The following is a 54646-nucleotide window of genomic DNA, read 5'->3' on the forward strand; positions in this document are numbered from 1 at the left end:
TCAAAGAACAACCACACACCGAAAACCTGCCGCCTAGCTAGGCGACCCGCTCTCGGGGCACTCGTTCAACTTTACTAGGTCTTCCTGGCCGTGTCAACCGGTTTCTCCCGGTTGGTGCCGTTCGTACCTAGCGCACCCTTCGTCCCGGACTCGTCACGGACTGCGCAGGGCAGCATCGCTACGATCCCGAAGTTCAAAGGATTTGGAAGGACGGCCGGTAGCTGATCTCCCTGGCCCGGTTTCCGGTTACCCGTTTCCCGTTCCCAGTTCGCTTCGCTTGCCTCGCCCGTTTCCCTTCCGGCTCGCAAAACATTACCCGTTGGTTTCCTGGGCTCCAAATCGGCCCCCCGGGTTCCCAGCTGCAGGGTTTTGACCTGCGAAAACGTGAATCGGGTCGACGTGGGCGGCGACGCGGCGTCTCAAATACGGGTACGCAGCGTGAGCGCCGAACCAGGCCGGTGCGTGAGCGTTGTGGCCAGGGGGTAGGAAGTACGTACCTGTGACGAGGGAGGACTCATGGTTGCCACCACACCGGTGGATCGGCTCGCACCGGGCGATCATGCGTGCCTGACCTACTCCGATACCGAGGAGCGGCTGGACATCCTCGCCGCTTTCATCACCGCTGCCAGAGCACGTGGCGACCGTACGATCTGCTTCTCGGAGAAGGCCGACGACCTCCGGGCCGCTCTGCTGGACCGCGGGGTGGACGAGGGGTTCGCCGTCACTCCGGTGGATCAGCTCTGGGGAGCGCGTAAGGCCCCGGACGCCGAGACGATGGTCGAGCTGCTCGCGCGGGAGCTCCGGGCGGCGATCCGTGACGGGCACCGGGGGCTGAGCATCTCCGCGGACATGTGCTGGGCGTCGCGACCACAGGCGAACGCCGAACAGCTGCTCGTCTTCGAGTCCGCGGTCGGGGGGCTTTTCGAGGACGGCCGGTTCACGGCGATCTGCGAGTACGACCGGGAGAGCTTCGACCCGGTCACCCTGGGATACGCGGCACGTGTGCATCCGCGGACGGTGGCGGCGACGGTTTATCACGAGGACGCGGTGTTGCGGATCTGCAGACAGCACGTGCCGCCGGGCGTACGTGTGGCTGGAGAGCTGGACTACACGCGGGCGCAGGCGCTGACCGATGCTCTGGCCGAAGCGGTCCGCCTTGACCGTGACATCCATCTGAACCTCAACCAGCTGGGGTTCATCGACGCCGGCGCTGCCGCGGTCATCCTGCGCACCGCAGCCGGGCTCCCCGACCAGCGCCGGATGGTGGTGGTCTGCGGTGAGCCGATCGAGCGGACGCTGACGATCGCCGGAGCCGCCGAAGTCCCTGCGCTACGGATGTTGGTCCGACATGGTGAACACTGAGCGCACCGGCTCCGTACCGGGCCGGAACATACCGAATCCACCGCCGAGGGCGGCCCAGCCCCGCGCCCGGTCCCGCTCCGAGGTGCCGCGCCGGCTGATCGACCAGACCTTCAACCGCAATGATCTGTACGCCCTGCGCAGCGGGGTCAGCGCCCACGTGACCCAGGTCGCGGACGAGCGTACGGCCGAGGATGTCGTTCTGATCGTCCATGAGCTGTGCAGTAACGCTGTCCGGCACGGTGGTGGCACCGGGCGGCTGCAGGTCTGGGTTGCCGGTGGCGCGCTGCACTGCGAGATCAGCGACAGTGGTCCGGGGTTCGCGCAGCCGGGGTTGGTGGGGCAGGCCCTGCCGGCGCCGTCGCTGCCCGGGGGCCGCGGGTTGTGGATCGCGCGCAAGATGTCGGATCTGCGCATCGTCTCGGATGATTCCGGCACCACCGTCACGGCGACGGTCGCGCTGTAGTGACGGTCGCGCTGCGGTGACGGGGTTCGGCGCGGTGGGCGAGGCGTTCGCGGCGCATCCGAGTGACGGTTCGGCGTTGTGCGTTCTCCGGGACGGCGAGGTCGTCGTGGATCTGCACGAGGGCCGGCGCGATGTCGCGCGCACCCGGCCGTGGGATGCGCGGACGCTGGTCAACGTCTACTCCGTGGGCAAGCCGGTGATCGCCCTGGCGGTTCTGTTGCTGGTGGAACGCGGCCTGATCGGTCTGGACGATCCGATGGCGCGGCACTGGCCGGATTTCAAGACCGAGGTTTCGGTACGCCAGGTGCTGACCCACACGTCCGGCCTGGTGACGTTCCCCGTGAGGCGGGATTCGTCCGCGTGGAGTGACTGGGAGCTGCTCTGCGCCGATCTTGCCGACGCCGAGCCGGAGTGGCCACCGGGGACGGTCGCCGCGGAGCACGCGCTGACGTACGGGCATCTGCTCGGCGAGCTCGTGCGCCGGGTCACCGGACGCGGCCCCGGCGAGTTCGTCAGCGCGGAGATCGCCCGGCCGTGGCGGCTCGATTTCGGCTTCGGGCTCGGTGCGGCCGATTCGGATCGGTGCGCTGAACTGGTGTGGGGTGAACACCGGGCCGAGGACGAGCCGGGTTCGGTGCGCGCGCGGGCGGTGTCCAATCCGGCCGGTGCCCGCGACCTGGGCGTGGTCAACAGCGCGAGGTGGCGCGCGGCTGTCGTACCCGCGGTGAATCTGCATGCGACCGCGGAGTCCGTGGCCCGCATGTACGCGGGTCTGCTCGCCGGCGGCATCCTCGACGGTCATCGTCTGCTCAGCAGCTCCCTCGTCGACGAGATGGTCTCGCCCCAGTTCCGGGGGGTGGACCGCTACATCGGCCGCGAGACGACCTGGGGTCTCGGGGTGCAGATCGAGAGCGACGGCACCTGGGGCATGGGCGGTCTCGGTGGCAGTGCGGCGTGGGCGGACCCGGGCCGTGGCCTGGCGGTCGGCTTCGTGACCCGGTGTCTGGACGACTTCGCCCGGGTTGACGCGATCGAGGCCGCGATCCAGTCGTTGTGACTTCTCATCTGGCCCGCCACCTGACCGATTCTGAACCCCCGCGGAAGAGGAATCACCAAGGTAAAGGGGGCGGTCATGAGGGGGCGATGGCAGACAGGGCTGGTGGCTGCCATCCTCATGGCCGCTGCTCTGGCGCTGCCCGGGGCTTCGTCCGCGGGCAGCGCCGGTCTTACCGCAGCGCCGGCCGGTACCCGTGCCATGTGGGTCTGGGGGAATCAGCCGTCGGCCGAGATCGTGCAGTGGGCGGCGGCCCAGCGGGTGTCGGAGATCTTCGTCTATGTGGCGCCCGATGTGCTCACCAACGGCGATCTCGAGCGCATGCAGGAGATGAAGGAGCGGGCCGACCCGTTGCGGATCAAGCTTCGGGCGCTCGGTGGCGACCCCGCCTGGGTCAGCAATCACGCGGCCGCGCTGTCCTGGCAGCGAACCGTCGTGTCGACCGGGCTCTTCGCCGGCGTTCACCTGGATGTGGAGCCGTACCTCGCGGATGGTTGGACCAGCGATCTGAACGGGACGCTCACGGCGTACCTCAAATTGCTGGCAAGAATGCGGGCGGCGAGCACTCTTCCGCTCGAGGCGGATGTGCCTTTCTGGTTCGGTGAGTACAAGGTCGGGAACAGGAACCTCGCCGATGAGGTGCTGAAACGGGTGAACGCGGTGACCGTGATGAGTTATCGCGACACCGGCACCGGCCCGAACTCGATCGTGGAGATCAGTCAGGACTGGCTGACCCGCGGTAAGGCGGCGGGTAAGCGCGTGCGGCTGGGCGCGGAGACCGAATCGCTTCCGGACTGCCCGCACTGCACGTTCGCCGAGGAGGGTGCCGGCCGGTTGCAGGAAGAGCTGGCCAAGGTGGATGCGGCGACGCGCAGGACGGCGGCGTTCGCGGGAATCGCCGTACACCGATATGGAACCTGGCGGGCGCTCCCGGCCTGATATACACGTCCGTGGAAGCGCTCCCGAATTTCGCCGGGAGAGGTTTTCGACCGCCCTCGGGCGGGCAGGTTGTCGCGGGTCCTACCGGCCATCAACGGACGAACGCAACAAGTCGGCAGGACCCGCTTCCCGCTCCGGCGAACCGGAGTGGAAACCTCACGGCCGCAACCAGACCGCCTCATCGCGATGCGATTCCAGCGGTCCCGGGTAGTCGAGGCCTGAACGCACCGTATCGGGCAGACGCCAGGGTTGGTGCACAGCCTTGCCCCGAACCGACTTCAACTCCGGCACGTAGCGACGAACGTACTCGCCGTCAGGGTCGAAGCGCTCCCCCTGACGGATGGGATTGAACCGCCGGTAGGGCTTGGTGTCGTTGCCGGTGCCGGCGACCCACTGCCAGTTGCCCGAATTGTTGGCCACGTCGCCGTCGTTGAGCCAGCGGAAGAACCATTTCACGCCCTCGCGCCAGTCGAGGTCGAGGTGCTTGGTCAGGAACGCGGCCGTGATCAGCCGGGCGCGGTTGTGCATCCAGCCCTCGGCCATCAGCTGGCGCATCCCGGCATCGACCACGGGCACCCCGGTCAGCCCGTCCTTCCAGTGCTGCAAGGCGTCCGGGTCGTTGCGCCACTCGCGATCGCCCGACTCGCGGTAGGCGGTCGTGGAGATCCGGGGGAACGAGTAGGTCACCTGGTAGTAGAAATCACGCCAGCAGAGCTGCCGGACAAAGGCAGCGGATCCGGGACCGTTCTTCTCCCGCGCGGCGTTCGCCACGGCCAGTGGAGAGAGACAACCGAAGCGGAGGTACGCGCTGAGCCGCGAAGTTCCGTCCGCGGGCATGTCGTCGTGCAGCTCGTCATACGGCCCGAGATGCCCCAGCCAGGTCTTGAGCCGTCGACGGCCCTCGGTCTCACCGCCGTCGACCGCGTCCGGCGACTCCCCCGCCGGCGGTGCGGGCAGGTTCCCGACGTTCACGTCGGGTGGCAACGTGATCTTGCGCGGGGTCGCCACCTCGTCGCGCCACTTCGCCGACTCCCAGGAGCGGTAGTACGGCGAGAAGACTTTGTAGTAGGCGCCACCGCCGCCGGGGCGGACGTCGCCGGGCGACAGGATGTTGGTGCCCGGGAAGAGCTTGAGCGAGATGCGGTGACGCTCGCACTCCTCCTGTAACTGCTGCTCGCGACGTCGCGCGTAGGCGCTGACGTCCTGGGTGAGCGCGACACCGTCCGCCTCGACCTCGCCGGCCAGGCGGATCGTCTCGGCGACCGGGTCACCCTCGCGGACGACCAGGTCACCGCCGCGCGCCCGGAGGCTCTCGCGCAGATCGGCCAGGCTCTGGTGCAGGAAACGGGCCCGGTTGGGTGAGAGCTGCTGCAGCTTCGGGTCCAGCACGAACAGCGGCACGACGGTTTCGGCGTTGGCGCAGGCGGAGGCGAGTGCCGGGTTGTCGTGGGTACGCAGGTCACGGGTGAAGAGCACGATTGCCGTACGCATATCTGCCTCTCAGCCTCGCACCAGAGCCGGCAGCGGGGTCCCGGACCTGGTCAGCAGTGAGCGGGCCGCCACCCGGACCCGGGTCTGGTTGGGCACCGTGGCGCGGCGCACGAAGACGTCGTAGTCGGCGGCGACAACCTCGTCGAGGATGCCCGCATAGAGCTGGTACGCCGTCCGCATGCAGGCCTGCGACCCGGGCAGGAGCAGCGGGATGCCCGGTGCCGCGGCCGCGTAGTGCCCGTCGGCGCGGGCCACTTCGGCCTTGATCAGGGCCTTGATCGCTGGGGTCGAGCGGCCGGCGGCGCGGGCGGCGAGCAGGTCGTCGCGCGTCACCCCGAACTCGGCGAGGTGCTCGTCGGGCAGGTAGGTGCGACCACGGTCGAGGTCCTCGCCGACGTCGCGGATGAAGTTGGTCAGCTGGAACGCGATGCCGAGCTGCCGGGCGGGCTCACGGGCCGCGCCCGGGTCGCTCGAGCCGAGGATCGGCAGCATCATCGTGCCGATGACAGCGGCTGAGCCCTCCATGTATTCGAGCAGGTCGTCGTAGGTGGCATAGGACGTCACTGTGAGATCCATCGCCATGCTGTGCAGGAACGAGTCGAAGTCGTCGACGCTCAGGTCGAAGACCGCGATCGTGTGCAGCACCGCGGGCAGCAGCGGGTCGTCGCCGCGCTCACCACGCAGGCCGGCCACGAACCGGTCGGACCACTCGGTCAGCAGGGCGGCCCGCTCGGCGGGCGGCAGCTCCTCGGTGCGGTCGACGATCTCGTCGGCGTAGCGGGTGAATCCGTAGAGCGCGTGGACATGACGGCGCTTCCACGCGGGTAGTAGGCGGGTGGCCAGGTAGTAGGTGCGGCCGTGGCTGCGGTGCAGCTCGCGGCACCGCTCGTAGGCGGCTTCAAGATCCGTCTCCACGTTCCCACCCTCAATTAAATCGACTCAGCAATCGACGCAACAGGCAGCCTACGGTAATCTCGGCGCGTGGCCAACGACATCCTCTCCGGAAAGTCCCGGGGTGGAATACCTCGTCAACCGCTCCCGGCACTCGCCGCGGAGGGGTTGCTGAAGGCTGTCGAAGCCACGCTGGAGGACTTCCTCGCCCACCAGGTCACGGCGCTCGACGAGGTCGACCTCGACCTGGGCGGGTTCGCGCGCACCACCCGGGATCTCGTGCTCGCCGGCGGCAAACGACTCAGGCCGACGTTCGCCTACTGGGGCTGGCGCGGTGTGATCGGCACCCACGAGCCCATCGGCCCGGTTCTGCCTGCCCTCGGCGCCCTTGAGCTGATGCACACCTTCGCCCTGGTCCACGACGACGTGATGGACGAGTCGGCGACCCGCCGCGGCCGGCCCACCGCGCATCGGCTCTTCGCCGCGCAGCACCGCGACGCCGGACGGATCGGCGACGCGAAGCGCTTCGGGGCCTCCTCGGCGATCCTCGTCGGTGACCTCTGCCTCGTCTGGGCCGACCAACTGCTCGCCCAGACCGCCCTGACCACGGCGACGCTGTTCGCGGTCCGTGCCTGCTACGACCGGATGCGCATCGAAGCCGTCGCGGGGCAGTATCTCGATGTGCTCGGCGAGAACCAGCCCGCGCAGTGGTCCCTCGACCAGGCGCTGCTCGTGGCCCGCTACAAGACCGCGAGCTACACGGTGCAGCGTCCCCTGCAGTTCGGCCTCGCGCTCGCCGGGCGGTCCCGCGACGAGACCGGCGCGATCGACGAGGCCTACCACCGCTACGGGATCGCGGTCGGGGAGGCGTTCCAGCTCCGCGACGACCTGCTCGGGGTCTACGGCGACCCGGCAGTGACCGGCAAACCGGCCAGCGACGATCTGCGTACCGGGAAGCCCACCGCTCTTCTGATGATCGCTCAGCAACTGGGCGCCTCCTTCGACCTGGAAACACCGGCGACGGCTGATCAACTCGAGCATCAGGCCGAGATCATCGTCGAGACCGGGGCCGTCGCCCAGGTCGAATCACTGATCCTGCAACGTGTCGAGCAGGGGGTCGCCGCGCTGGCCGGCGCTCCCATCCACGACGACGCGCGGGCCGCGCTCACCGAACTCGCCGTCACGGCAACCCACCGACCGGCATGACCCCCTGGAGCTGTTGACGTGCGAAAAGTAACCGGAGCTACCGATCACGTGGTCGTGGTCGGGGCCGGACTCGGCGGACTGGCGTGCGCGCTGCACCTGGCCGCGGCCGGACGACAGGTGACCGTCGTCGAACGCGAGTCCGTCCCGGGCGGCCGCAACGGGCGGCTCGCCGTCGACGGCTATCAGTTCGACACCGGACCCACGGTGCTGACCATGCCGGAGTTGATCGAGGAGCCGCTGGCCGCCGTCGGCGAGAAGCTGTCGGACTGGCTGGAGCTGACGCCGGTCGACCCCGCGTACCGCGCGTACTACCCCGACGGATCCACGCTGGATGTGCTCACCGACACCGTCCGGATGGCCGCCGAGATCTCCCGCGTCTGCGGACCCCGCGAGGCCGACGGATACCTGCGGTTCGTGGAGTTCGCCCGGCAGCTTTGGAAGCTCGAACGGGACAACTTCATCGACCGGAACCTCGACAGCCCCGTCGACCTGATGAACCTCAACGTCGTCAAGCTCCTCGGCATGGGGGCGTTCCGGCGGCTCCAGCCGAAGATCAACCAGTACTTCCGCGATCCGCGTACCCAACGGATCTTCTCCTTCCAGGCCATGTACGCAGGCCTGGCGCCGCACGACGCCCTCGCGATCTACGCGGTCATCGCGTATCTCGACTCCGTCGCCGGGGTGTACTTCCCGAAGGGCGGCATGCACGCGGTGCCCCGGGCACTGGCGGGCGCGGCCGAGAAGCACGGCGTGCAGTTCCGTTACGACACCACCGTGGCTCGCGTCGACATCGCCAACGGGCGCGCCACGGGTGTGATCACCAACACGGGCGAGCGCATCCCGGCCGACGTCGTCGTGCTCAACCCGGACCTCCCGATCGCCTACCGCGATCTGCTCCCGGAGACGAAGCGGACGCGCAAGCTCGTCTACTCGCCGTCGTGCGTGGTGCTGCACATCGGGTCGGACCGCACCTACTCGAAGATCGCCCACCACAACATCCACTTCGGATCCGCGTGGAAGGGCACGTTCGACGAGGTCATCCACAAGGGGCTGCTCATGAGCGACCCGTCCCTGCTGGTCACCAACCCGAGCCGCACCGACCCCGGCGTCGCCCCGGAAGGCCGGCAGACCTACTACGTGCTGGCACCCACCCCCAACCTCGACAGGGCACCCTTCGACTGGAAGGGCGGGCTCGGCCGGCGGTACGCGGATGAGCTGCTGGGCGTCCTCGAACAGCGCGGCTACATCGGCTTCCGGGACGGTGTCGAGGTCGAACGGATCGTCACCCCGGACGACTGGGCCGAGCAGGGCATGGCGGCGGGCACACCGTTCGCCTCGTCACACACGTTCGCGCAGACCGGACCGTTCCGCCCCGGCAACCTGCACCCGACACTGCCCAATGTGGTGTTCACGGGTTCGGGAACGCAGCCGGGTGTGGGCGTACCCATGGTATTGATCTCTGGAAAGCTGGCAGCGAGCCGCGTGGCCGGTCCACTGCAAGGGGAAGGGGTACGGCTGTGAGTGTCCCGCTCGCTCGGGAGGGGCACCTCGTCGAACTCGTCGACCCGGACGGTCTCGCCGTCGGACAGACCACCGTCGACGAGGCGCACCGCGCCCCGGGGCGGCTGCACCGGGCGTTCTCCGTCTTCCTGCTCGACCCCGAGGGCCGCGTCCTGATCCAGCAGCGGGCGGCGACCAAGACCCGCTTCCCGCTGCGCTGGGCCAACACGTGCTGCGGCCATCCGCTGCCCGGCGAGGCCCTCCCGGTCGCCGCGGAACGTCGCCTGCACGAGGAGATCGGACTTGCGGGTGTCTCACTCTCCGAGGTCGGCGTCTACTCCTATTACGCGGAGGATCCGACAACAGGCCGGGTGGAGTACGAGTACGACCACGTCCTGCTCGGCCATGTCCCCGCCGCCTTCGACGACGGCGTCGTCCCCGACCCCGACGAGGTGGCAAGCCTGCGCTGGGTCTCCCTCGACGAGCTCACCACAGCGATCATGAACGACCCCCGGGCCCACGCCCCCTGGCTGCCCGGCGTCACCGAGCGGCTCCAACGCTTCCTCGAAGCCGACGACACCGCGGAGTGGTCAGGTGGCCGATGAGGCCCTGACGGCCGGAGCAGTCGCCCGCCGCCTGGGCGTCGCCGTCACCACTCTGCGTACCTGGCACCAGCGCTACGGCCTGGGCCCGAGCCATCACGTCCCGGGCCAGCACCGGCGCTACACCCCCGAGGACCTTGAACGCCTCCAGGTGATGCGGCGGCTCACCGGACAGGGCGTGGCTCCGGCTGAGGCTGCTGCCTGGGCCAGGCGCGTTCCCATACCCCTGGACCCCGGCCCCGTGGTGCCCCCTCCGGTCCTTACTCCGGCTTCTTCTGAGGTCGCTTGGCCTGAGGTTGCTGATGGACTCAGGGTCACTGCCCGTGATGGCGGCGGGCATACCATTCGTACGGGCAGAGCGGGGCCGGTCGCCCGTGGAGCTGCCCGCGCCGTCATGCGCCTCGACGCCCCGGCCCTGCGCGACATCCTCGAGATGAACGTGGCCAACCACGGCGTCATCGCCACCTGGGACGAGGTCATCACACCGATCCTGGTCGGCGTCGGCGAACGCTACGAGGCAACCGACCGCTACATCGAAGTCGAGCACCTGATCTCACGTACCGTCACCGAGGTTCTGACCATGGTGAGCCGGCCCGCGAGCAACGTCGTACCCCGCGTGATGCTCGCGGCAGCCGACGAGGAACAGCACACGTTGCCGTTGGAGGCGCTCGCTGCCGCTCTTGCTGAGACGGGGGTGCCGACCCGGTTCCTGGGGCCGCGGGTGCCTCCACGGGCGCTGGCCGAGGCGGTGGCCCGGACAGGACCCGTTGCCGTTGTTCTCTGGTCGCAGCTGCCGCGGACGGGTGACGTGTCCCAGTGGGATCACCTTCTCACCGGCAGGCACAGTCCGCTGCTGGTGGCGGCTGCTGGGCCCGGGTGGCCTGCCGAGCTTCCTGCTGGGGTGGTGCGGCTGGGCTCGCTGGCTGAGGGCGTGCGGATGGTCTCTGCGGCCGCTATCTCGCGCTGAGCCGCTTCTTGCTGCCTGCCACCGCCTCCTGCGGCTGCTTTCTGGTGCTTTCTGGTGCGCTTTCTACGGCTTTCTGTGGCGCCGACCACAGTTGATCTCGGTGGGGACGTCGGGGTGCTGGCGTTCACGCAGGTCAGCGCGCTTTTATTGGGGTCCGCGATACCGGTTTGGATGACGGGGCGGCCATCACGTATGCTTTTGGAGCCTCAAGCGGGGCCGCCCGGTTGGGGCTTACGCCGCAGCAGTTGCGAATGTGCAATGATGGCGAAGTTGCCCTCATCGTCTAGTGGCCTAGGACGCCGCCCTTTCAAGGCGGTAGCACGGGTTCGAATCCCGTTGGGGGTACGGACCGGCAACGGTCAGCATGTGCAAGAATGAGTACCAGCAACACCGAGCAGTAAAAAGTAGTAGCAAGGTCCTGTGGAGCAGTTGGAGTGCTCGCCGCCCTGTCAAGGCGGAGGTCGCGGGTTCAAGTCCCGTCAGGACCGCCACAAAGCCAGCCGCAATCACCACCGAGCGGCAACGGCCAGGTAGCTCAGTTGGTACGAGCGTCCGACTGAAAATCGGAAGGTCGGCGGTTCGACCCCGCCCCTGGCCACCAAGCCTCTCGCCGGGCTTTGAGCATCGCCCACCTGCGGAAACGCCGGGTGGGCGTTTTGCTTTCCCGAATGCTTCGCCCCGGCAGAACGACTATCCCACCGGGGCGTTGCTCACGGATTGCTCACACGGCGTCTCGGCGAGGCCTGTGACGCGTCACGAGGTCCGCCGCTTTCCCCACCTGTTCGGCTGCATCCCTTCGCATCAAGTGCGCGTAGACCCGTCGCGTGACCTCGGGCGACGAATGACCGAGGATCATCTGCACGATCTCGATCGGCACCCCGCCTGCCAGCATGAGCGAGCAGGCGCCGTGCCGGGTGTCGTGGAGCCGCACCATGGGGAGCCCACAGGCTGACACATGCTGCTCGAAGGCGACCGTCACCCGGTCGGGCCTGAGAGGTAGACCGTCCGGCCGGCAGAACACGAGATCATGATCGTCATAGTCGATACCGAGAAACTCGCGCTCGAGACGCTGCGCGGCACGGTGCCGCACCAGGGCTTCCTGCGCGGGCGGGGCGAGCGGCACCCACCTCCGGCCCTTGCGGGACTTCGGAGACTTGAACAACCGGCCGACGTGCTCGACGCCGCACACCGGGCATCGCACCTGGGTCGGGGTCACCTGCGAGCGGGTGACGGACACGATGGTCTGCCGGACTCGTAGACCGGCGCCGTCGGGGTCGATGTCTGCCCATCGCAGGCCGCACAGCTCGGCCCGGCGCATGCCCGCGTACGCCGCCAGCTCATAGAGCGCCGAGAGCCTGTCGTCGTAGACGTGTTCCAGGAACCGCGCGGTTTCCTCGGGCTGCCACACGGTGGGTTCTTCGTCCTCTTCGCCCGTCGACAGGGCTATGGCGTCCATGCGACCGACCGCAGGGTTGATGGCGATCAGTTCTCGTCGCTGAGCCGCGGAGAGGGCAGCACGGATCGTCCGGCGATACCCCTCAACGGTGCTGGGTGACCGCTGAGTCACCCACCGGCCCACATTCCCTATTGGCCGTTCGCTGTCCAGCGGGGCGGACAGCAAAGCCAGCACCCGCTCGATGTGGCTGCGTCGGATGTCGCGAAGCAGAACGTGCCCGAGTAGCGGTTTCCAGGCGTCGCGGACGTGGCCGCGGTAGTTCTTGACCGTGTTGACGGATCGCTGCGCAGCGATCAGCTCACCAAGCCATTGATCGAGCCACGTGCCAAGCGTCATGTTCCGGTCGTCGACCCAGGTTCCCGCGTCGAGCTTCGCCAACTCAGCCGTCAGGGCTTCCTCAGCCTCGGCCTTCGTCTTGAACCCTGACCGCGGAATCTGCCGGCGCTTCCCGGTCGCCGGATCGGTGCCAGCGTCCACGGTGAAGCCCCACGACCCGTGCGGCTTCCGACAGTTCTTGACGCGCTTACCCCCAGCGTCACGGCACTGGCAGCGCTTGTAGACGGAGCCTCGCAATCGGTTTCCTCTCTGATCAGGCAGCAGGCCACCCCGAGCGTCGCGGCGTTTCGGGGCGGCCTGCTGGTGAATGACGGGGTCAGGCTGACTTCGCGGCGGGGGCCGGATCAGCCTGCGCATCGAGCCAGGCATGGAACCGATGGATCGGGATGACCCAGCGGGCGCCGAGCTTCTTCGCGGGGATGTCGCCGGCTCGGATCAACGCGTAAGTGCCGCCGAGGTTGAGCTGGAGCAGTGCAGCGACCTGTTTGACGGTGTAGACCGCAGGCCCGGTCGAGCGGGGTGACACATCTGCGGGTACCTCGACGGCAGCTTGAGTGAGTTCGATGACGTTGGTCACCTGTGTTGCCTCCCGTGCGAATCGTGCGGTGGGCCGCAGAACGGCCCTACGCGCCCGTTCTGCGCATGGCGGTGGTTCGTCGGGTGTCTCAGCGCGCCCGTGTCGATGCGGGTTCGATGCAGGTTGATCGCGTACGGCTTGGCGGGTGGCTGGTTTGGGCGCCAAGCCGTACAAGCCGTACGCGATCTACGTTTTTGCAGCTCAGGGTGCGTACGGCTTTTGGGGTCGCGTACGGCTTAGCCGTACACACGGTCTACCCCGTACGGCTTGCACCGCCGGACCTACCGGTCGAAGAGTGCCAATGACCTGCGGAAACGTAGCTCTGCGAAGGTCGCGTACGGCTTGCTGCGCGTACGGCTTGCAGGGGTGCTGGTGGAGGGGTCAAGCCGTACAAGCCGTACGGGATCTCCGTTTTCGCAGTTCAGGGTGCGTACGGCTTGTAGAGATCGCGTACGGCTTAGCCGTACGCACAGGAGCGGCGGTGGTTGGTGTACGGCTTAAGCCGTACGCGTCTGGAAAAGCCGTACGTTGTCTGAGCTGGGGTTTTGTGGGTCTGCGTACGGCTTGTACGGCTTGTACGGCTCGGTGGCGGGAACATCTTCCGGCGGGCAGTAGCGCTGCCACGCGTCGGTGAACCAGTCCCGCTGGAAGCCCTTTACGCGGCCGGTCGGCTGCAAAAACGTAATGTTCTCGGAGCCGATCTCGTATTCCTTGAGCAGCACGCCGAGTTTCATGGGGGTCAGGCCGGCGCCGTTGTTGTACTCGGCCCACGGCGACTCGGTCAGGCCTTTGAGTCGTTCCAGCAGCACCGTGCTGGGGATGGCTTCGAGGTCGGCGAAGGCGGTCCGGCAGTCAATCAGCAGCCGCAGCCGGTCCGAGTACTCAGCGTCGCCTTCGCGGGCGGCGTTGAGAGCCTGTGCGGCGCGGCGAGCGCGTTCGGGCCAGTTCCCGCCGGCGAGGTCGGCGACGGCGATCAGGGGTTCCCAGGTGTCGGCGGCTCGGTCTTCGAGCGGCATGGCGGGTTCGGCATTCTCCAGTTCGGTCAGGTTCGGTCGTAGCCACGAAGACAGGTCTTCTGCGAGCTGCCGCAGAGCGGGACCGTCCCGGCGCGACCGGAACGGCTCGACCTCCTCCGATTTGGTGCGGCGACGCATTTTGACGATCACGGCGCGGTCCTCGATGGTGTCGGGCATCGACCCGATACCGGCCAGTGCTGCCATGGCGAAGGTGGGGATCCGTTCGAGTTCCTTCTTCTGGTGGTCCCAGCGGGTCATCGGCCGGTTGCGCTGGTGACCCGCGTTGAGTAGGCCGCGGAGTTCCTCGTTGGCTTCGGCTGCCTTACCGCCGAACACGGTGTCGGCTTCGTCGAGCAAGATCGTGGGCGGGTCGACATCGCCGATCGAGCGGCAAATCGCGGCGGTAGAGGAGTTGACCGTCATGAACGGCCGATAGCAGGTGCCGTCCACGACGTCGAGCAGTCGGGACTTGCCGCACCGCTTTTCCGGGGCCTTGATGACCAGCCGGGGGGCATGGGTCCATGCCTGCTGTGCATGGGTAGCGGCGATCCACAACACGATCGCGTCGGTCGTCTCGGTGCTGGGCAGGATCAAGTACTTTTTCAGCACGGCGTGGAGGCGGTCGAGGACGGCCACACCGTTGGATACCTCAGGGTCGGTCACGCCGCGATCCCTTCTGTGGCAACGTGTTCCGCCCGGAACCCGCCAAGGATCGCGGCTTGGATGTCCCGGTGGATCTGCTGTGCGCTCACACCGGCGTCGTAAAGCGCTTCATACGCGGCGGCGGGGGCGAGGGCGCCCACGGCGACCATCCGGGCTACCCCGCGGGCAGCGCCGTAGAGGGTGGTGCGGCGGCGGCCTTCGGGGGCGTTCGCGACCGCGGTCAGGTGCGCGCTAAGCAGGGCATCAGGTGATGAGATGCCCCCGCCCGCGGACATCGGCGTCGGCGGGGTGGGGCCGGTGCGGGTCATAGCCGGGGGCGCCTCGATCGGCTGGCACGCGGCGAGCAGCGGCGGGGGCATCTCAACCACACCTCGATCCCCGACCTGCCGGTACGGGCGCCGGGTGATCGGGTGGATCGAGGGTGGCGCGACCACGTACCCGCCATCGGCCTTCACGTCGATCCCGAGGTGGCCGCGGAGTTTGGCGCCGAGCGGGACGCCGGGATGGCGGTAGTAGAGGTGCCAGCCGTTGGCCCCGGTGAGTACGCATCGGGTGGCGGGCATCAGTTCGGGCAGGATCCGGCCGCCGTTGCGCGGGTCGATGTCCACCACGGCGATCCGCGCTGCGGTGCCGGTGCGGATCGCGAGCAACCCGGTCGGGACCGCGGCGAGCATGGCCCGGATCCGGTCGGGGTCGAGGGTGGCGGCGTAGAAGCCGTGACAGGTCAGATGACCGCAGCCCTGCGGGTCGTGGCTGGCGTCGCCTTTCGGGCAGGCCGGGCAGTTCGCGACCGGGCGTTTCGTACGCCCGAGCAGGAACACGGGAAGGCCTTCGTCGGCGAGCGCGACGGCGGCGGACAACAGTGGGCCGGTATCAGGCATGCGCAGGTCCTCTCGGTTTTCAAGGAAGGGTTTTCAGGCGGCGGAACGCCGTCCTCTTCGCACTTGTGGACACGCCGGCGGCATCGCGTGCAGCTCGACGCCGCCGGCGTGCAGCGATCAGGCGGCGATGTCAGCGCCGTACGGAAACTCGACGCTTGCGGCGTCACCGGTGGCGTCGAGCTTGATGACCAGCCCGTATGCCTCGACGGTCTCGATCCCGACGTGGGACATGGCGACGTCCACGGCGTAGATCGACCAGGGCTCGGGCTCGATCACGGCAACGATCGTGTCGATCTTCTTGTGCTGTGACTTGGGCAGGATTTCGGCCAGCTCGCTGCGTAGTTCGTCGGCGGTCACGGGCTCAGTGGTCGGCCAGGGTGCGGCCGCCGTGCTGGTAGGGCCGGGTGCGGTTGTAGGTGATCTTCCGTTCGTATTCGGCGGTCAGGTCGAGGCCGAAGTGCTCGCAGGTCGCGATCAGGGCGCGCAGCAGATACGCGGCGTCGTCGGCGAGCTTGGTCGACCCGAGGTGCGCGGTCAGCAGGTGCAGCCACGCAATCCAGTCGCCGAAAGAGATCAAGTAAGGCCCGTCGACCGGGAAGACATCGGCCAGGGTCAGATCACGCTCGAACGGCCGGACACCGCACACGTCGCAGGTGTCGAGCAGCCGGATCAGGACGTCGGCGAACTCGCTACCAACCCCCTCGGGCTTGGCCGGCCGGTAGCCCTGGAAGATCGGCGCCTCGCACATCGCCGCGTGCGTCCAGATCTCCTCGCGCTTGCCGGTGGCGTCATCGAGCCGGTGGTCTCGGTACGCCTCCAGCGCCTCGGACAGCTCGCTGTGCAGCAGCGCGACGTAATCGCCGAAGCTGGTGGCGCCGAGGCCGCCATCGGCGGTCCGCCAACCCTTCTCGATGTTGACCGCGCGGATCTCGGCGGTCATCTGCTCGATCGTCTTCTCGTCGTTTGCGTGGCTCATGAACCAGACCTTTCAAAGATCGTTTACAGGGTTGATCAGGCGGCAGCCGCAAGCCGGTCGCCGCTGGTGGGAAGAGGAACGACGTCGGCGACCTGTCCGCCCCAGCGCGGGCCGATAATCTCGGGATCAGCCTCGATCGGCACGCCGCGAAAGGAGGTCGTCATGGCCGCGAGTAGCGCGCGGCGGGCGTCCTCGGCCAGCTCGGCGGGGACCTGTAGGACGATTTCGTCGTGGATGATCGCCCATAGGTACGGGTGCCAGCCGTCGAGCGCGCACAGCCGGTACAGGGACTCGACGAGCAGGTCCCGGGCGGTGGACTGGATGGCGTAGTTGCTGTTCGCGTACGTCCGTGTCGGGTCGGCGGGGATCCGCCGGCGGGCGGCGTTGCGGACCGGGTCGCGCTCGGCCATCGCCGTACCGAATGCGGTGATCCGTGGGTAGGCCCGTTTGAACCGCTGCACGACGTCGCGGGCCGTGTCGACCGAGACCCCGGTCTGTTTGGCCAGGCCCGGGGCGCCGCCACCGTAGATCGTGCCAAACGTGGCCCGCTTGCCGAGCGTGCGTTGGGCCTTGGTCCATCCGGGGCCGAACATCAGCCGGGCGGTGTTGTCGTGGATGTCGGTCCCGGCCCGGATGACCTCAATCAGCCGGGGTTCGTTGGCCAGGGCTGCGGCGACGCGGACCTCGACGGCCTTGAAGTCGCAGCCCACCAGCACCATGCCCGGCTCGGCCACGAAACAGCCCCGTAGCCGCGGGTCGTCCTTCTTGAACGTCTGCATGGCCGGCCACTTCACCGACATGCGGCCGGTATGCGCGGCCAGGGTGCGGCAGTCCGGATGCACCCGGCCGTCGGCGTCGGCGAAGCCGGGGAACCGGGCCAGGTTCGTGGCGAAGTTCCCCGTCTCGGCCATCCGCGTCGTGAGCGTGAGCATCCGGCCGACGTCCCCGCCCGGGTAGCGGACGAGCAGGTCCGGCAGGGCATCCTTGCTGGACAGCGACGGCCGTCCGGCGTCGGTGAAGTGCCGGAACTCCACGCCCCGTTCGGCGAGCCAGTCCAGGCGTTTTGGGCTGGTGGCCTTGCACCCCATCAGCGCCTCAAGCTCGGCGCGGGCCGCCGAGTTGGCCTGCTCGAACTCCTCACGCAGCGCATGGGTGTAGTCGAGGTCGAGCCGGATCCCGCGGATCTGCAATGCCGTGGTCTGTGCGGCCAGCCACAGCTCGGCCGCGGGTAGATACCCGAGGTCGCCGAGCTGCCCGAGCAGCACGTCGAGCAGTCGCCGCACGTAGATGGCGTCGAGGCCGGCGTACACGACGTACGGTTCGGCGTCGATCGGCACGTGCGACCAGCCGTAGAGCGTCGGCCGGCCGCCCGCGCGCTGCCCGACCGGGGCGAGCGCACGGAACAGGGCGTACAGGTCGTCCTCGGCGCGTTTGAGGCCGTCGTCGAGGTGCCGCTCGGTCAGCGACTTGAGCCCGTGATCAGCGGTCACGCCCGGTTCGAGCAGGCAGGCCAGCACGTGGGTGTCGATCGCCCGGAGGCCGAGCGGGATACCGAAGGCGGCCCACACGGCGAGGACGTCGAAGTTCGTGTGCGAGACGAACCGGCACCGCGGGTCGCCGAGCAGACCCTCGATCATCCGGCGCTGTTCGGGGTCGGCGGCGCGCAGCACCATCGCCTGATCGGCGGTGGCGACCTGCACAAGCCTCACCCCGAAGGCCGGGCCAAAGAACCGCGGGCCGCCCTCGTCGATCGGCGTGGTCTCCACATCGAGACCGAACAGCGTCGCCGAGGCGGCGAACCGGGCGAACTCGGCCGGGTCCGGATCGGCTACGACCCGCACCGGCCGGCCGCACACCTGCCGGACGTAGATGTTGCTCACGCCGTCACCTCGCCCGGGAAGCAGGCGGGGCAGGCCATCACGAACCCGGCCGGCGCCCGGTACACGTGCTCGGTGCCGCACCGCACGCACACCGGCGGCACCGTTGGGGCGAGCAGGCCAGTCAGCCAGCCCATTGCGCCGGCTACCGCCTCATTAACCGGTCCGGTGTCGCGCAGGGCGGCGACGACTGCGTCCTCTGGTGGCCGTTGCGGTTCGGGCTCGGGCAGTTCGAACAGCGCCAGGACTTCGACCGCGCTGCTCATGCGGTGTCCCCGGGCACCGCCTCGATGCGGCTCGCTGTGCCGCCACGCGCCTGATCGAGCAGGTCGAGAACCAGGTTGAACGCCCAGCCATCGAGCGCCGGATTTGGCTGCGGACCGGGCATGTCTGGCCCGAGGCGCAGATGCGCCGGGATAGGCAGGCCACACACGCGGCAGACGCCCGTGGTGCCCCGGCCGATACAGCCAGCGCAGGCCGTGGTCAGCGTGGTCATCAGGCGACCTGCCGTCCGGGGCGCGCGGTGGCCTCGATCTCGGCGAGCGTGCTCATGGCGTTACGCAGGTGGCGCCGCACCGCCGAGAGGTCGGGGGTGATTCGATCGAGGTCAGCGAGCAGACGCCGGCGGGCGACGCCGCCGTAGTCGAAGGTGTTGAGGTGCAGCAGGCAGCGCCGGTCGAGGCGCTTAGCGAACGCGTCGTGCCAGCCGGCGAGCACGGGTATGACGCGGCCGGTGATGTGGTTCAGCCCACGCACGATCGTGACGGCTTGCTCGGCGTCGAGGATGTCGGGCAGCTTGCGGGGTTCGGTATCGAGCAGCCGCCCGACACGATAGGCGGCATCGGACGCTCCCCAGCCCACCCCGTTGCCCTGCTCGGGGTACAGGCTGGAGCCGTTGACACATTGCAGTGCGGTCCCGCGCGGCCCGCGATAAATCTCGAAGCCGACGCAATCCGGGTCACACGAGCAGTCGCTGAGCAGCACGTAGCGGCCGTGGTATTCGGTCAAGCCGCCCGCGTACTGGACGGGTTCGCCCTCGGTGATCAGGTCACCGGCCTGACCGGCCGCGTCGAACAGGTGGAAGCCGAGGGTGCCGGCGGTCCGGGCGGCGTCGTCGAGGTCGACCGACGCGACAGCCCAACGACGCTCAGCCCGGTTGCGGCGACCGGCGATCGACGCGGGCGGGTTGACCTTGTCGTCGACCGTAGCGATAGCCGATCCCAGACCGACGACAACCTGCGCGCAGGCGCGCAGGATCGACTGCCGATCCAACGCGGTGTGGATCCGGTCCGGGTCTGCAGTGAAGGTGCTCAACGGGCCGGTGATGAGACGAGTGTTCATGATCGTCATGGGTTCGGGACTCCAATCCACTCAGGATTGCTGGGAGGCGAGGTGCGATCGACGTTGAACACGGCGAATTGGCCATCACGCGGCCCGCAGGGCTGCCGGCGCCGGGCGGTTGGTTACTCGGTCGCAGAGCTGCCGGCCGATGTACTCGGCGAAGACGGGCGGGATGCACTCGCGCAGCCCGTCCCGGTTCATCCACGGCACGCCAAGGTCGTCGCGGATGTAGCTGACGCCGGAGAAGTTGCCGACCGCGTGGTACCACTGGCCCGGCTGCACAGGGCGCCCCATCTTGATGGTGGGCTTCTCATGGACCGGGTGGGCCGGAACGGCGATCGGCAGGTTGCTCTCGAAATGCCGGTGCCGGTAGGTATGCAGGCCGGGGAACATGGCGCCGCACAGCTCGACCGGGTTGATCAGCGGGTCGTCGTCCTCGCCCTCGGGCGGCACGTTCTCGATCACGTACGGCAGACCGGTGGCCTGCAACAGCACCCGGGTGGGAGCGATCAAAGCGGGGTGTACCCGGCCGCGGATCTTCTGGCACCTGGTCCGGCGCTGGCACGGCGGCGACGCCGTGACCAGCACGTACTCGTGAATCTCGCCGGAGACGATGAGGTGCCGCAGGTAGGCCAGGGCATCGGCCTGCACGAACCGGAACGGGTAGCGGGGTTGCGGGTCTTTGTCGACGCCGGTGACGTCGTACCCGGCCGCGGTCAGGCCGGCCGAGGCGCCGCCCTGGCAGCAGTACAGATCCAGCGCCCGGGGCCTGCCCGGCCCGGTCATCGACGGCGGTCCTGACTTGCCCAGAGCCATTCCTTGGCCTCCTCACGGAGCCCGGTCAGCAGCCCCTCGGCAACCTTGAATCCGTTGGTGTCGGTGGCCGCGACCGCGTCGAACTCGCGGGTGTCGTCGCCGACCTGCACGGTGATGTGGACGCTGACCGGGGTCCCGGGCTGCGGCTGTCCGGGGATGGTCATCGCAGCCACCAGACGGCCGTGCCCAGCAGCCCGGCCAGAGCGACCACCGCGGCGGCGACCGCGGTGCGGGGCAGCCCGGCGCGGATCTCCCACCGATAGCGGCGGGCGAGCCAGATCGCGACGGTCAGAACGGCGGCGATGACGGCGAGGGCGGTCAGCCGGGGCAGCCACCAGACGGCGGTCCGGATCGTGACCCAGACGGCGACGGCGACGGCGACGAGGATGAGCAGGGTCGGCAGGACCCGGCGGACAAACCAGTTGATGATCTCGAAGGCGGCGAACCAGCGCCAGAGGCGGCGGCCGAATTCGTAGGCCGCGCCGCGGCGGGCCAGGCGGAACCATGACATGGCGTGAGGTCACTTTCTGTGAAGCGTCCGGGGATTTCACGGATTTCACTTCACGGACTTCACGGAGGCTTGTGCGCGCGCACGCGCACGCATAGACGCACCTGACGGGCGTCCGCGTGAAGCGCGTGAAGTCCGTGAAGTGCGTGAAGTACGCGCCCGCACCCGTAACGCATCGTGACGGGTACGGGCGCGTGTGGAGGGTGCGGTCAGTCGCCGACGCAGCGGCGGCAGCCGCGGGCGCCCGGCCGGAAGTGGCGCGGTTTGCGGTGTACCCGGCAGTACGGGCAGCGAATCGCCAAGACCCGCGGGGTGCGGGACGCGGGCCGCCAGGCGGCGGCCTGCCGGACCCGGGCGCCGAGCCCGGCGAGGGCGGTCATGCGGCGGCCCCGGCGAGCGCGGGCTCGGCGTCCGGACCGGGAACGAGGATGTCGTAGACGCCCTTGTCCCCGGTGCGCGAGAGCAGCGCCTCGGGTCCCTGGCAGAGCTCCTTGAGGATTTTGCTCAGGGTGGGCGGCTTGAGCCCGGTCTCGCCGACCACCCCGACCAGCGGGGCGAACTGCGAGTGCCGACAGGTGCGGTGCCCCTGCTCGGCGGCGGACAGGATCATCCGCCGGACCATCGCCCGGACCTCGGACGGGCTGTACTGCCGCCCGCCTTGCGGTTCCAGGTCCAGGGGGATCCGGGTCCGGCTCGGGATGGTGATCGGCTCGTACGGGTCGCCGCCCTCGTCCGGCAGGCACTCCGGGTCACGTGCCGGGGGCGCGCACTCGGTGTCCTTGTCGGCTTCCGGGTCGTCGCCCTCGTCCTTGCCCGGCGTGACCACACTGGTGGAGGCCGCCGCGGGCTCCCGTACGGCGGCAGGCGGCGGGGTGGCGACGGTGGCGCCGTGCGGTGCCTCGCCGATCGAGGCGAGGTAGGCGATCAGTTCGGCGACCAGCTCGTCCCGGTCGATCTTGAAGGTGCGGCCGGGAAGCGACCAGTCCTCGGGGTCGGTGCCGGGCAGCTCGGCGTACAGGGCGCCGGGCTTGCGGTTCTTCCACGACGGGTCGGCGCCGGCCTCGATGGTCTCCTCGGACAGCAGCCGGGCGGCCTCGGCGATGTCACGCACGCCCATGACGATCACGCCGCCGATGGTGGAGCGCACCGAGGTGGGCAGCCGGTCACCGGTGGCGCGCTGCTGGCCGAGCAGCACGAAGATCCCGACGGAGCGGACCGACTCGGCCAGCTCGACCATGGTGTCCTCACTCTCGATGAACTTCGACGCCTCGTCCACGATCACGACCCGGAACTTCGGGCACTTGGTGCACCCGGCGATCCACTGGTCGTGGCCGTGGCCGCCGATCTGCGCGGCCCGGCGGGCGACCTCGGCGACCATGCCGTCGAGGTACCGCTCGCCTTCGGCCTGGTCGTGGATCATGACGTGCATGGCGTCGCGGAACGCCTTCGGCAACTGGAGTCCCTTGCGGCCGTCGATGTAGACGACCTCGGCATCGACGCGCGAGCGGGCCTCGCAGGCCAGTTCGAGCTGCAATGCGGTCTTGCCAGATCCGGAGGCGCCGAGCAGGACCAGCACGCCGATCGCGTTGCGTTCGGCCTTCGGGTCGCCTGGCAGGATCAGCGGCACGATCGAGCCGGTCTGATAGACGGCGAGCCGGATCGGCTCGGCGATCGAGCGGCCCGGGGCGGACAGGCCAGGCCACACGGGCGGGTTCTCCAGCATGTCCACCGGGGAGATCTCCATCCGCCCTACCCGCGGGGTGTCGCGGTTCGGGACCATCCGCACGCCACCGACCGGTACGTCCATGGCGGAGGCGATGGCGGTGCGGACTTCCTTCTTCTGCAGATCGCCGAAGTTGGCGCCGTGGACCATCTCGGTGTGGGTGACGATCCGGCCGTCGATCATCTTCGGCTTGCCGGTCTTGCCGATGTCCTGCAATTCGCGCACCCGGTCGCCGAGTTCGCCGAACACGCCGGCCCGTTGGTCGGTGCCGTCGCCGCGCAGCAGCTTGGTCACCGCGAGCAGCAGTGACGTGGTGACCATGACGATCAGGTAGACCATCACGGCGTCGAACGACCAGGGGCGGAAGGTGAGCACGAACAGCCCGCCGCACGAACAGGCCGACATCAGCAGCGACGCGACCCTTAGCTCGATCTTGCGGGCGCGGCCGACACCCCAGGTGCACCATACGATCAGCGCGGAGCACAGCACGATCAGCCCGGCGCGCCAGGCGGCCTCCCACACGGTGGGGTTGGCGTAGGCGCCCCACATCCGCGACAGGACGCCGGCGAGGATGAGGTTGCCGATCGCGGCGGCAGGCGGGATGACATACGGCAGCGGGTTGCCGCGGACTTCGTAGGAGGCGCCCCGGGCGGCGTCCATCCCGCCTCGGGAGCGGGTCTGGCGGGCCATCAGGCGGCCTTGCCGGGCTTACGGCCGCGGATGTTGAAGTCCGTGGCGCCGGGCTGCTCGTCGTCGAGGGCGATCAGGAACGCCTCGAACCGGTTGCGGCAGACCCGGGCGTACGCGGCGACGGCCAGCATCTCGTCAGCGGAGCGGATCAGCGGCCGGGCGACCTGCCGACCCCAGAACTTCGCGCGCATCCGGGACAGGCCCTGCCGGCGCCCGTAACGCTCGATCTTCATACGGATCAGGCCGGCCAGTTCGTCGATCTCGTCGTGTCCGGCGATCCCGACGTTGCGGATGCCTTCGAGCAGGTCGAGCAGGTCGGCGTCGTCCTTGATGTCAAGGTCGGGAAACAAACGCGCCATCAGGCAGTCCTTTCGGTCAGAGCAGGGCGGCGAGGGCCGCGGTCAGGGTTACGCCGGCAAGCGCGGCGAGCAGCAGATCGACGGCGAGCTGCACCCGCCGGTACTTGCCGAACGCCGCCCGCGACAGCCCCGCGAGCGCGTCGAGCAGTAGTGCCGTGTGTTGGTGCTCGGTGAGGGCGGCGAACTCCGCGCCGAGATCGGCGGGGGCGAGTTGGGCGTAGTGCACGAACCCGTGGTCACCGTCGAGGTTCGGGCGGATCGCCAGCGCCAGGACCGCCACTGCCGCGGCGATCAGCCCCGTACTGATCCACCCGGTGGCGACCGCCGGGCCGGGCAGATGGGCACGGGTGAAGACGGCCAGGGCGACGGTGAAGGCGGTACCGGCCAAGGCCAGCAGCGTCCCGGCCTTGGCGTCCACGCGGGCCAGCTCGGCCCGCACGGTCTGGGTCGCGTCGCCGACCGGCGACGGCTCCATGGTCATGGACCAACTCCCTTGCAGGACAACGAAAAAAGGGGCGGTCGGCACACGGATACTGCTGTGTGCCGACCGCCCCTCAGATGAGGTCAGCGGGTCGGATGGAACACGAGAACACACCGCCGCCGGGCGGGCCTTCCTGCGAACGATCAGTTGCGCTCGCAGTAGAGCTGCCCGGCCCGGGTGGCGCGGACGGTGACGGCGTTGATCCACAGTTCGGCGCCGCCGGGCAGCACGAGTTTCGCGCTGTTGGCCCAGCGTTGATGAGCGTCGCCGAGGTCGATCGGGTCGTCCTCGGTCAGTGCGTGGATCATGCCCTCGCGGGCGAGCTTGGCAACGTCGTCGAACAGGACCATGCCGAGCAGGTGGGGCAAAGTCACGCCGTGACGGAAACGGCCGACCACCCGCAGCACGCGGTGCGGGTCGTTCCAGTAGTAGGCCTCACCGGCCGGGGACAGGTACAGGAACATTTTCCTGCGGTAGGTCTTGATCAGACCGGGGGTGAGGTCGATCTGCTCACCGTCGAGCTTGGCGACGATCAGGCCACGTTCGGCGAGGTCGCACACCGATTCGGGACTGACGTCCTGCGCCTTCAGCATGCTGTGCAGCTGGGCTCGTTCGCCGCACAGGTACTTGAGGCGGCCCAGGACGCGCCACTGTTCGGGTTCGAGGGTTGTCATCAGGGGTGCACTCTCCGATTCCGTGTGGCCGGACAGGTGAGGGGTAGGGCCGGCCGCAGATCCGTTGCCACGGTCGGCGAAGTGGGGGTCAGAACGGCGGTTCGTCATCGGACGCGGCGCCGACCGTTGCCGGTACGGGCGCCGCGGACGTGGCGGGGGTTGACCACGGGTCGTCCTCGCGGGCCTGCGGGGCAGGATTCGAGATGCCCCCGCGGCCGCTAGAGCGGGTCGCCTTTGTGACCGCGGCGAACGCGTAGCGCAGCGAGGGGCCGATCTCGTCCACTTCGAGTTCGTAGACGGTGCGTTTCTCGCCTTCACGGGTCTCGTACGAGCGCTGCCGCAGCCTGCCTTGCACGATGACCCGTGTCCCGCGCTTCAGCGACTCGTGGACGTGCTCGGCCGCTTCGCGCCAGATGTTGCAGGCCAGGAACAGCGGGTCGCCGTCACGCCACTCACCGGTGGTCCGGTCGAGTGTGCGTGGGGTGGAGGCGATCCGGAATTTCGCGACCGCGGCCCCGGAGGGGGTGTAGCGCAGTTCGGGGTCGTCGGTGAGGTTTCCGACGATGGTGACGGTGGTTTCACCGGCCACGATGTGGCCCTCCTTCACAAACGGCGCCAGCTCGGATGCTGGCGGCCACCGCACGAAACCAACCCACCCGAGTGCCGGGCCGGTTGGTTTCGGCGGAAGCCGTCAGGCCGCGGCCTGACGTGCCCGGATCCGGGCTGCGGCCTGCTCGTGCAGGACCCGCCGGGCGGCCTCCCGGGTGGCCAGCCGTAGCGCCAGGTTCGGCGGCGGGGGCGGCGGGGCGGCCTGTTCGGCGGTCACTGCCCGGCCGGCTTCGCGGCCTGGGCCGCGCGGCGGGCGTCGGCGAGGTCTTGTGCCATGCGCTGCGCGGCGAGCCGGGTGTTGCGGGTGCGGGCCTGAACGTCGGCGTGCTGTTGGTTGAGCTGCTGATCGGACATAATCAGGGCCTCCCTCAGAGGTTCCCCTCGTGGGGGTTGATGGGGTGGGAGACCGGCGGCACAGCACATTGCTTGCAGGCTTGGGGCTGTGCCGCCGGGCGTATCTACCGGCCGGGGTTCAGGTACTCGTCGATGTGCTGCGACGCGATCCGGCGGGCGATCCGGCGGGGGACGTCGGCGGCGCGGTTGGCGTCGTAGGCGCGAGCCCATCGGCGGGCCAGGTCGAGACCGGCCTCCGCGTCACTGATGGAGTGATCGAGGCTGATCAGCCAGGCCCGGCGGGTCTGCGGGAACAGGATGATCCAGCGCAGTAGCCGGTATTTCGAGGTGCGTCGTGATAGCCGCTTGGATTGCGGGGCGTCGTCCCACGTGTCCGGGGCGGCGTCGTCTTGGAGCTTGACCCACCACAGGATCAGACCGACCACGGTCGCCGCGCCAAACACCAGGCCGAGCTTGTCGCCGGTGTGCGCGACGTTGGTGTAGACCGCGAAAGCACCGAGCAGCGCGGCCAGCGCGAGGATCTTCCCGATCGGCTTGGCGGCGAGCCCGGCCAGACGCCGCCGGACCCGCCGGTTCGCCAGCAGCAGCAGGACCACCACGGACGGTTCGAGCATCCCCGGAACCAAGAACCGGGTGAAGCCGGTCATGCCGGCCCACTCCCCGAACTTGACCTGCCCGTATGCGGCCAGGAATCCGGCGATACCCGCCACCGTCCACGACGCCACATCCAACAGCAGGTCCCGGCCGGTACGCCCGGCAACGAGGCTGCCGATCACGGATCCGGCGGACCACGTGAGCATGAGCAGCACGGCGACGACCACGAACCCGCCGGCCAGGATCATCGATCCGGGCAACGCCTGTACGACGCTCAGCGGGGTGCGGACCGTAACCAGGATCGCCGCGGCCGTGATAGCGCTCGACAGCGTCAGGGCGACCACGGCGCCCGGCTTCGGTGCCCGGTGAACGTCCGGCGGCGGGGTCGTCGCGACGGGGCTGGATGTGGGCTCCGGTGCGGGTTCCGGCGTCGCGACGCTCGCCGGAACCGGGTCGGGCTCGGTGAGCGTCGCGGGCGGGTCGGGCTCGGGTGCCGAAGCCGGTGTCGCGACGGGTACGGGGTCCGTGTCGTGACGCGGCATCGGTTCCGGCTCGGGTTGTTCATCCGTGGCGACAACCTCGACCGGGTCCGGCTCGGCGGGCTCGGGATCCGGGTCGAGGTCGGTGAGCGCGTCGTCGGTGAGGGCGGGGACTTCGCCAGTGTCGGACATGCCCTGGTTGGCTCGGTAGCCATTGACCAGAGTGGACACGTACGGGCGGCGGGTCTCGATGCCGTACGCGGCGAGCCACTGCCGGACCGCGTCGGTGCGCGGGCCGGGGCCGTGCTCGCAGGCGTACCGGACCCGGTCGGTGATCGTGGTCAGCGCGTCGAGCGCGGCCGTGTGGACCGGGTCGACCTCGACCGTGGTGGGGTCGGGCGGGGCGAGCGTCGCGGTCGTCATCCGGTCACCGCCGTGGTGCCGGTCAGCGCGGCCAGCTCGGCACGCAGCCGGGCCAGCTCGGCCGCCTGTTCCCGTGCTACCGGGTCGGACACCTGCTGGAAGACGTCGATGCGCAGCGCGCCCCGGTAGCCGCCGGCGTCGTGGTGGTAGACACCGCCCGACATGTGGCGCGTGATGCCAGGTTTGCCCAGCAGTACGCCGGCGATCGCGTCGACGGCGGCCACGATCCCGTTGTCCGTGGTGCCGCGGGGCTGGACGGCGAGCGAGAGCGCGGGCGCCGCTATGTCCTTGCCGGCCAGGGTCTCGAAGTCGTCCGCAATGCGCCGCAGCTCGGCGGCGATCTCGGCGTAGGGGTCGGTCATCGCGGGGCCTCCGACCGGGCAAGCTGGGTGAGGAGGTCGCCCACCATGTCGGCCGGGATGAGACCGCGCTCGATCGCGGCGAGCTGGGCGAACTTCATCGCGATCCGCTCCCGGCCCTCGATCAGGGCGGCCCGCGTCGAGTGGTAGCTGTCGTCGTGGTTCTTCTTCTCGTTCATCTCGGATGCCTTGCGCAGCAGCGCGGCAGCCTCGTACAGGTAGTCGGTCATGCGGCAACCTCCGGGGACGCGCAGGTCAAGCACTCGCCGAGCGAGCGCGGGATGAAGTAGGGCCGCACGTGGCGGCAGGTCGAGCAGGTCCGGCGAGCGCGCATCGCCGCGGCCAGGGCCGTACGGACGGCCGGGGTCGCGGTGCGCTTCGGGCGGGCCAGGTCGAGCCGGTACAGGTACGCCACGCGTGTACCGCCCACACCGGCCCACAGGATCTGCGCGGCAGGCTCGTGGCCACCCGGGCAGAGACCCTGTTTGCGCAGTTGACGACGGGTGGCGTAACCGTCCGGGGCGCCTTCCCACCAGAAGGTGGGGATGCCGTGCCGAGTGCCCTCGGGATCCCAGAACGCGGCGCGTATCCGCGACATCAGGCCGCGGGCCGCAGCTCGGAACCCGACAGGGTCGGACGGACGGCGGTGCGGGTGAGCCGGGCCTCGCTGCGGCGCTTGCGCCGCCAGTCCAGCTCGTCCGGGCGCCGGTCCGCGGCGTACAGGGCCTCGATCTCGGCGTCCAGCTCGGCGAGGTCGGACTCGATCCGGGGCCACTCGGCCTCGATCGCAGCCAGGTCACTCGGCGACGGGCCGCCGGTCTCGGTCTCGAAGTCGATCGACATGAGTCGGGAAGTCCTTCCGGTCAGGCGGCCCGCGGCAGCCGGCGACGCCCGGAGCGTCGCGCGGGCTCGGCCCGGCAGGTCGCGCACTTGGTCTCGTCCGGCGTAAGCGGCGCCAGGGCCGTACAGGTCTTGCACGTGCGCCACACGGTGCTCTGACGTGCAGTGATGCTGACGATCGAAAAAAGTGCGGCCATGGTGATTACGCCTCCTAGCTCGATCGGAAAACTAGGGAATGGGTGCGAAGGACGCCCGGTGGACCGGCGCACCGCTACGGCGGCCGGCCCACTCGGAACGCGTCAAACTCGGCCTTCGGGCAGGCCGTTCGAGTCGAGCTAGGTCTACTTGTCCGCCGTCACGCGCTCACGCCGTCGCTCACCATCCGCAGTGCGTCGCGGGGATGTACGCCGGTCGCCTCATCGCATGTCCACCGCCGATGCCGACGGATACGGGACAGCCAGTGCTTTTCTGGCCGCTGAGCGGGGCCTAGACCTGTCGCTTACTGCTGGCGTCTTCTTAGCCGTTCCCCGCTTCCCAGCGGGAGTCAGGACGCCTGACCGGTTTGCGGTACACGGTTCGGTCTACACCGTCTCTATAGATTTAGTTAGCTGGTTTGAGGGTTTGCCCGCAAACTTTGCTTGACTGAACGTAAGGCATAGTCGTCAGTCGGCGCAAGGGTTTGCCCACAAACCTTCAAACCGCGCTACCGTTAGCGCATGGAACCGCAGCCCACGGGGGTCGCCCCGCCGATCCAACTTCGCATTGCCGATGACCTACGCATGAAGATCGAGCGGGGCGACCTTGCAGCTGGAGACCCCCTACCAACGCTGCAAGAGATCTGCGACGAGTACGACTGCTCCATCAACTCGGCGCGCGCGGCTATCGGCCTTCTGAAGCAACAGGGCCTGATCACCGGCGGGAGAGGCAAGGCGGCGCGCGTACGGACGCCGGCCCAACGGGTTTGCCGCTCGTCTGAGCGTCACCAGGAAGAGAAAGATCTTGTGCTTAAGCCGCAGTCAGTCAGAGCGTCGACCGGCGTTGCGGAGACCGACATGGGTAGCAAGATCAAAGATCTCTCGTTCTCCACCCGATATGAACAGATCGAACCCTCGCCGCGCCTCGCCGCGGACCTCGGCATCGCCGAGGACATTAACGTGTTGCGCCGCACCTATGAGATGCGCGACCGCAAGGACGGGCGCCGGCTCTCTTGGAGCGTTTCGTATATTCCCCTGCCGCTGATCGAATCGAACGCACGCCTACTCGACTCCGCTAATGAACCGTGGCCCGGTGGCACCCAGCACCAGCTTCACACGGTCGGCATCGAGGTCATGCGGATTGTCGATCAGGTTTCGGCCTCCATGCCCACCACCGCAGCAGCCCACGAGTGGCGCCTTGACGACGGCGTGCCGATGCTGCACGTCCGACGCATTTCGTACGACGCTGACAACCGGATCGTTGAGCTGTCCGATGCAGACTTCCCCGCCGACCGCACCGAACTCAGCTTCACCACGCCACTCCAAAAGTGGTGACCCCTGCCTACAACACCTGAACTGGAGAACGTGACTAGATGCCGACCGTTTCTATCATCACGGCCGCATACGCCCCGAGCGCCGAGTTCCTGCCGGAGACCATCGCCAGCGTGGCAGCGCAGAAAATGCCCGCCGGATGGGATATTGAATGGGTCGTACAGGAGGATGGCGCCGAACCGTTCCTGGCGGAAATGTTTGCCGGTGTGTCAAACGTCAGCTACGCAGCCAACGGCCGGCAACTCGGGATCGCAGGTACTCGAAATCTAGCGCTTGAGCGCGCGTCCGGTGGTCTACTGCGCGTCCTTGATTCCGATGATCTGCTCTTGCCAAACGCTCTCGAATCGCTGATCCCGCACTTCCTCGGTGGGTCGACGCAATGGGCGGTGGGCCAGGCCGACGACCTCATGACTGATGGAAGTCGCGTATCATGGGATCCCTTAATCCCTACAGGTCCCGTACCGGCCGGCGCGGTCAACAACTACGCAATTGAGCATGGAGGCAACTGGCCGATCCATTGTGCCGGACTCATGCTCCGAACCGACATGGTGCGCGCATTAGGCGGCTGGGCGGGCACCCCGAACGACGAAGACATCATCTTGTTTTCGGCGTTGTCGGAGATCTGCGACGGATACAACGATCCATCGGTGACGTGGCTCTACCGGCAGCACGCAGGCCAGGTAACGCGTACCGCCAGCTGGCGCGCACAGAGCGCGGTCGGCCGTCACATAGCGTTGCAGCGCGTAAACGCCGTTCGGACGTTGGGGCTTATCTCCACAGGTACGCCACCTGTCGACGTTGCTGGTGGCGAACGACTGCGTGTCGATCAGCCCGTCAAGGACCACGACTCGACCGAGTATCTGTGAAATCGCCAATCACTAGCGCGCGCATCTTCGCTCTGCCCGCCGTGCCGATATTTTATGTGAACACACGCATCACTCGAAGGGTGTATCCGTTGGTTCAGTACCCTAGGTAGCACCATAATGATCGGGTGACCATCCAGCAAAACCTTCCACGATGGACAACCTCAGTAGATAGATCGTCCATTATCTACCCGTCCAAGTGGCCAGTCTGGGTAGATGAGCACTCAGACGGAGTCGACTGGCACTGCCCCCAATGCAATGCGCTAATCGGGGAAAAATGTCATCCTAGACGCATCCTGGATATCCTTACATGTTGCCCTCGATGTAATATTTTACTCGCTTTCCCTTCTCGCCTGCCCGGGGAATGCTATACCCAGGGAGCAATTTCCCTCCCTGGGAGAGGGTGCCACCTTGACGAGAGCATGTATTTCTCTGGCAAAGGTATGAGTATCGTCGCACAGTCAACTGTTGATGCATACGATCGGGAGTGCGGAAGGGGTCAGACGGATTCGCAACAAGAGCTCATTCTAGACAGTAAATACCTGCTTGATAAGGTGAAGGTTCTAGAGAATATCTTCGGCACTGACCTGCCCAGCATCCTGGACAGGCACCGAAAGGCCACCTCTACTAGAACACCACCCAAAGATCCACATCGCCTTGTTGAGCTACTGGTATATGTTAGAGAACTGTCAGATTGTTTGAGTGCAACTGACGACTTAGTCAACGTTGACCTTGATCTCAACCGATTGTCAGAATTTTTACTGGCTTCATCAATGTTTCACAGGTGGCGGCATCATCCGGCCATCTCAGACTTGACCCGAAAAATTGCTAAAGGTACGGAGGTTCGCCACTCGGTCATGTTGCTTGGATTAGCTAGCTACATAGTGGATGAAGTGCTACCTGTAGAACTAAAAGAGGCCACGGCTCTCGGCCGCTCTGCCGACCTTGTGACCAGGCCTGTACTGCACGAAGAACTCCTTATAGAACTAAAAACCCCTACGGCACTGCAATCACCAAGAGTTCAAAGTCTGAGTAGCGGAGAGGCCCAGAAGATTCTTAAAAAGGTCTTAGGGGCAGCGACATCCGGTAGCCGCAAGCAACTTGACGCCGCTAACTCTGGAATGGTGGCAGTGGGCGCATTCGGTATCACCGACAAAGATTTTGCCGTTCTGAACCAAGCTGCTCGCGATCTACTCCGAGAACTTGGTTCCAAAAAAGAATCCAGGAAGCCGTACCTAGCTGGCTTTTTGACGGTAAATGCGAAAGCGCATGTTGAGTTTAATGAGACTAAGCCATCCACACTTCGGTTTGCCTCGGCGCTTGAGGTAAATATGATTCCCTACCCCGGCTACAAAGGGGCGTTGAATGTGCGACCCGGGATCCGGACAGGGGGCGGAATCCTGAGCCCACCTGGGCGGTGACGGCACGTCAGTTGCTCACCGGCTGCTCACACGGCCGCCGACATCTGACGAATCCGAGTGACAACGAACGATAGATCAAGGTGGTGTCGAGACACGTCAACGCTGCTAGTGGTGAACCCGACGCGAGTCCTCAACAGGATCGCTAGCACACTGAAAATCCGTCGGGGAACCTTCAGAGGTTCGAATCCTCTACCGCCACGGGATACACGAACAGGCCCCCGAACAGCAGAGACGCCGGTCGGGGCCTGTTTGGTGGTCTCACTCGATGCCGCTTGATTTCACCCGCTGTCACCCATACGGAGCCGTACCCGCCGGCGGTTATTCGCTGACTCAGCCGCGCCAGAGTTCACTCTCGGCGCACGTCTTGTGGCAGGGGCGCATCTGGTCGTCCCGTACCTGTGTCACCTTCTTGCAGATCCGGCAAGGCAACGCCTGTTTCGCCCAGTGCGCGGCACCGCTCCAGTCCAGGAAGCCGATCGTGGGCGGCGCCATCGGCTCTGCCAGCTTGACCGAGACCGGTTCCCGGTCGGCGTCAGGCGAGGCGGGGGGCCGATGGCCGCTGTCCTGCCCGTACCGGCACGACTGGTCGCGGAGCCGCGGGCGGCTGTCGACGCGGGTAATGATCCCGCCCAGTGGCGAATCGTCCGCGCCCGTCGTAGTCGAGTCCACCTTCTCCAGGTCGGATGCCGGCACCCAGAACCACACCGACCGGGTCGCCGTCCGCTGAACGTTCACCGCGACCAACTCGCGGGCCGCGGCCTTGATCACCAGGTCATCGAAACGTTCCAGGGCGCGCGCGTCCGACCAGGATGCGTGCCAGCCCGAGCAGGGCCGACCCGCCTTCTTGTCAGGGCACACCGTGCCCATTCGCGAGCATTCCTCAATCACCAGGCCTCGGACGCCACCCCGTACTGGCAGCTCAGTGTCGGACAGGTACTCATGCCACATCTTCCGGTCGATCCGAGCCCACGGCGCCTGGTCGATCACCTTCGACGTACGGCTGTTCGTCATCCACGCGGGGGTGATCCCGTCATCGGTAGCCAGCTTCGACCGCCGCCGCACCGTCGCCGCGGTGATGGGCGAGAGCTGCGGCTCGAACCCGATCTGGACACCGTCGCCGCGGACCAGCACGTCGGTACGGCGGCGCCGGTTCTTTGAGCTGTCCTCAATCACTGCGTCGAAACCGCCTGCCTCCGCGGCCTTGGCGATCCGCTCCTTGAGCGCCTTGTGCTCGTCGCTCTCGCCCGAAGTGGCGTGCTCAGCGCCGCTGATGTGCCGGGCCTCGCGCGTACCGTCCTCATTCTGCCGCAGGTACAGCCACGGCGGGGCGTCTGCCGGGTGCTGCGGATCGATGCACTGGAGGGTGCCCGACTTGCACTTCCCGTGCAGTTGCTCCCACAGCCCGGGCAGTTCCGGAACGCCAAGATCCTCCCGGGACAGGTCCAGCACGGTGCCGAATTCCACCAGGAGCACGCTCGTACGCATCCGATCACGATACGTGTCGGGTACGACAAGAAGGGCCTGTCGACGGACCGCCGGATGTCCAGACGGGCGCGTAAACCGGTCGACAGCGCGAGGGAGTGTCAGCCTGGCGCCGACAGCGCGGCGTACCGGATGCGTACCGAAACGCTGGTCGGTTGGAGGGTCGGCGAGACGTTTTCCCAATCCAACGCCCCCAAAAGGCGGCACATATCTTGGCCCTCCGGAGGCGATGACTAAGCCCCACTCCGAGGACTGCGTGCCACCGCCGATGCGTCCAGCACTGAGGACCAACTCGATTCATCGTCGGCTGCGAGTAGGTGCACGCCAACGCTGCGGCAGATATCCAGCCAGATGGGGTCAGCAATGCGGCTGACTAGAAGGATGGCTTCCGTCAATCCCCGGGTGGAACGTAGCCGATGACGGTACTCAAGTACCTGACCAAGGCCGAGCCTGAGCTGGGCGGTGTCGTTGCGCTCGACGCAGCTCTTGACTTCGGCAATCATCTGCGTACCTGTCGGGCCCCACCAGGCCACATCGACAGGTGGCTCCACCAGCTCACCCGCGGGAATGCCTCGGCGGTCCAGGTAGGCGATGAGCTGCCGACAGATACGATCATGTTCGCGAACGGCTGCCTCCTTTGCTTGAGGGCTTGTCGCCTGCGTGTCGGGATAGGTGCCTTCTGCAGGTTTGCCGCGGTACCGACGGTCGAAGCCGAGATTCGACGGAACTACGGCGTCGCCGAGCGAGGCGCCGGCGCGCAGTCCTTGCGCGATGCTCGCAGCTTCCCTCCGCATCTCGCCTGGTCTGGTCTGGTAGTCGTCGAAGACAGTGCGATCGAGCCGGTTGCCATTGCTGCTGTGGTTGACGATGTTCCAGGTTTTCCGCGCGACGCCAGCTGGGTTGCGGAAGTCTGGGTGCCGGCGTCCGGCGTGGATAGTTGGGCTTTGCAGGAGCTGGGACAAGGCCTTGACGTCCGGGTGGGATGCCTCGAGCTGGCGCCACCCGTTGTCAGCTACTAGTTCACCGGCGAGGATGATCTCCTCTCGCGTCCAGTCAGGGTTAGCGAGTGACAGCACCTCGAAGCCGAGTATTTCGAGCCGCCGGGCAACAGGCTGCTCGCCGCCTTTGAAGTCGGCCGAGGTAAGCCGTGTACCGACGCTGAGACCGTGGGCGTATCCCATGATCGCTTTAGAGTCGTACAAGCGCTGCTCGTAGTCGATGAACCAGGTGCGAGCAGGCCCGAACCCGTACGTCTTCAGGAAGGGTCGGCGGCCGAGCCGGTCGACCTCTGCGAGGGCATCCAGAACGCTGCGACGAGTGACGGCGGCGAGGTCCATGGCAGGACGATACGACGCTGGTGCGACAGAACTATGGCCCGCACCATGGCGGTGCGGGCCACCGCTCGTAGTAGAAGCTGGTCACTCAGAACCGCCCTGAGCTGTGTTGGCGCTAGACGGTGAGCACTGGACGACACCTTACGGCAAGCACACTCGCGGCCTGACCGTCGCCGCCTTCCTGCATCGCATACTAGCCAGGCGTTGATCTCATTGGGGCCCGGGCCGAGAACCTCGCGTCGGGCCCCAATGGGACAGGGCCGCGAGGTTGTATGGCGCGGCCCCCGCTGCTCGCTGACGGCTCATGTGCTTTCGCGCGACGTAGTCATGAACTGCCGACATCGACCAGATCCTTCAAGTCCTGCACTGGCAATATCGCAGCTAGGTCGGCCGCGCTTATCGTTGGCCTGCCGGCAGGGGGGAAAAACCCTAGCGCGTACATTAATCGCCAGCGGTCTACGATATAGCTTCTAAATATCTGGTGCTCATTGTACCAATCACCACTTGGATCCCGAAAGTCAAACGGAATGTAGCACACGGCGACTGGAGGAACCGTTATGCTGATAATTTTGTTCCAGCGGTTGTCACCGACGGTTTGTTGTTTCGTGACCCACTCTGCCGTGCACGCGCATTGTCCGAAAAGAATCATTCTACCGACTGCCCTATCCCCCGAAGGCAGCCATGCCACGATGTCAAGGCCCCAGTCGCCAGTATTTCCCGCCTTAAATTTGGCCGGCTTAAAAACCGCCACTTCGCATAAGTCATCGGCAAGCTGGTTCAGCTTGTTTACCAAGCTGCCAACATATCGCGAGGGCACCCCAAGTGGATTCTTTCCAAACAGGTGCACCTCAGCCTCTGATGGCAGGGAAAGCTTGGCCGCAGCCAGGCATAGCCATTCGAACCGGCCAGCGAGGGATACCATGGCGGAGCGTGGGACATATTTGAACGACGAACACACGAGGAGAAATAGATAGACGATGCGAGGGTCCGTCAGTGAACGTTTCGTTAGAATACGACCATTGGCCGACAGCTCAAAAGGGTAGGTATCGTCATACCGGAGAGCTCGTCCGGCCAAGTAGTTGAACACCTCTCGGGCGTGACGCTGGAATTTGTCATTCTGGGACGCTTGATTACCGCTACCAGTCGAGCGCTGCCGTTCGATTTCCTCAGCAAGATCAGAGTCCGACAGCATTCCAGCCGACGCCGTAATGCAAAGCAGCTCAGCCCAATCTGCCCAGTAATGTAAATCACTATCGCCGGGCGGATCGGAGAGATCGTCTATTAGAGATGCCACGCTACTCTTCCTCGTCCAGCAGAGCCTGAACGGCCTTCCGCAGATCAAGGGCTAGTCGACGCACTTCCTCGATGGCAGCAACATCCTCCTCCGAAACCGGGTGACCTTCAAGGCTTCCCGCAGCAGACTGAAGGTTCCTGCTGGCAAGGAGAACATATTGTCGGAAAGCATGGCCGTCTCCACTTGCCAGGGAAAGAGCGTTGTCTAGTGCCTCTCCATTTCTCAATGCCGCCACGGACTCTTCGTTCCCAACGACCTCCGCGAGCTTCTTGATATTACGCGACTCACCCAGTACAGTGACCCCGTCAACTCGCTCAAATACCCATTTGACGATATCACTCAAATGATTGATGACGAGGTTTTCAGCCGCTACGTCCTGCGAACTTGATAGCCCCAGATAGGCGACTATATTACTGTACGCTAGAACTGACGATATCAACGAGAAGTCGACTGTCTCCTCGGACAGGCCAACTATTCCGAAGTACGCGTTCTCCTCCGCAATCTCATAGAGTCGGAGAGCAGCCAAAAGCCTTCCTACATAGTCTGCCCGGCTCCCAATCGTCCGAGCCAGCTCTTTGAACTTTTCGCGATTATCCTCTCCCTCGACATCTTCAATCCTTTGCCGTAGAAACCTGGCCTTCGCGAGCGGGTCCCATTCCCTGATACCTGTGACGTGGCGATAGCCCAGATGCTTAAGGATCTCTTGCCGGCTCTCGAATATGAGGCACGGTAATAGCGTAGGCACGGCGGTTGCCTTCTCGGCCTCCGCACCGACAGCGGCCGCTTTTATTGGAGCCTCGGAAGGGTTCACCAGAAGCTTCGACGCGGCCAGCCGACGGTTCCCCTCGACCACAATATTAAGAGCGATGTCGCCGGGGTGCGGATATACCAGTAAGGGTTCTCCTGGAAAGAAGCCTTGTGCAGCGATCGAGCCCATGAGGTCGAGTAACCCGGCGTCCGCAAGCATGAAACTTAGAACTTCTACCTCATTCGCCCCGTTTACCGATCGCGGGAACCGCGGGTTCTCAGGGTCGAATCGCAGCCGTTCAATAGGTATGTCATCGAATTTTGGCAGCGACACATCTGCTCCTGACTAGGCTGACCGCTCCCGCTAGCCTCATCGCCAACATGTGCGACACAGGCCATCACGTCCTACATCGTGCCATCGCAGCGGCGTCTGAGGGAGGCGCAATCAGGGTTTCGCGCCACTGCTTCCGGGTGGGCCTGTAGGCGCCTGTGGACGACGTGGTCCTGGCAAGGGCCGGGTGTGTGTCACAGGGCATCGGCCCGACGGTCAATGCTGCTCCGGCAAATATGCGGTAAGAACGGGTCCTCAGCAGTCGCTCGCGCAGGTCATGCGTGGCGGGGCCTACGGACTGTAAATGCGTCTCGAGTGGCAGGGGTCGAGTCCTCTACCCGGCCCAGAAGCGCGAAAGTCCCCTCATCCGCCTAGCGGCCAGAGAAGGGCCTCTTGCAGTCCGGCGTCGCGCCGACCGCCGACCTTCGCCAGGCCCTGGACGGACCCTCACCGCAGAGAACAGAAGCCGGTCACTCAGACTGCCCTAGCCCTCGCATCCAGCTGGACTGCCCTGCCGGGCTGACCGCCGAAGGAACGACCGAGCTTGGAGGTGCGCAGGTTGGCTGCAAACGTCGTAGGTTCGGGCCATGTCCATCAAAGACCAGAATCGTGACGGCTTGGTTGGGCCGATCGAGAGCTTCATAGGCGAGCGGCAGAGGTTCGCTCGCGACGTGGTCGTCAACGTGCTGGCCAACCTTCTCGCAGCTGCGATTCTGTACATACTCGGCGTAGCGGTGGGGCTGCTACCTCGGTCGGGCCCAGCCCTGTTTATCGCCTTCGTGATCACGGGGACACTCCTAGGCGGGAGCTACTTCTGGGTCATCGAGTCGCGCAAGGTTCGGACACCACCGTGGGTCTTAGAGGCGATGGCTCTGTACGGCGTGGCCTTCTACAGCTTGGCGCTGTACTGCTTCCCCAGCATGCCCGGGTTCCTCCGCTGGTTTTGCTATATCGCCCTGGGGGGCGGGCTCCTCATGGCATGTCATCCCCTTGTCGCTCGTGTTCGGCGAAGCGCCGCGGAGTACCTTCAGCGGTGACCGCCGCGTCCTGGGTGCTGGCTAGCCTGCGGCCGGGGCTTCGCCCAGAGCCCTGCAAGGTCCGTACACGCGGCCAGGACGAGGCAATAGCGACGCCTTCATCAATCTGCCCTTTGGTTACTGGTACGACCAGTGGGACCAAAGGCTGAGCTCGACCGCGACCGCCATGGCGTTGGTGCTCTCTGCCGAGTTCGGCGGGGTCGCCCTGCCCACGAACCGCATGCCTGACTGGTACGGGTGGTCTCCTGACAGCGCGGAACGCGGCTTCGACGAACTCGAGGTGCACGATCTTCTAGTCCGCAAGAAGTTGGGCCGTAAGGCGCCCAACGCACCCGCGGGCTGGACGGCCGAGAACCACTACACGTTGCAACGTCCGTTCAAGCATCGCAGGCGTAGCCGGCCCACTTCCAAGCCGTCCGACCAGCTCGCAGAAACCTGCCGCGCAAGCCCAAGACGAGTACACGCTCTTTCTCAGGGGTACGGCCCAGGCCGCCGAGAGCGTCTTCGACATCAAGGCTTAGTGTCGTGCGACTACTTGTCGTGTGACAGTAGGGTGGCCTTCGAGTGGCAGGCACCACTCGAAGGCCGATCCAGCAACGCCCCATCCCGCAGCGATGACAAGACAAGGAACTACCAGACAGTGACAAGACTAGTTCGGCGGCGGCGAAGTGAAGTCGATCAGCCACAAGACCCTCGTCGCGAGACTGCGTTGCCCCTCCGTTGGGGGTTATCGCGGTAGGCGGACTGGCCTGCGGCCTTGCCTCGGGCGCAGCAGCAGACCCGACCGTAGGCGCCACGATCGGCCTAGCCGTCGCCACGTTCCTGCATCAAGTGCTCGCTAAGAACTGATCGCACGGGGTCCGGCTTGTCGTCACGTCAGGCCGGACCCTACGAGCATCCTTCAGTCAAGGCCCTCAGCTATCGCACGGCTCGTAGCTTTCCATGTGCCCCGCGTCCAGCCGCCGCGCCATCAACCGCATGGAGATGCCCAGTAACAGCCGGCCCGGTCTCTCCCCCACCGTCTACGACCCGCATGGTGAGACCGAAGACGATAGAGCCCAGTTCGTCCTCCGGAAGGCAGAGGTCGGCAGCTATTTTGCGTGGCGTCCACCCATCCTCGCGGGCCAACTCGAAAAGCTGCTTGAGGAGGACCGAAGATTCAGGGTCGCGGCCAGCGGGCTCACCTGCCCGGTAACCGCGCTGGGTCAGCTCGATCATCCAGGTGCGGTAGATCCACTCTGAGACAAAGCCAAGTTGGTGCAGTCTGTACGCCATCGCCACGGCTGAGACGCGCCAGTGGCTCTTGAGCGTGAACAGGTCATCCAGGGACGGTCGGCCGACGACCTGCATCCTCAGGCTGTCTTCTGGCACGAGGAAGGCTGAGGCAAAGTCGTTCGCTTCAAGCTCGAAGCGCCGCTCCCGCTTGGTGAAGACTCCACGATGCAGAACGAGGTGTCCTAGCTCGTGAGCTAGGTCAAAACGCATGCGTTCGGCGGAACGATCGACGTTGAGGAAGATGAACGGCCGTCCAGCCTCCCAATAGGAGAATGCATCCACCTCCCGGTCGGAGCCCGGCAAGGAGAACACTCTTACGCCATGGCGTTCAACCAGGCCCAGCATGTTCTTGACAGGCTTGGGACCTAGCGCCCATTCGGCCCGAAGACTCTCGGCTGCGGCAACGGGCCAGGCCACACGGTCCCGCTCGCGTGGCTCTGCCTCGGTGAAGTCGGGTACCTGCGGAGCAGGAGTCTTGTAATGCCGATCCATCCACCGGCTAATCAGGCTGGCCAGCTTAGCCATGGCCAATACCCGCTCGACCTTGTATGCGGAGACAGTCGACAAGGCACGAAAACTGACGGCCGCCTTGTCGACCGCAGAGATGTCGTCCTCAAAGAAGAACGCCCTCGGGAAGCCGAGAACATCACTGATTGCTTCCGCGGGCGGACTTTCCGTGTCGCCCGTCTCCCAGGACGTGACTGTGCGACGGGAGACGCCGCACAAGTCGGCTAGTTGTTGCTTCGTCAGCCCGCGTCGTTCGCGAGCAAGTTTGAGGCGACTGGGATTAAAGGACTCATCAATCTGGTCGGTCCACAATCCTTCCGGTGTCGTCATCATCGTCGTCCTCATCCGGCGGCGAGAGTTGTACCGCGTTGCTAATCGGAACAGGTGCTATCAAGATCCGCTCTCTCCACTCTTCCACCTGGCCGTCAGGACCGAAGGCCGTCGGGAGGGAGAGCTCGAGAGCAATGTCGTCACTGCGTGGGTTGGATAGTAGGAAGTAGGTCTTGACGGATTCGTCTTCGGCCCGGTCCGGCACGCCGGATTCCGCCGGGAAGAAAGCCAACTCCAGCTGCTCGTAGATGACGTTCTGCGCACCACGTTCGATGGCCATCCGGCCACGTCGGCGCTTGAGGCGAGGTTCGTGGCCGGCCTCGACGCCTGCCCAACGATCGCCGCTGTGCAAGGCGATGCCAATGCCCCGCTGAACGGAGTACACCGTCTCGTAGTTGCCGCTGCGGCCGATCGCCCAGTCCGCTCCTGGCAGCCGGATCAGGATCGAACGCAGCGCGGCGAGCGACTCCGCCCACATCACGATCCCGGGGTAGTTGGCCGGATAGACCCCGGTTCCCACCGCAGGTGGTGCCCCACGGACGTTGTCCCGACGGAGCCGTCGGGGTCCACCGCCGCCGACCTGCTTGCTTTTCCCATCGCCGACAGCAAGAGCGTCGTGGAAGTACTGGGTCTCCAAGCCGAATTGGGCCAAGCGGGTGGGGGCCTCGTGAGGCAGCCAGACGCGCCTGCGTCCGGGCTGGGGTAGGGGTTGCACGAACACCGTCCTTCCAGATGGCGACTTCCCGAAACGGTACCTCATTTGAGGCGCGAAAAGAGGAAGCCACCATCCCGCGTGTCATAGCGGAAGGATGGTTTGGCATGCCGCCAACCTACGGGGTCCGGACTACTCGATCAAGGAAACGATCACACCGTTTCAGGCATGGATGACCAGCTGCTGAGCCTTGCCGCTGCTGGTCTTCTCACCGAGAGGTGGCGCGCGACAGCTCGCGGCTAGCTGCTCACCGGTTGCTCACACACGCAACGACAGCGGATGAGATTGCACAGGATCGTGCGTTAGCCCTCCCGCGCTTGACCTGCACAGAGCCCCTCGAAAGAGTTAAGGTCGGCGTACGATGACACCGAGACTCGCACCCTGAAAATCGGAAGGTCGGCGGTTCGACCCCGCCCCTGGCCACCAAGCCTCTCGCCGGGCTTTGAGCATCGCCCACCTGCGGAAACGCCGGGTGGGCGTTTTGCTGTCCCGGCCTCCGATCGCATTTCCTGCCGGCACGTCTCTCCTGTGGTCATCTCTCTCCTGTGGTCACGTTTCTAGCCGGCCGCCGTCAACTCCTCGTCAGACAACTCAGCGCCGCGACGGCGGACGCGGACGCCGTTGCAGTCGCGGACGCCGTCGCAGTCGCAGTCGCCGTCGCAGTCGCGGCCGGGTCGCAGTCGCGGCCGCCGTCGCAGAAAGATCCTGGGCACGAGGACGCCAGAAGCCTCGATCGTTGGCCGGGATGAAGCAAGGTCCTCAAAGGCAGCCCTACAATCCGCGACATCTTCGGCTTACACAGACCCGAGTTCATAGGTTGTCATGGGACCAGATGACATGAGAACATGCGTGCGCTCCAAAGCAACCGGTCTTGAACGGTTCGCTTCTTTACTGCCGACAGACATTTACACACCGTGGATCGCTGCGGCCAGAGGGCTGTTCAGCCCCGTCTAGGTCGGCGACGCGTGCTCACGGTGCACGTCTTGCCCGTTGGTTCTCCGGTGAAGGGTCGAGACGGTATGCCGTTGAGGGTGCGCGGGATCATCCGAGCGATCGAAACAGACGGCTGGGAGTGGTCGGCATGCGGGGAAGCCATCGGCAGTACAAACGCCCGATCAAACGGGGACGAGTCACCATCGCCGGAAACCAAGCAGGGACTTGTTACCGGCCGAGAGCGAAGCATCCTGAGACAAGATGGTCTGTCAGGGGGCAATTGGTGAGCGCTTACGCAGTGGTCGTCGAGCGTGCCGAGGACGGCGGGTTCGGTGCCTGGTCGCCAGACCTTCCCGGTTGTGTCGCGCTGGGCGACTCTCGCGAGGACGCGTTGGCCGAGATGCGGGATGCCATCGCTTTCCACCTGGACGGTTTACGGGAGGCCGGCGAGCCGGTGCCGGCGCCGACCGCCGAAGCTGTGGATCTGTTCGCGGCCTGACGCACGACACCAACGCCGGCGACTCGGGCGGTGGTTACAGGCTCGGTGTAGTCATCGCGGGCCCAGCCAGCCAGCGTCTCCGGCCGACAGCACTCGGGAGCGATTGCGATAACTGCACCGCGCCCCATGGATCCCACCTGCAACACCACCGTCACCCGCCCTCCGGTGAGCACAAGAGTCCATATCAGACGTCTGGTCTCGGGCCGGCTTCCTCGACCGACATCGCCAGCGGCGCGCCGCCGATCACCATGAGTGGATCACTCGGAGTTCTGCGTTGGATGTGTTGGCTACCCACTGCGGGGTCTCGTGGCAAGCCGCCTCGCGAACGGGGCTGGCTGACCTTATTCCCAACCCAGGGAGCGTGAACGGCCTGGTTAACGGGCAGTAGTGGGGTATGGCCTACTTGAAAGCGCAGAGTCCTCCCGCCATGACTGAGATTCGGCGGTGGGTGCTTGACAGTCCCGCGCAGTTGAAGATTTTGCGGGCTGCGTTGCATGAGGCTATTACCGGGCAGGTGCTGCCGGTGGGGGCGGTGCTGGACGAGATTCCCGAGAAGATGGTGCTGGTTGCTACGGAGCTGGCGACCAATGCTTTGCGGCACGGGTTGCCGCCGACCACTACGCGGCTGGGGCGGAGCGGGGATCGGTTCGTGTTGGATGTGACCGATCATGCTCCGGAGGTTGTGCCCGAGTACAGCGAGGGGCGGGCGCTCGGGGCCGGGGGGTTGGGGCTGCAGTTGGCGAAGCAGTTCGCGCTTGATATCGGTTGGTATGTCGAATCAGATACGAAGCATGTCTGGGCTGAGTTCCCGCTGCCGGGCTGATTTAGGATCGCGGAAGTTGACCACTTCAGAGGTGTTCGTGACTGAGTCCAGCTACCAGATTGCCAGGGAGGCGAGCCGTGTCCGGCTCTCCGGCGATTTTGACATCAATGCCCGCGATGACCTGCGGGAAGCGCTTGAGGGAGCCGTCCGGGAAGACGGCGCCGCGGAAGTCGTCGTTGACTTCGCGGCGGCCGAGTTCATGGACAGTGAGGCTCTGGGCGCGCTGATCGACGGGTTCAACGCCGGCCGGGACGCCGGGGTGAAGATGTCGATCGTGAACGCACATGGCATCGTGCTGCGGGTGCTTGACGTGTCCGGGGTGCTCGAGCTTTTCGACTGATCCCTAGACGTTCAGCAGGTTGCCGGGGCCGGTCCAGCGGCGGACGATGCGCTGGCGGGTGTGGAGCTTGCCGTTTACGCGTACGCGATAAGTCCGCTTTGTCTCTCGAAGAGTCTGCCATGTCCGGCTGCCGCTGCCCGTGGGACGCAGGACCCAGGTGCGGCAGTCGGTGCGGTGGGAGCCGTCGACCTTCGTGGCGAGGCAGCGGTTCGTGATGCTCATCCGGTACGGGTTGGCGCCGGTGTTGCCGGAGGTGCCGAAGACCCGGGACATCGCCTGGTACCAGTTCCACGCCATCTTGGAGTAGCCGAAGTCGTTCGGGTGGTGCAGGTCGTGCAGGTCGATGCCGCCGACCGAGGACTGGTCGACCACCGTGATCCGGTTGTCGTGCTTGCTCGCGACGACCCCCGGGATGAGGCTGTTGTAGATGCGGTCCTGGGCTGCCTCGCGGGGCACCCGGGACATGATGATCTGAGCGACGAACAGCTGGGCCTCGGGCCGGTCGGCGCGGATCTGGTCGATCATCGCGGACAGCTTGCGGGCTGTCGTGTAGGGGCCATCGCCCTGGGTGATGTTGTTGGTGCCGGCGTGCACCAGGACGACGTCCGGGCGGTAGGAGCTCAGCCAGGAGTCCAGGTTCTCGGAGAGCTCGTCGATCGTCCAGCCGCCGTGCCCCTCGTGGCTGATGTTGCTGCCGGTGCCGTCGCTCTGCGAACCCACGTAGTTGATCTCCATGCCGCCCTTGATGAGACGGTCGGCGAGATCCATCCGGTACGAGGAACGCGTCGGCGAACCTGTCCCGCGGGTGATCGAGTCGCCGAGCGGCATGACCCGGGTGGCCTCGTACGACTGAGCCGCTGCCATCCACGGGGTGGCCGGCGCGGACGTCGCCGCCACGGCCGGAGTCACCGCCGGCGCCGCAACGGCCGCGGCGATCTGGGGAGCGCCGGCGAAAGCCGCCGCGCCGGTCGCCAGTACGCCGGTCAGTGCCAGCAGACCCAGCCGCCGTACGCCGGTCTTTCCCTGCTCACGAACTCCCACAACAAGCCCCCTCCGATCACCTCAGACGTTCTGAAGTTCGGCCCGGAGCAGGGGCGGACGATCACCACTTGGTAGCCGTGAGTTGTGATCAAGGTGCGGGTGTTCTCAGAGCAGATCCAGGATCGCGGTCGCACAATCGTCGGCCGTACGGGTGGGGCGAATCGGCAGCGACTCCGGCCACGGGCGGCCGCGGTGCAGCCACACCGTCCGGAGCCCGGCTGCGGCTCCCCCGGCGATGTCGTATTCCGGGTGGTCGCCGATCATCCAGCCGCCGTCAGCCAGGGAACGGCCCGCTGCATCGGCGCCGAGCTCGAAGATGCGGCGGTCGGGCTTGCGGACGCCTGCGCCTTCGGAGATGACCCAGCCTGCCACGAGCTTGTCGAGCCCGGTGTGGCGCAGTTTTGACTGCTGCTGGCGTACTGAACCATTGGTGACGACGACCGGCGACCAGCCCGCCGCGACCGCCGAGATCAGCGCCGCGCCCACCGCCGGGTCGAAGCGCACGTGAGCCACAACGCCCGACCGCAGTTGGGTGAGAACGTCGTCGGCCGAAACCGGCAGATTGAGCCTGGCTTGGATCTTGGCCGCCAGCCGGGGCCGGGGCTCGTATCCGTCGAGGTCTGCCTCGATGACCCAGGTGACATCGTTCGCCGAGCCGCCATGGGCCGGGATCCACTGGGCTGCCCAGGCGCGGAACGACTCCGTACGGTCGATGAGGGTGTTGTCCAGATCGACGAGCAGGAGCATCGCTCAGGCCGCGCGGTGGCGGAGGGTGGCGACCGTGGAGCCGGCGAGGGCGAGGAGGCAGTCGGGGAGTTGGCCGTCGGCGATGGCGGCGCCGAAGAGGGCTTCGCCGGTGGGGACGTCGCCGTTGACGTAGGCGCTGACGAAGCGGGCTACCCAGCGTTTGTCGTAGCGGGCGTCGTCGATTCCGGGGAAGTCGAGGGTCCAGCCGCCGCCCATGGGGATGTTCTGGCCGACCATGGTTGCTGCGAGGCACCAGGCGACGTCCCAGGCACCGACGACGCCCGAACGGTCGACGACCGCGTCGAAGGTGCCGACCACCGCGTCGCTGTCGCCGCTGAGCGCGCAGTCCAGCACCTGCGCAGCGTCGTCGAATGCGTGCTGTGGTACATCGGTCACGTCAAGAAAGGTACGCGGAACCGTCAAGAAACGCCGGGCCAGGGCGACTACGCGCCGCGGAGCAGGCAGGTGAGACGGGCTGTGCAGACGCGGTCGCCGTCCTCGTCGGTGATGACGATCTCGTACGTGACCGCCGTGCGGCCCCGGTGCACCGGTGCGGCGACCCCCGTGACGGTGCCGGAGCGGACGCCCTTGTGGTGGGTGGCGTTGATGTCCACGCCCACCGCGAACGGGCGGTCGACCGTGGCGCCGTGCAGGACTGCGCCCACGGACCCCAGGGTCTCGGCCAGCACGCAGGAGGCGCCGCCGTGCAGCAGGCCGTACGGCTGGGTGTTGCCCTCCACCGGCATCGTCGCGACCACTCTCTCGGCGGTCGCCTCGCTGATGTCGATGCCCATCCGCTCGGCGAGAGAGCCGACGCTCCCACTACCGAAAAGGGCCTGCATGCCGTCCGCCGCGGTATTCACGTCGGCCTACGTTACCGGTGAGTTTCGTGGATTCCAGCGACTTCTGTCACAACTCAGGGGTGCAGTAGTGGAAGCGGGCACCTAGGTTGGGAGCGACCCAAGGCGACCCCCAGCGAGGAGACAGCAATGAGCGACCCCCAGGAGATCGTGGAGACCCGCGGGGACGACCGCGTCGATCTGCTCGCTAGCGACACCAACGGTGACGGCAAGCCCGACGTGTGGGTGTCCGACACCGATGGCGACGGCAAGCCCGATCTGTTCCAGTTCGACACGGACGGCGACGGCAAGGTCGACATCACGATGGTCGACCTCGATGAGGACGGCACCCCGGACACGATCGTGGACGGCGACGGTGGGCACCCGCCCGTTGTCTGACCTTCCGCTCGGGTTTTTTGTCTGACCTTCTGCTCAGGCGCCGCCGAGGCTGCTGATCAGGGCCCAGAGGACTGCTACGGCGAGGGCCGTGGAGAACACCGCCGATGCGGTGCGTCGCCACGGTCCTTTTCCTTCGGGTACGAGCGCTTCCGGGTGGCCCAGGCTCACGAGCAGGTGACGCTGCCGGCGTACCTCGAGGTGCCGGCGGGTCAGGTCCGTCGTGCCGCGGCTCAGCTCGACCGCGAGGCGGGCCTGGGCGTGCTGCAACCTGCGGACTGCTCCGCGGGCGCGCCAGCCGGCCCGGGCGCGGGCGTGGGAACGGGCGCTGGCCCGGCGCGAACCGGTCCTGAGCGCCTCCACCTCCGCCGGAGTGATCAACTCGGGGTCGTTCAGCTCGACCAGAATCGCTGCGTAGTAGTCAGCCTCGCGGTCGTGGGCCGAACGCACGAGCAGCCAGATCAGCACGAGCGGCGGCAGGCCCTTGAGCACCAGGACCGCGAGCAGGGCCACCGCGCCGTTGCCGAGGCCGTCGCGCAGGAGCGGGGAATTCCACAGGACGTGCGACGCCCAGGCTCCGAGGACCGCCAGGGTTGCGGCCCCTATCCGGGTACGCCGGGGGCGCTCTCCACGAACGACCAGGTAGCCGATGCCCGCGCCGGCGAGCGCGCCGAACAGCGTGTGACTCCAGACGCCGGAGAGGAAGCCGCGCAGCAGGAACGTCGTGAACACCGGTTCCACGGTGTCGCCGCGGCCGGCCAGGGCGACTGCGCTCATCGCATACACGATGTCTTCGATGATCTGGAAGCCCAAGCCGACCACCGCGCCATAGACAACGCCGTCGAGCACGCTGTTGACCTGGGCGCGGGCGATCAGCACGATCGCGACCACGCCGAGGGTCTTGGCGATTTCCTCCACCGTCGGGCCGGCCAGCGCGGCACCCCAGTCGGCGGCCAGGCCGGGTGAACCGAGCTTGGCGATGATGTCGTCGAGGGCGCCGCTGCCGGGGATCGAGACGGAGGTGGCGACCAGGCCACCCCACGCGAACGCCACGGCCAGGAGCACCGGGGGCTCCCGTTCGAGGAAGTCGAGCTCGGCGACCACGAACGAGAACGGCACGGCGAGCAGGGCGAAGAGCAGGGTCGCGGTGAGCAGTGCGATCGGGAAGGTCGCGGCATAGTGCGCTGCGATCAATGCCATGCGTACGCCGCCGGCGGCCAGCAGCGCGAGCACGATCCAGAACGCGGGGCGGCGGATCAGTCCCAGACCCGGTTCGGCCCCGGGCTGGACGGGGGCGGTGCGTTCGCTGCGCAGCCTCGGTTCCGCGGTCATCCGGGCGGCTCCGCGTGGTACTCCAGCGTGCGGGTGCTCTTCTCGATCGCCGACAGGGTGGGTCCCAGATCCAGATCGGCGCCGCTCACGGTGACCTCGATGGTGTGGCCGTCGGCGACGAAGACGGCGTAGCGGCCGCCGCGACCGGGACCGCTGTATCCGCCCTGCAGACCTTGCAGGCCGCCGATGGTCGCGACCATGAGGTCGGGGCCGGTGACCTGATATCCGGAGTTTCCGATGATGCGCTGGCGGAGCCGGGCCACCGCGGCCGACAGCGACCCGTCGTAGGGCTCGACGGTGATCAGGTAGCGGACCGTCCCGAGCCGGAAGAGCACCTTCCCGGTGTCCTCCGCGGGCCGGGTCACGGTGAGATCGATGCTGGCGCCGGGTGGCGGTGTCACGAACACCCCACCCCCGATCTCTAAAGGGCGATCGGACCGCACAGGACGTTCGGAGGGCAGCGCGTGGTTCAGCGCGGGGAGCCCGAAGGCGAGACCGCCGAGCGCGGCGACCACCCCACATGCACCGAGGAGATTCGTCAGCTGACGCCGAGTAACCCTCCTCATCCCCCATACGCTAACCGCCCGTGGCGGCCACCTCTCGATGGAGAACGATTTGTCCTTTTATTCCGAATGTTCGCGGAGATAGGAAGAAGGCACCGCCGCGATCAGCCAGACACCGTTCTCGCTGCGGTGAAAGACGTGCCCCGCGGCGGCCATGGCGGCGGTGTCGACCGCGAAGATCACGACGTCCGGGGAGTGCCGGCGACCGACAGCCAGCGCGGTTCGCCGGTCGAGCGACAGGTGCATGTGGTGCCGGCTCCCCGGCCGCAGACCGTCCCGCATGATCGAGGCCAGGTTCTGCCGCGCCGTACCGTGGAAGAGCATCGTGGGAGGGTCGGCCGGCGCGAGCCCGAGGTCGATGTCCACCCGGCGGGAGTGCCCCTGGTTGGCCCGGATCCGTTCGACGCCGTCCGGCCCGGTCGTCACGGCGAAGCGGGATTTGTTGTTACCGGCGACGATCGTGTCGAGCTGTACGCGGTTGATTCTGAGCGCCGCCAGCAGGTCGGCCACCGGGACCCACCCACCGGCGTCGAGGGTGAGGCCGGCCGACTCGGGCCGGTGCCGCAGCACCATCGAGATGCGGCGGCTCGTCTTGACCTGCTCCCTGGTGAGTTCGGTCATGTATGTAGCTCCATGACCGCAAGGTAGTAGGGATGGTCCTGCCGGTCGATCGATTTCAGGCGCCACGGGGTGCCCTGGAGCAGCTCTTCCAGCTCCTCCACCGAGCAGAACAAGTAGTCGAACCAGGTCGTGGCATGCAGCCGGTAACGCAACCGGAGTCGCAGTTGGCCGCCGAACCGGCCGCGCTCGCGGTTGCGCTCGTGATAACCCACGTGGACCGGGTCGGTCGTGCCGTAGGGGTCGGTGCCCTGCGCGATGATCCTGGCGCCGGGACGGGCCAGGGCGGCGAGCGCGGCGAGGAAGACCGGTGCGCGATCGCGGCCCTCGAGCAGTCCCAGGTTGTTGCCCAGCAGCAGGAACGTGTCGTAGCGGGTGGTCGTGCGGGCGTATTGGTCGACCGGGGCGATGACGGTGTCACGCAGGCCACGCTTGCGGGCGATCTCGATCGCTCCGGGAGAGATGTCCAGACCGGTCACGGCCATGCTGCGGCGCTGGAGCTCCAGCGCCGTGCGGCCGGCACCGCAGCCGATGTCGAGCACCGCGCCACGGCACATGCGCAGCGCCCGGTGATCGTGTGGCTGCCACTCGTCCGGCTCGGCTACGTACTGGTCGGCGGGAGCGCCGTTGATCAGGCCGTCGTCGCGCTCGATGATCTCGATGACCGGGCGGGGCACGCGGCCGCCGGCCAGGGGGCGGGGGCCGATACCGGACCGTACGGCGTACGCGTCGCGGACCAGCTCGCCGAAGACGTCACCGATCGGGGGTTGTTCCATTGGCACTACTCTGCCGCCTGGAAACGATCAAGGGGCGATCGCCTTCCCCGGCGCTCGCCCCTTTTATCGGTCCCAGCCCGACTCGACTGTATGGTTCGTCAGTCGCCCTGACGCTGCGAGGGAATCTGTCCCTGCAGCAGGGCACGAACCTCCGACTCCCGGTAGCGACGGTGCCCGCCCAGTGTGCGAATTGCGCTGAGCTTGCCCGCCTTGGCCCACCGGGTGACGGTCTTCGGGTCGACTCGGAACATCGACGCCACCTCGGCCGGCGTTAGTAGCGGCTCAGGATCGTGCGTACGCGATGCCATCGGTCACTCCTCCACAGGTACCTAAAGACATCGGCCGGGGTCCCGCCGGCCGGTGTGTGTTTCATGGTCCGGCTAGTCCCCGATGTCCGACATGGGCCGAACGGCCGAAGGTCCCTAGATAGACGGTTGAAGCATGACCGATTTATGCTGGTTTTCTACGCCAGAAAGTGTCTTGTTTGGACCTAAAATCACGCTTCGGGGGATGGCCGTTACGAAGAGTGTTCACCTTGGGAGCGCTTCCATCTGCGCCGTTCCGTCCTATTTCAGCTGGTCAGAGCGGCATGAATGGCACTCAGTTACAGCGCTCCAGCAGCTGCACGGCCCGCCACCGGTCGACGATCTTCTCGTACGCCTCCGTGGCGGCGTCGGCATCGCCCCGCGACAGCGCGGAGAGCCCGGCCGCCACCAGCCCGGGTGAGTCGTCGGCCTGCAGGTCATCGTCCTTGAGCAACCCCGTCAGACCGCCGTAGTCCAGCTCGACGATCGAACGCGGGTGGAACTCCTCGAGCCAGCGGGTGCCCTCCTCCACCGCCTCGGTGATCGGCGCGTCCCCCAGCGACTTGCGCAGCACCGAGACCCCCCGGTGCGCCCGGCGGCGAGCCTTGGAGATCTCCGTGCGGTAGCGCAACGTGCGCCGGCCCCCGGACAGATTGATCTCCCGCTCGTCCAGGTCGACGAAGACGAACCACCGCAGCGGCACGCCCCACGTGGCGACCTGCTCGTGCACCCGGGGAACGCCGTGCTCCAGCACCTTCGCGCCGCTGCGCCAGTCGTCCACGACGGCCTTGGCCTGCCCGGCCAGCACCGGCGGCACGAACGCGTCGGCCAGCACGCTGGGCACGCCGTCCCGGGCGTTCAATGCGGCCTCGGCGACCCGCAGGCGCAGATTCCAGGGGCAGACGAGCAGCGTGTCACCCCACTCCATGACATACGCCTCGTCGGGCAGATCGGGCAGCCGGGTCCAGCCGGCCCCCAGCGCCTCCAGCACCGCGGTGCGCTGCCGGACCGGGCCCTCGACCGGTCCGAGGGCGCGGCCCTCACGCGCGTAGCGCCGCCAAAATATCTGGCGCTCACGGTCGAAGGCGGTCAGTGGCTCGTAAACCCGCAGGTACGACGCGAACAGTGACGGCACGGCGCGATCCTTTCACGAAATCGCCGCCGATTGACTTCCCCCGCTGCGTCAATCGGCGCCCACGCTGGGGCCCTAAGCTCTTCGTGATGTCTGGCATACCCCGCCGGACAGGTTGAGAGCGCCCCACAAGGGCCACACCACCGACACTCAGGAGAGCAGCAATGGGCGTGTTCGTAAGCAGCGACGGCATCGAGGCCGCCGGGCACGAGCAGGTCGTCTTCTGCCAGGACCGGCACACCGGCCTGAAGGCGATCATCAGCATCTACTCGACGGCCCTGGGGCCCGCGCTGGGCGGCACCCGGTTCTACCCGTACGAGAGCGAGGAAGCGGCCGTCACCGACGCGCTGAACCTGTCTCGCGGGATGGCCTACAAGAACGCACTTGCGGGGCTTGACCTGGGCGGCGGCAAGGCAGTGATCTGGGGCGACCCGGCGCTGGACAAGTCCGAGGCGCTGCTGCGGGCGTACGGCCGCTTCGTCGAGTCCCTGAACGGGCGCTACTACACCGCGTGTGACGTCGGCACCTACGTGCCCGACATGGACGTGATCGCCCGCGAGACCCGCTACGTGACCGGCCGCAGCGTGGAGCACGGCGGCGCCGGCGACTCCTCGGTCCTCACCGCCTGGGGCGTCTTCCAGGGGATGCGCGCCGCGGCCGAGCACACGTGGGGCCGTCCGACCCTCTCCGGCCGCAGGGTCGGCATCGCCGGGCTCGGCAAGGTCGGCAAGTACCTCGCGGGTCACCTGATCGAGGACGGCGCCGCGGTGGTCGCCACCGACGTCAGCCCGGCGGCCCAGGAATGGGCCCGCACCACCCACCCGCAGATCGACCTCGTCGACGACGCCCAGGCACTCATCACGAGCGACCTCGACGTGTACGCCCCCTGCGCCCTCGGTGGCGCCCTGAACGACGACACGGTCGCCGTCCTGCGCGCCAAGATCGTCACCGGTGCCGCGAACAACCAGCTCGCCCACCCGGGCATCGAGAAGCTGCTGGAGGAGCGGGGCATCCTCTACACGCCCGACTACGTGGTGAACGCGGGCGGCGTGATCCAGGTGGCCGACGAGATCGAGGGCTTCAACTTCGAGCGGGCCAAGCTGCGCGCCACGAAGATCTTCGACACCACGGGCCAGATCCTGCGGCTCGCGGATGACGACGGAGTGCCGCCCGCGGTCGCTGCCGATCGCCTCGCGGAGCGCCGGATGGCCGAAGTGGGCCGACTCCGCAGCATCTACCTGGGTTGAGGCTTTTGTACGCCGTCGCGCGTCCCGCAGCGGGCCGGCCACGACGCGCGACGGTGGTACACGTAACCCGAGGTGCCGAAGGCGGCATCGTCCATGTACCGTAAGACCCACGAGAGATGCCTGACGTCATCGGGGCCCGCCTTCGGGCTGCCCCGAATTCTGTGCGAGGGGGTCGAGCCATGGGGCGCGGCCGTGCTAAGGCCAAGCAGACAAAGGTGGCCCGGGAGTTGAAGTACCACTCCCCGAACACCGACCTCACCGCCTTGCAGCGCGAACTAGCGGGTGCCGGTAGTAATCCCGATCACCGTTTCGACGACGACAACGATGAGTTGGTCGATGACGATGATGAGGATGACGCTGACGACGAGCAGGACCGCTGGTCGCCTTCACCAAGGCGTTGACCCGCGCGACCCCGACGACGCAGAGCATGTGGCACGCCGCATGCTCTCGTTTGTCGCGGTCGCTCCGGAATGACCATGATGCCCACAGGGGAGACCTCGTGGGTGTCATGGACTGACCGCGGCGGTCCCACTTCCCCGACGCACATCTTGATGACTCCGCCGAGTTATCGGGATGCTCGGCTGTTCGCGTGCGCAAGGTGATGAGCTTTGTTGCCATGCGCACTAAGCGCACCGTGAATTACTCACGGTGCGCTTAGTGCTGTGCCCTGCTCGTTTTGCGTCCCGCTCCCGTCGCTTCGGCGGGGCCGGTCGTTCGAGGCGCTTCAGCGGGGGCGGCTGGTTCAGGTGCTTTCAGCGGGGCCGGCTGTTCGAGCTGCTTGGCGGGCCGGCTGGTTCCGGTGCTTCAGCGGGGGCGGTTGTTCCAGTTGTAGAACGTCGGGATGTTCTCGAAGTGGTTCCAGGCGCAGACCGCTGAGCCGTCGGCCGGTGTTTCCGCGCGCTGTTTGCGAGCCTCTTCCGCCTCTGCCAGCAGGCTGGCCAGACCCTCGCTGGTCTCGCGGACCCGTGCCGTGACCGGGTCGGTGTCAGACGGCCGTGGGCTGGTGGTCTCGGGCATGGTCCAGCACTCCCTCGAGTAGGCGAATCTTGCTGTTGCGGCAGTGGTCCGTCGTTGTCACGTCGAACCGCCCGTGCTCGAAGTAGCGGTTGGCCGCGTGGGCGCCGCCGCAGAAGCCGAAGTAGGGGCATTGCGTGCGGCAGGCTTCGACCCCGTCCAGGAATTCGCGGATCCAGGGGGTGCCGGTGGCCCGGGTCAGGATCTCCGCCAGCGGGGTTGTCAGCACGTTGCCGCTGCTGAAGTCGCCGTAGCGGGGGTCGGAGAAGCCGGCCAGCTCGGGTGAGAGCAAGACCACACTGCCGTCCTGGGCCACGGTGGGGATCGGGTCGAGTCGGCGGGGCAGTAGCTCGTCGGCCGTGCCGTCCAGGACCGCGGCGGCGTACCGGAGGGACCATTCGATCTCTCGCAGGTGGATGCTGGGATTTTTGCGCCAGGCGGTGACCAGCTCGGCCCAGAAGGCCTTGACGTCCTGCTCAGGATGCCGATTGGTGCGGGTGTTGACGCCTTCGAGCTCTTCGACGTTGATGCCGAGCACCTCGCAGCCCAGCTCGAGGAAGTATCCGTAGAGCTCCGTGGCCAGGCCCGGGACCGGGCGGCCGACCACGCAGAGCGCCGAGAACGGGATGTCGTGGCGGCGCAGCGCCTCCACCCCACGCATGATCCGCGCGTAGG

Annotated in this window: 63 protein-coding genes and 3 tRNA genes (1 of these 66 cut by a window edge); 21 read left to right on the top strand and 45 right to left on the bottom strand. The window is 66.9% G+C overall.

Annotated features, from left to right (window positions below):
• Positions 1 to 516 precede the first annotated feature (516 nt).
• From Aco04nite_RS46370 to Aco04nite_RS46385, 4 genes are all read left to right on the top strand, one after another.
• Positions 517 to 1362, top strand: a complete 846-nt coding sequence (locus tag Aco04nite_RS46370) for an MEDS domain-containing protein (RefSeq protein ID WP_213003561.1) — start codon at positions 517 to 519, stop codon at positions 1360 to 1362.
• Positions 1349 to 1825, top strand: a complete 477-nt coding sequence (locus tag Aco04nite_RS46375; RefSeq protein WP_213003562.1) for an ATP-binding protein — start codon at positions 1349 to 1351, stop codon at positions 1823 to 1825. Before Aco04nite_RS46370 ends, Aco04nite_RS46375 begins: the two co-directional genes overlap by 14 nt.
• Positions 1826 to 1841: 16 nt before the next feature.
• Positions 1842 to 2882, top strand: coding sequence for a serine hydrolase domain-containing protein (locus Aco04nite_RS46380; protein ID WP_244876796.1), 1041 nt, complete (start codon positions 1842 to 1844; stop codon positions 2880 to 2882).
• A 75-nt stretch (positions 2883 to 2957) separates the two neighbouring features.
• Positions 2958 to 3818, top strand: a complete 861-nt coding sequence (locus tag Aco04nite_RS46385; protein WP_213003564.1) for a hypothetical protein — start codon at positions 2958 to 2960, stop codon at positions 3816 to 3818.
• Between the two features lie 156 nt (positions 3819 to 3974).
• Here Aco04nite_RS46385 and Aco04nite_RS46390 read toward each other — a convergent pair whose 3' ends face one another.
• Together Aco04nite_RS46390 and Aco04nite_RS46395 are read right to left on the bottom strand one after the other, a co-directional pair.
• Complete coding sequence (locus Aco04nite_RS46390; protein ID WP_213003565.1) at positions 3975 to 5309, bottom strand: cryptochrome/photolyase family protein; 1335 nt, start codon at positions 5307 to 5309, stop codon at positions 3975 to 3977.
• A 9-nt stretch (positions 5310 to 5318) separates the two neighbouring features.
• Positions 5319 to 6224 carry a phytoene/squalene synthase family protein gene (locus Aco04nite_RS46395; RefSeq protein ID WP_213003566.1) on the bottom strand — a complete coding sequence of 302 codons (906 nt, stop codon included), beginning with the start codon at positions 6222 to 6224 and terminating at the stop codon, positions 5319 to 5321.
• Positions 6225 to 6290: 66 nt separating this feature from the next.
• Between Aco04nite_RS46395 and Aco04nite_RS46400 the strand changes: the two genes are divergently transcribed.
• The 7 genes from Aco04nite_RS46400 (at position 6291) to Aco04nite_RS46430 (ending at position 11076) form a co-directional block, all read left to right on the top strand.
• Entirely contained in the window at positions 6291 to 7406 is a 1116-nt protein-coding gene (locus Aco04nite_RS46400) for a polyprenyl synthetase family protein (protein ID WP_213003567.1), read from the top strand.
• 18 nt (positions 7407 to 7424) lie between these two features.
• On the top strand, positions 7425 to 8927 hold the full coding sequence (gene crtI / locus Aco04nite_RS46405; protein ID WP_213003568.1) for a phytoene desaturase family protein: 1503 nt from the start codon (positions 7425 to 7427) through the stop codon (positions 8925 to 8927).
• Positions 8924 to 9511 carry an isopentenyl-diphosphate Delta-isomerase gene (gene idi, locus Aco04nite_RS46410; RefSeq protein ID WP_213003569.1) on the top strand — a complete coding sequence of 196 codons (588 nt, stop codon included), beginning with the start codon at positions 8924 to 8926 and terminating at the stop codon, positions 9509 to 9511. Before crtI ends, idi begins: the two co-directional genes overlap by 4 nt.
• Positions 9501 to 10475, top strand: coding sequence for a MerR family transcriptional regulator (locus tag Aco04nite_RS46415; protein ID WP_213003570.1), 975 nt, complete (start codon positions 9501 to 9503; stop codon positions 10473 to 10475). Before idi ends, Aco04nite_RS46415 begins: the two co-directional genes overlap by 11 nt.
• Before the next feature lie 272 nt (positions 10476 to 10747).
• A tRNA-Glu gene (locus tag Aco04nite_RS46420) sits at positions 10748 to 10820 on the top strand.
• A gap of 69 nt (positions 10821 to 10889) precedes the next feature.
• A tRNA-Asp gene (locus Aco04nite_RS46425) sits at positions 10890 to 10966 on the top strand.
• A 33-nt stretch (positions 10967 to 10999) separates the two neighbouring features.
• A tRNA-Phe gene (locus Aco04nite_RS46430) sits at positions 11000 to 11076 on the top strand.
• Positions 11077 to 11196: 120 nt separating this feature from the next.
• Here the strand turns inward: Aco04nite_RS46430 and Aco04nite_RS46435 are convergent.
• From Aco04nite_RS46435 to Aco04nite_RS46550, 25 genes are all read right to left on the bottom strand, one after another.
• Positions 11197 to 12636: a site-specific integrase gene (locus Aco04nite_RS46435; protein ID WP_438875006.1), complete on the bottom strand. Its 1440-nt coding sequence runs from the start codon at positions 12634 to 12636 to the stop codon at positions 11197 to 11199.
• Positions 12584 to 12844: a helix-turn-helix domain-containing protein gene (locus tag Aco04nite_RS46440; protein WP_213003572.1), complete on the bottom strand. Its 261-nt coding sequence runs from the start codon at positions 12842 to 12844 to the stop codon at positions 12584 to 12586. The genes Aco04nite_RS46435 and Aco04nite_RS46440 overlap by 53 nt, the downstream gene beginning before the upstream one ends.
• A 497-nt stretch (positions 12845 to 13341) precedes the next feature.
• Positions 13342 to 14496, bottom strand: a complete 1155-nt coding sequence (locus Aco04nite_RS46445; RefSeq protein WP_308161747.1) for a DUF3631 domain-containing protein — start codon at positions 14494 to 14496, stop codon at positions 13342 to 13344.
• Positions 14497 to 14519: 23 nt separating this feature from the next.
• Entirely contained in the window at positions 14520 to 15404 is an 885-nt protein-coding gene (locus Aco04nite_RS46450) for a bifunctional DNA primase/polymerase (RefSeq protein WP_213003574.1), read from the bottom strand.
• A gap of 117 nt (positions 15405 to 15521) precedes the next feature.
• The gene (locus tag Aco04nite_RS46455) at positions 15522 to 15761 is read right to left on the bottom strand and encodes a hypothetical protein (protein WP_213003575.1); all 240 of its coding nucleotides are present in this window, start codon (positions 15759 to 15761) and stop codon (positions 15522 to 15524) included.
• Between the two features lie 4 nt (positions 15762 to 15765).
• Positions 15766 to 16380 (bottom strand): nucleoside triphosphate pyrophosphohydrolase family protein, encoded by a 615-nt coding sequence (locus Aco04nite_RS46460; protein WP_213003576.1) that lies wholly within the window; start codon positions 16378 to 16380, stop codon positions 15766 to 15768.
• 35 nt (positions 16381 to 16415) lie between these two features.
• Positions 16416 to 18260, bottom strand: a complete 1845-nt coding sequence (locus tag Aco04nite_RS46465; RefSeq protein ID WP_213003577.1) for a DNA polymerase — start codon at positions 18258 to 18260, stop codon at positions 16416 to 16418.
• On the bottom strand, positions 18257 to 18523 hold the full coding sequence (locus Aco04nite_RS46470) for a hypothetical protein (protein ID WP_213003578.1): 267 nt from the start codon (positions 18521 to 18523) through the stop codon (positions 18257 to 18259). The genes Aco04nite_RS46465 and Aco04nite_RS46470 overlap by 4 nt, the downstream gene beginning before the upstream one ends.
• Positions 18520 to 18753 (bottom strand): hypothetical protein, encoded by a 234-nt coding sequence (locus tag Aco04nite_RS46475; protein ID WP_213003579.1) that lies wholly within the window; start codon positions 18751 to 18753, stop codon positions 18520 to 18522. The genes Aco04nite_RS46470 and Aco04nite_RS46475 overlap by 4 nt, the downstream gene beginning before the upstream one ends.
• A complete protein-coding gene (locus Aco04nite_RS46480; protein WP_213003580.1) occupies positions 18753 to 19598 on the bottom strand; it encodes a hypothetical protein in 846 nt (281 codons plus the stop codon). Before Aco04nite_RS46480 ends, Aco04nite_RS46475 begins: the two co-directional genes overlap by 1 nt.
• 84 nt (positions 19599 to 19682) lie before the next feature.
• Positions 19683 to 20414, bottom strand: coding sequence for a DNA methylase (locus Aco04nite_RS46485; RefSeq protein WP_244876797.1), 732 nt, complete (start codon positions 20412 to 20414; stop codon positions 19683 to 19685).
• Positions 20381 to 20578, bottom strand: coding sequence for a hypothetical protein (locus tag Aco04nite_RS46490; RefSeq protein ID WP_213003581.1), 198 nt, complete (start codon positions 20576 to 20578; stop codon positions 20381 to 20383). Before Aco04nite_RS46490 ends, Aco04nite_RS46485 begins: the two co-directional genes overlap by 34 nt.
• Entirely contained in the window at positions 20575 to 20925 is a 351-nt protein-coding gene (locus tag Aco04nite_RS46495) for a hypothetical protein (protein ID WP_213003582.1), read from the bottom strand. Before Aco04nite_RS46495 ends, Aco04nite_RS46490 begins: the two co-directional genes overlap by 4 nt.
• Positions 20926 to 21298: 373 nt before the next feature.
• Positions 21299 to 23335, bottom strand: a complete 2037-nt coding sequence (locus tag Aco04nite_RS46500) for an ATP-binding protein (RefSeq protein WP_244876798.1) — start codon at positions 23333 to 23335, stop codon at positions 21299 to 21301.
• On the bottom strand, positions 23335 to 23694 hold the full coding sequence (locus Aco04nite_RS46505; protein WP_244876799.1) for a hypothetical protein: 360 nt from the start codon (positions 23692 to 23694) through the stop codon (positions 23335 to 23337). Before Aco04nite_RS46505 ends, Aco04nite_RS46500 begins: the two co-directional genes overlap by 1 nt.
• 16 nt (positions 23695 to 23710) lie before the next feature.
• Positions 23711 to 24175 (bottom strand): Pycsar system effector family protein, encoded by a 465-nt coding sequence (locus Aco04nite_RS46510; RefSeq protein WP_244876800.1) that lies wholly within the window; start codon positions 24173 to 24175, stop codon positions 23711 to 23713.
• 143 nt (positions 24176 to 24318) lie between these two features.
• Positions 24319 to 24849, bottom strand: a complete 531-nt coding sequence (locus tag Aco04nite_RS46515; protein WP_213003583.1) for a hypothetical protein — start codon at positions 24847 to 24849, stop codon at positions 24319 to 24321.
• Positions 24850 to 24937: 88 nt separating this feature from the next.
• A complete protein-coding gene (locus tag Aco04nite_RS46520) occupies positions 24938 to 25456 on the bottom strand; it encodes a single-stranded DNA-binding protein (protein ID WP_213003634.1) in 519 nt (172 codons plus the stop codon).
• 84 nt (positions 25457 to 25540) lie between these two features.
• Positions 25541 to 25675 (bottom strand): hypothetical protein, encoded by a 135-nt coding sequence (locus Aco04nite_RS49890; RefSeq protein ID WP_280519499.1) that lies wholly within the window; start codon positions 25673 to 25675, stop codon positions 25541 to 25543.
• A complete protein-coding gene (locus tag Aco04nite_RS46525; protein ID WP_213003584.1) occupies positions 25672 to 25812 on the bottom strand; it encodes a hypothetical protein in 141 nt (46 codons plus the stop codon). Before Aco04nite_RS46525 ends, Aco04nite_RS49890 begins: the two co-directional genes overlap by 4 nt.
• Before the next feature lie 104 nt (positions 25813 to 25916).
• Positions 25917 to 27308 carry a hypothetical protein gene (locus Aco04nite_RS46530; protein WP_213003585.1) on the bottom strand — a complete coding sequence of 464 codons (1392 nt, stop codon included), beginning with the start codon at positions 27306 to 27308 and terminating at the stop codon, positions 25917 to 25919.
• On the bottom strand, positions 27305 to 27670 hold the full coding sequence (locus tag Aco04nite_RS46535) for a hypothetical protein (RefSeq protein WP_213003586.1): 366 nt from the start codon (positions 27668 to 27670) through the stop codon (positions 27305 to 27307). The genes Aco04nite_RS46530 and Aco04nite_RS46535 overlap by 4 nt, the downstream gene beginning before the upstream one ends.
• Positions 27667 to 27897: a hypothetical protein gene (locus Aco04nite_RS46540; RefSeq protein ID WP_213003587.1), complete on the bottom strand. Its 231-nt coding sequence runs from the start codon at positions 27895 to 27897 to the stop codon at positions 27667 to 27669. Before Aco04nite_RS46540 ends, Aco04nite_RS46535 begins: the two co-directional genes overlap by 4 nt.
• On the bottom strand, positions 27894 to 28265 hold the full coding sequence (locus Aco04nite_RS46545; RefSeq protein WP_213003588.1) for an RRQRL motif-containing zinc-binding protein: 372 nt from the start codon (positions 28263 to 28265) through the stop codon (positions 27894 to 27896). Before Aco04nite_RS46545 ends, Aco04nite_RS46540 begins: the two co-directional genes overlap by 4 nt.
• Positions 28265 to 28510: a DUF6284 family protein gene (locus Aco04nite_RS46550; protein ID WP_213003589.1), complete on the bottom strand. Its 246-nt coding sequence runs from the start codon at positions 28508 to 28510 to the stop codon at positions 28265 to 28267. Before Aco04nite_RS46550 ends, Aco04nite_RS46545 begins: the two co-directional genes overlap by 1 nt.
• 713 nt (positions 28511 to 29223) lie before the next feature.
• Between Aco04nite_RS46550 and Aco04nite_RS46555 the strand changes: the two genes are divergently transcribed.
• From Aco04nite_RS46555 to Aco04nite_RS46565, 3 genes are all read left to right on the top strand, one after another.
• Positions 29224 to 30036 carry a GntR family transcriptional regulator gene (locus tag Aco04nite_RS46555; RefSeq protein WP_213003590.1) on the top strand — a complete coding sequence of 271 codons (813 nt, stop codon included), beginning with the start codon at positions 29224 to 29226 and terminating at the stop codon, positions 30034 to 30036.
• 38 nt (positions 30037 to 30074) lie between these two features.
• Positions 30075 to 30899 carry a glycosyltransferase family 2 protein gene (locus tag Aco04nite_RS46560; RefSeq protein ID WP_213003591.1) on the top strand — a complete coding sequence of 275 codons (825 nt, stop codon included), beginning with the start codon at positions 30075 to 30077 and terminating at the stop codon, positions 30897 to 30899.
• 419 nt (positions 30900 to 31318) lie between these two features.
• On the top strand, positions 31319 to 32317 hold the full coding sequence (locus tag Aco04nite_RS46565) for a hypothetical protein (RefSeq protein ID WP_213003592.1): 999 nt from the start codon (positions 31319 to 31321) through the stop codon (positions 32315 to 32317).
• Positions 32318 to 32647: 330 nt separating this feature from the next.
• Here the strand turns inward: Aco04nite_RS46565 and Aco04nite_RS46570 are convergent, their stop codons facing one another.
• The 4 genes from Aco04nite_RS46570 to Aco04nite_RS46585 form a co-directional block, all read right to left on the bottom strand.
• Positions 32648 to 33781 (bottom strand): competence protein CoiA family protein, encoded by a 1134-nt coding sequence (locus tag Aco04nite_RS46570; protein WP_213003593.1) that lies wholly within the window; start codon positions 33779 to 33781, stop codon positions 32648 to 32650.
• Between the two features lie 251 nt (positions 33782 to 34032).
• Positions 34033 to 35136 carry a ScoMcrA-related endonuclease gene (locus Aco04nite_RS46575; RefSeq protein WP_213003594.1) on the bottom strand — a complete coding sequence of 368 codons (1104 nt, stop codon included), beginning with the start codon at positions 35134 to 35136 and terminating at the stop codon, positions 34033 to 34035.
• Between the two features lie 322 nt (positions 35137 to 35458).
• Complete coding sequence (locus tag Aco04nite_RS46580; protein ID WP_213003595.1) at positions 35459 to 36427, bottom strand: hypothetical protein; 969 nt, start codon at positions 36425 to 36427, stop codon at positions 35459 to 35461.
• A gap of 1 nt (position 36428) precedes the next feature.
• Entirely contained in the window at positions 36429 to 37508 is a 1080-nt protein-coding gene (locus Aco04nite_RS46585) for a hypothetical protein (RefSeq protein ID WP_213003596.1), read from the bottom strand.
• Between the two features lie 584 nt (positions 37509 to 38092).
• Between Aco04nite_RS46585 and Aco04nite_RS46590 the strand changes: the two genes are divergently transcribed.
• Entirely contained in the window at positions 38093 to 38542 is a 450-nt protein-coding gene (locus Aco04nite_RS46590; protein WP_213003597.1) for a hypothetical protein, read from the top strand.
• 918 nt (positions 38543 to 39460) lie between these two features.
• On the opposite strand, the gene Aco04nite_RS46595 is transcribed toward Aco04nite_RS46590, so the two are convergent.
• Complete coding sequence (locus Aco04nite_RS46595) at positions 39461 to 40657, bottom strand: ImmA/IrrE family metallo-endopeptidase (protein WP_213003598.1); 1197 nt, start codon at positions 40655 to 40657, stop codon at positions 39461 to 39463.
• Positions 40617 to 41174 (bottom strand): hypothetical protein, encoded by a 558-nt coding sequence (locus tag Aco04nite_RS46600; RefSeq protein WP_213003599.1) that lies wholly within the window; start codon positions 41172 to 41174, stop codon positions 40617 to 40619. Before Aco04nite_RS46600 ends, Aco04nite_RS46595 begins: the two co-directional genes overlap by 41 nt.
• A 1408-nt stretch (positions 41175 to 42582) precedes the next feature.
• Between Aco04nite_RS46600 and Aco04nite_RS46605 the strand changes: the two genes are divergently transcribed.
• The 3 genes from Aco04nite_RS46605 (at position 42583) to Aco04nite_RS46615 (ending at position 43961) form a co-directional block, all read left to right on the top strand.
• Positions 42583 to 42798, top strand: coding sequence for a type II toxin-antitoxin system HicB family antitoxin (locus tag Aco04nite_RS46605; protein WP_213003600.1), 216 nt, complete (start codon positions 42583 to 42585; stop codon positions 42796 to 42798).
• Positions 42799 to 43225: 427 nt separating this feature from the next.
• Entirely contained in the window at positions 43226 to 43621 is a 396-nt protein-coding gene (locus tag Aco04nite_RS46610) for an ATP-binding protein (protein ID WP_244876801.1), read from the top strand.
• 16 nt (positions 43622 to 43637) lie between these two features.
• On the top strand, positions 43638 to 43961 hold the full coding sequence (locus Aco04nite_RS46615; protein WP_213003602.1) for an STAS domain-containing protein: 324 nt from the start codon (positions 43638 to 43640) through the stop codon (positions 43959 to 43961).
• Between the two features lie 3 nt (positions 43962 to 43964).
• Here the strand turns inward: Aco04nite_RS46615 and Aco04nite_RS46620 are convergent, their stop codons facing one another.
• The 4 genes from Aco04nite_RS46620 to Aco04nite_RS46635 form a co-directional block, all read right to left on the bottom strand.
• Complete coding sequence (locus Aco04nite_RS46620) at positions 43965 to 45002, bottom strand: SGNH/GDSL hydrolase family protein (protein ID WP_213003603.1); 1038 nt, start codon at positions 45000 to 45002, stop codon at positions 43965 to 43967.
• Positions 45003 to 45107: 105 nt separating this feature from the next.
• On the bottom strand, positions 45108 to 45749 hold the full coding sequence (locus Aco04nite_RS46625; RefSeq protein ID WP_213003604.1) for an HAD family hydrolase: 642 nt from the start codon (positions 45747 to 45749) through the stop codon (positions 45108 to 45110).
• A gap of 3 nt (positions 45750 to 45752) precedes the next feature.
• Positions 45753 to 46145, bottom strand: coding sequence for a hypothetical protein (locus Aco04nite_RS46630; RefSeq protein WP_203837137.1), 393 nt, complete (start codon positions 46143 to 46145; stop codon positions 45753 to 45755).
• A 47-nt stretch (positions 46146 to 46192) separates the two neighbouring features.
• A complete protein-coding gene (locus tag Aco04nite_RS46635) occupies positions 46193 to 46612 on the bottom strand; it encodes a hotdog fold thioesterase (protein ID WP_244876802.1) in 420 nt (139 codons plus the stop codon).
• A gap of 126 nt (positions 46613 to 46738) precedes the next feature.
• On the opposite strand from Aco04nite_RS46635, the gene Aco04nite_RS46640 reads away from it, so the two are divergent.
• Positions 46739 to 46987 carry a hypothetical protein gene (locus Aco04nite_RS46640; protein WP_203837138.1) on the top strand — a complete coding sequence of 83 codons (249 nt, stop codon included), beginning with the start codon at positions 46739 to 46741 and terminating at the stop codon, positions 46985 to 46987.
• 33 nt (positions 46988 to 47020) lie between these two features.
• On the opposite strand, the gene Aco04nite_RS46645 is transcribed toward Aco04nite_RS46640, so the two are convergent.
• From Aco04nite_RS46645 to Aco04nite_RS46670, 6 genes are all read right to left on the bottom strand, one after another.
• Positions 47021 to 48316 (bottom strand): PrsW family intramembrane metalloprotease, encoded by a 1296-nt coding sequence (locus Aco04nite_RS46645; RefSeq protein WP_213003605.1) that lies wholly within the window; start codon positions 48314 to 48316, stop codon positions 47021 to 47023.
• On the bottom strand, positions 48313 to 48882 hold the full coding sequence (locus Aco04nite_RS46650) for a hypothetical protein (RefSeq protein WP_213003606.1): 570 nt from the start codon (positions 48880 to 48882) through the stop codon (positions 48313 to 48315). The genes Aco04nite_RS46645 and Aco04nite_RS46650 overlap by 4 nt, the downstream gene beginning before the upstream one ends.
• A 57-nt stretch (positions 48883 to 48939) precedes the next feature.
• The gene (locus Aco04nite_RS46655; protein WP_213003607.1) at positions 48940 to 49500 is read right to left on the bottom strand and encodes an RNA 2'-phosphotransferase; all 561 of its coding nucleotides are present in this window, start codon (positions 49498 to 49500) and stop codon (positions 48940 to 48942) included.
• The gene (locus Aco04nite_RS46660; protein ID WP_213003608.1) at positions 49497 to 50273 is read right to left on the bottom strand and encodes a class I SAM-dependent methyltransferase; all 777 of its coding nucleotides are present in this window, start codon (positions 50271 to 50273) and stop codon (positions 49497 to 49499) included. The genes Aco04nite_RS46655 and Aco04nite_RS46660 overlap by 4 nt, the downstream gene beginning before the upstream one ends.
• 98 nt (positions 50274 to 50371) lie before the next feature.
• Positions 50372 to 50581, bottom strand: coding sequence for a BldC family transcriptional regulator (locus Aco04nite_RS46665; protein WP_067494190.1), 210 nt, complete (start codon positions 50579 to 50581; stop codon positions 50372 to 50374).
• A gap of 292 nt (positions 50582 to 50873) precedes the next feature.
• Positions 50874 to 51713, bottom strand: coding sequence for a DUF8083 family protein (locus tag Aco04nite_RS46670; protein ID WP_203837143.1), 840 nt, complete (start codon positions 51711 to 51713; stop codon positions 50874 to 50876).
• A 161-nt stretch (positions 51714 to 51874) separates the two neighbouring features.
• Here Aco04nite_RS46670 and Aco04nite_RS46675 point away from each other — a divergent pair, with 161 nt between their 5' ends.
• Positions 51875 to 52957 carry a Glu/Leu/Phe/Val family dehydrogenase gene (locus tag Aco04nite_RS46675; RefSeq protein WP_213003609.1) on the top strand — a complete coding sequence of 361 codons (1083 nt, stop codon included), beginning with the start codon at positions 51875 to 51877 and terminating at the stop codon, positions 52955 to 52957.
• A 179-nt stretch (positions 52958 to 53136) separates the two neighbouring features.
• Positions 53137 to 53358 (top strand): DUF3073 domain-containing protein, encoded by a 222-nt coding sequence (locus Aco04nite_RS46680; RefSeq protein ID WP_203837145.1) that lies wholly within the window; start codon positions 53137 to 53139, stop codon positions 53356 to 53358.
• A 403-nt stretch (positions 53359 to 53761) separates the two neighbouring features.
• Here the strand turns inward: Aco04nite_RS46680 and amcA are convergent, their stop codons facing one another.
• Positions 53762 to 53974 carry a multiple cyclophane-containing RiPP AmcA gene (gene amcA, locus Aco04nite_RS46685; protein ID WP_203837146.1) on the bottom strand — a complete coding sequence of 71 codons (213 nt, stop codon included), beginning with the start codon at positions 53972 to 53974 and terminating at the stop codon, positions 53762 to 53764.
• Positions 53943 to 54646, bottom strand: partial view of a cyclophane-forming radical SAM peptide maturase AmcB gene (gene amcB, locus Aco04nite_RS46690; protein WP_213003636.1) — the 3' portion only. The gene runs 400 nt beyond the window's last position; the window shows 704 of its 1104 coding nt (coding positions 401-1104); its start codon lies beyond the right edge, outside the window — the gene reads right to left on this strand; the stop codon is at positions 53943 to 53945. The genes amcA and amcB overlap by 32 nt, the downstream gene beginning before the upstream one ends.

This window comes from Winogradskya consettensis, from assembly GCF_018332715.1.
Classification (GTDB): Bacteria; Actinomycetota; Actinomycetes; order Mycobacteriales; family Micromonosporaceae; genus Actinoplanes; species Actinoplanes consettensis.

Coding starts and splice junctions, on each gene's coding strand:
- Aco04nite_RS46370 (WP_213003561.1), top strand. CDS start 517: ATGGTTGCCACCACACCGGTGGATCGGCTCGCACCGGGCGATCATGCG.
- Aco04nite_RS46375 (WP_213003562.1), top strand. CDS start 1,349: ATGGTGAACACTGAGCGCACCGGCTCCGTACCGGGCCGGAACATACCG.
- Aco04nite_RS46385 (WP_213003564.1), top strand. CDS start 2,958: ATGAGGGGGCGATGGCAGACAGGGCTGGTGGCTGCCATCCTCATGGCC.
- Aco04nite_RS46390 (WP_213003565.1), bottom strand. CDS start 5,309: ATGCGTACGGCAATCGTGCTCTTCACCCGTGACCTGCGTACCCACGAC.
- Aco04nite_RS46435 (WP_438875006.1), bottom strand. CDS start 12,636: ATGCCTGGCTCGATGCGCAGGCTGATCCGGCCCCCGCCGCGAAGTCAG.
- Aco04nite_RS46450 (WP_213003574.1), bottom strand. CDS start 15,404: ATGCCTGATACCGGCCCACTGTTGTCCGCCGCCGTCGCGCTCGCCGAC.
- Aco04nite_RS46460 (WP_213003576.1), bottom strand. CDS start 16,380: ATGAGCCACGCAAACGACGAGAAGACGATCGAGCAGATGACCGCCGAG.
- Aco04nite_RS46470 (WP_213003578.1), bottom strand. CDS start 18,523: ATGAGCAGCGCGGTCGAAGTCCTGGCGCTGTTCGAACTGCCCGAGCCC.
- Aco04nite_RS46475 (WP_213003579.1), bottom strand. CDS start 18,753: ATGACCACGCTGACCACGGCCTGCGCTGGCTGTATCGGCCGGGGCACC.
- Aco04nite_RS46480 (WP_213003580.1), bottom strand. CDS start 19,598: ATGAACACTCGTCTCATCACCGGCCCGTTGAGCACCTTCACTGCAGAC.
- Aco04nite_RS46485 (WP_244876797.1), bottom strand. CDS start 20,414: ATGGCTCTGGGCAAGTCAGGACCGCCGTCGATGACCGGGCCGGGCAGG.
- Aco04nite_RS46490 (WP_213003581.1), bottom strand. CDS start 20,578: ATGACCATCCCCGGACAGCCGCAGCCCGGGACCCCGGTCAGCGTCCAC.
- Aco04nite_RS46495 (WP_213003582.1), bottom strand. CDS start 20,925: ATGTCATGGTTCCGCCTGGCCCGCCGCGGCGCGGCCTACGAATTCGGC.
- Aco04nite_RS46500 (WP_244876798.1), bottom strand. CDS start 23,335: ATGGCCCGCCAGACCCGCTCCCGAGGCGGGATGGACGCCGCCCGGGGC.
- Aco04nite_RS46505 (WP_244876799.1), bottom strand. CDS start 23,694: ATGGCGCGTTTGTTTCCCGACCTTGACATCAAGGACGACGCCGACCTG.
- Aco04nite_RS46510 (WP_244876800.1), bottom strand. CDS start 24,175: ATGACCATGGAGCCGTCGCCGGTCGGCGACGCGACCCAGACCGTGCGG.
- Aco04nite_RS46515 (WP_213003583.1), bottom strand. CDS start 24,849: ATGACAACCCTCGAACCCGAACAGTGGCGCGTCCTGGGCCGCCTCAAG.
- Aco04nite_RS46525 (WP_213003584.1), bottom strand. CDS start 25,812: ATGTCCGATCAGCAGCTCAACCAACAGCACGCCGACGTTCAGGCCCGC.
- Aco04nite_RS46530 (WP_213003585.1), bottom strand. CDS start 27,308: ATGACGACCGCGACGCTCGCCCCGCCCGACCCCACCACGGTCGAGGTC.
- Aco04nite_RS46535 (WP_213003586.1), bottom strand. CDS start 27,670: ATGACCGACCCCTACGCCGAGATCGCCGCCGAGCTGCGGCGCATTGCG.
- Aco04nite_RS46540 (WP_213003587.1), bottom strand. CDS start 27,897: ATGACCGACTACCTGTACGAGGCTGCCGCGCTGCTGCGCAAGGCATCC.
- Aco04nite_RS46545 (WP_213003588.1), bottom strand. CDS start 28,265: ATGTCGCGGATACGCGCCGCGTTCTGGGATCCCGAGGGCACTCGGCAC.
- Aco04nite_RS46550 (WP_213003589.1), bottom strand. CDS start 28,510: ATGTCGATCGACTTCGAGACCGAGACCGGCGGCCCGTCGCCGAGTGAC.
- Aco04nite_RS46555 (WP_213003590.1), top strand. CDS start 29,224: ATGGAACCGCAGCCCACGGGGGTCGCCCCGCCGATCCAACTTCGCATT.
- Aco04nite_RS46560 (WP_213003591.1), top strand. CDS start 30,075: ATGCCGACCGTTTCTATCATCACGGCCGCATACGCCCCGAGCGCCGAG.
- Aco04nite_RS46565 (WP_213003592.1), top strand. CDS start 31,319: ATGTATTTCTCTGGCAAAGGTATGAGTATCGTCGCACAGTCAACTGTT.
- Aco04nite_RS46575 (WP_213003594.1), bottom strand. CDS start 35,136: ATGGACCTCGCCGCCGTCACTCGTCGCAGCGTTCTGGATGCCCTCGCA.
- Aco04nite_RS46590 (WP_213003597.1), top strand. CDS start 38,093: ATGTCCATCAAAGACCAGAATCGTGACGGCTTGGTTGGGCCGATCGAG.
- Aco04nite_RS46595 (WP_213003598.1), bottom strand. CDS start 40,657: ATGATGACGACACCGGAAGGATTGTGGACCGACCAGATTGATGAGTCC.
- Aco04nite_RS46610 (WP_244876801.1), top strand. CDS start 43,226: ATGACTGAGATTCGGCGGTGGGTGCTTGACAGTCCCGCGCAGTTGAAG.
- Aco04nite_RS46625 (WP_213003604.1), bottom strand. CDS start 45,749: ATGCTCCTGCTCGTCGATCTGGACAACACCCTCATCGACCGTACGGAG.
- Aco04nite_RS46640 (WP_203837138.1), top strand. CDS start 46,739: ATGAGCGACCCCCAGGAGATCGTGGAGACCCGCGGGGACGACCGCGTC.
- Aco04nite_RS46645 (WP_213003605.1), bottom strand. CDS start 48,316: ATGACCGCGGAACCGAGGCTGCGCAGCGAACGCACCGCCCCCGTCCAG.
- Aco04nite_RS46650 (WP_213003606.1), bottom strand. CDS start 48,882: ATGAGGAGGGTTACTCGGCGTCAGCTGACGAATCTCCTCGGTGCATGT.
- Aco04nite_RS46655 (WP_213003607.1), bottom strand. CDS start 49,500: ATGACCGAACTCACCAGGGAGCAGGTCAAGACGAGCCGCCGCATCTCG.
- Aco04nite_RS46660 (WP_213003608.1), bottom strand. CDS start 50,273: ATGGAACAACCCCCGATCGGTGACGTCTTCGGCGAGCTGGTCCGCGAC.
- Aco04nite_RS46665 (WP_067494190.1), bottom strand. CDS start 50,581: ATGGCATCGCGTACGCACGATCCTGAGCCGCTACTAACGCCGGCCGAG.
- Aco04nite_RS46675 (WP_213003609.1), top strand. CDS start 51,875: ATGGGCGTGTTCGTAAGCAGCGACGGCATCGAGGCCGCCGGGCACGAG.
- Aco04nite_RS46680 (WP_203837145.1), top strand. CDS start 53,137: ATGGGGCGCGGCCGTGCTAAGGCCAAGCAGACAAAGGTGGCCCGGGAG.
- amcA (WP_203837146.1), bottom strand. CDS start 53,974: ATGCCCGAGACCACCAGCCCACGGCCGTCTGACACCGACCCGGTCACG.